Source organism: Pedobacter glucosidilyticus DSM 23534 (genome assembly GCF_000425145.1).
GTDB lineage: Bacteria > Bacteroidota > Bacteroidia > Sphingobacteriales > Sphingobacteriaceae > Pseudopedobacter > Pseudopedobacter glucosidilyticus.
Window position 1 is genome coordinate 57,672 of sequence record NZ_AULF01000017.1, and the last position, 46,400, is coordinate 104,071.

The 46,400-nt window shown below is 33.7% G+C and carries 44 protein-coding genes (1 of these 44 only partly in view); 41 read left to right on the forward strand and 3 right to left on the reverse strand.

Features of this window, described 5'->3' with window-relative positions:
* The 3 genes from H510_RS0107355 to H510_RS0107365 all read right to left on the reverse strand — a co-directional run.
* Positions 1-362, reverse strand: partial view of a glycosyltransferase family 2 protein gene (locus H510_RS0107355; RefSeq protein WP_026903737.1) — the start only. The gene continues 388 nt to the left of window position 1, outside the view; 362 of the gene's 750 nt are visible here — the first part of the coding sequence; its start codon is at positions 360-362; its stop codon lies off the left edge, out of view.
* 664 nt (positions 363-1,026) lie between these two features.
* Positions 1,027-1,272 (reverse strand): PID-CTERM protein-sorting domain-containing protein, encoded by a 246-nt coding sequence (locus H510_RS0107360; RefSeq protein WP_026903738.1) that lies wholly within the window; start codon positions 1,270-1,272, stop codon positions 1,027-1,029.
* 5 nt (positions 1,273-1,277) lie between these two features.
* Positions 1,278-4,445: a T9SS type A sorting domain-containing protein gene (locus H510_RS0107365; RefSeq protein ID WP_026903739.1), complete on the reverse strand. Its 3,168-nt coding sequence runs from the start codon at positions 4,443-4,445 to the stop codon at positions 1,278-1,280.
* Positions 4,446-4,707: 262 nt separating this feature from the next.
* Here H510_RS0107365 and H510_RS0107370 point away from each other — a divergent pair, with 262 nt between their 5' ends.
* From H510_RS0107370 to H510_RS0107575, 41 genes are all read left to right on the forward strand, one after another.
* A complete protein-coding gene (locus H510_RS0107370; RefSeq protein ID WP_211226553.1) occupies positions 4,708-5,406 on the forward strand; it encodes a polysaccharide biosynthesis/export family protein in 699 nt (232 codons plus the stop codon).
* A gap of 1 nt (position 5,407) precedes the next feature.
* The gene (locus H510_RS0107375) at positions 5,408-7,801 is read left to right on the forward strand and encodes a polysaccharide biosynthesis tyrosine autokinase (RefSeq protein ID WP_026903741.1); all 2,394 of its coding nucleotides are present in this window, start codon (positions 5,408-5,410) and stop codon (positions 7,799-7,801) included.
* A 2,617-nt stretch (positions 7,802-10,418) separates the two neighbouring features.
* Positions 10,419-10,604 (forward strand): hypothetical protein, encoded by a 186-nt coding sequence (locus tag H510_RS20105; protein ID WP_155977884.1) that lies wholly within the window; start codon positions 10,419-10,421, stop codon positions 10,602-10,604.
* 798 nt (positions 10,605-11,402) lie between these two features.
* Positions 11,403-12,389, forward strand: coding sequence for a glycosyltransferase family 4 protein (locus tag H510_RS0107390; RefSeq protein WP_026903742.1), 987 nt, complete (start codon positions 11,403-11,405; stop codon positions 12,387-12,389).
* A gap of 242 nt (positions 12,390-12,631) precedes the next feature.
* Positions 12,632-12,781: a PIN domain-containing protein gene (locus H510_RS20110; RefSeq protein ID WP_155977885.1), complete on the forward strand. Its 150-nt coding sequence runs from the start codon at positions 12,632-12,634 to the stop codon at positions 12,779-12,781.
* A gap of 142 nt (positions 12,782-12,923) precedes the next feature.
* The gene (locus H510_RS0107395) at positions 12,924-13,145 is read left to right on the forward strand and encodes a hypothetical protein (protein ID WP_026903743.1); all 222 of its coding nucleotides are present in this window, start codon (positions 12,924-12,926) and stop codon (positions 13,143-13,145) included.
* Positions 13,139-13,456, forward strand: coding sequence for a type II toxin-antitoxin system RelE/ParE family toxin (locus H510_RS0107400; protein WP_026903744.1), 318 nt, complete (start codon positions 13,139-13,141; stop codon positions 13,454-13,456). Before H510_RS0107395 ends, H510_RS0107400 begins: the two co-directional genes overlap by 7 nt.
* Before the next feature lie 477 nt (positions 13,457-13,933).
* Positions 13,934-14,137 carry a DUF2683 family protein gene (locus H510_RS0107405; RefSeq protein ID WP_026903745.1) on the forward strand — a complete coding sequence of 68 codons (204 nt, stop codon included), beginning with the start codon at positions 13,934-13,936 and terminating at the stop codon, positions 14,135-14,137.
* A complete protein-coding gene (locus H510_RS0107410) occupies positions 14,128-14,409 on the forward strand; it encodes a Txe/YoeB family addiction module toxin (RefSeq protein WP_026903746.1) in 282 nt (93 codons plus the stop codon). Before H510_RS0107405 ends, H510_RS0107410 begins: the two co-directional genes overlap by 10 nt.
* 547 nt (positions 14,410-14,956) lie before the next feature.
* Positions 14,957-15,814, forward strand: coding sequence for an ABC transporter permease (locus H510_RS0107415; protein WP_026903747.1), 858 nt, complete (start codon positions 14,957-14,959; stop codon positions 15,812-15,814).
* 543 nt (positions 15,815-16,357) lie between these two features.
* Positions 16,358-17,665, forward strand: coding sequence for an ABC transporter ATP-binding protein (locus H510_RS0107420; protein ID WP_026903748.1), 1,308 nt, complete (start codon positions 16,358-16,360; stop codon positions 17,663-17,665).
* Between the two features lie 6 nt (positions 17,666-17,671).
* Positions 17,672-18,442 (forward strand): glucose-1-phosphate cytidylyltransferase, encoded by a 771-nt coding sequence (gene rfbF / locus H510_RS0107425; protein ID WP_026903749.1) that lies wholly within the window; start codon positions 17,672-17,674, stop codon positions 18,440-18,442.
* A gap of 10 nt (positions 18,443-18,452) precedes the next feature.
* Positions 18,453-19,532 (forward strand): CDP-glucose 4,6-dehydratase, encoded by a 1,080-nt coding sequence (gene rfbG, locus H510_RS18425; RefSeq protein ID WP_036692230.1) that lies wholly within the window; start codon positions 18,453-18,455, stop codon positions 19,530-19,532.
* Positions 19,525-20,424, forward strand: a complete 900-nt coding sequence (locus tag H510_RS0107435) for an NAD-dependent epimerase/dehydratase family protein (protein WP_026903750.1) — start codon at positions 19,525-19,527, stop codon at positions 20,422-20,424. Before rfbG ends, H510_RS0107435 begins: the two co-directional genes overlap by 8 nt.
* Complete coding sequence (rfbH, locus tag H510_RS0107440; RefSeq protein WP_026903751.1) at positions 20,421-21,731, forward strand: lipopolysaccharide biosynthesis protein RfbH; 1,311 nt, start codon at positions 20,421-20,423, stop codon at positions 21,729-21,731. Before H510_RS0107435 ends, rfbH begins: the two co-directional genes overlap by 4 nt.
* Positions 21,731-23,065 carry a protoporphyrinogen/coproporphyrinogen oxidase gene (locus H510_RS0107445; protein WP_026903752.1) on the forward strand — a complete coding sequence of 445 codons (1,335 nt, stop codon included), beginning with the start codon at positions 21,731-21,733 and terminating at the stop codon, positions 23,063-23,065. The genes rfbH and H510_RS0107445 overlap by 1 nt, the downstream gene beginning before the upstream one ends.
* Before the next feature lie 3 nt (positions 23,066-23,068).
* Positions 23,069-23,938, forward strand: coding sequence for a glycosyltransferase family 2 protein (locus H510_RS19535; protein ID WP_051291101.1), 870 nt, complete (start codon positions 23,069-23,071; stop codon positions 23,936-23,938).
* Positions 23,931-25,070 (forward strand): glycosyltransferase, encoded by a 1,140-nt coding sequence (locus H510_RS18435; protein WP_051291102.1) that lies wholly within the window; start codon positions 23,931-23,933, stop codon positions 25,068-25,070. Before H510_RS19535 ends, H510_RS18435 begins: the two co-directional genes overlap by 8 nt.
* A 91-nt stretch (positions 25,071-25,161) precedes the next feature.
* Positions 25,162-26,310: a glycosyltransferase family 4 protein gene (locus H510_RS0107460; protein ID WP_162143067.1), complete on the forward strand. Its 1,149-nt coding sequence runs from the start codon at positions 25,162-25,164 to the stop codon at positions 26,308-26,310.
* Positions 26,294-27,418: a glycosyltransferase WbsX family protein gene (locus tag H510_RS0107465; RefSeq protein ID WP_026903754.1), complete on the forward strand. Its 1,125-nt coding sequence runs from the start codon at positions 26,294-26,296 to the stop codon at positions 27,416-27,418. The genes H510_RS0107460 and H510_RS0107465 overlap by 17 nt, the downstream gene beginning before the upstream one ends.
* A 1-nt stretch (position 27,419) precedes the next feature.
* Positions 27,420-28,331: a glycosyltransferase family 2 protein gene (locus H510_RS0107470; RefSeq protein ID WP_036692234.1), complete on the forward strand. Its 912-nt coding sequence runs from the start codon at positions 27,420-27,422 to the stop codon at positions 28,329-28,331.
* 19 nt (positions 28,332-28,350) lie between these two features.
* Positions 28,351-29,499, forward strand: a complete 1,149-nt coding sequence (locus H510_RS0107475; protein ID WP_155977887.1) for a glycosyltransferase family 4 protein — start codon at positions 28,351-28,353, stop codon at positions 29,497-29,499.
* Positions 29,500-29,504: 5 nt separating this feature from the next.
* On the forward strand, positions 29,505-30,449 hold the full coding sequence (locus H510_RS18440; protein WP_051291103.1) for a glycosyltransferase family 2 protein: 945 nt from the start codon (positions 29,505-29,507) through the stop codon (positions 30,447-30,449).
* A complete protein-coding gene (locus H510_RS0107485; RefSeq protein WP_026903757.1) occupies positions 30,440-31,411 on the forward strand; it encodes a glycosyltransferase family 2 protein in 972 nt (323 codons plus the stop codon). The genes H510_RS18440 and H510_RS0107485 overlap by 10 nt, the downstream gene beginning before the upstream one ends.
* 20 nt (positions 31,412-31,431) lie before the next feature.
* A complete protein-coding gene (locus H510_RS19540) occupies positions 31,432-32,367 on the forward strand; it encodes a glycosyltransferase family 2 protein (protein WP_051291104.1) in 936 nt (311 codons plus the stop codon).
* 115 nt (positions 32,368-32,482) lie between these two features.
* A complete protein-coding gene (locus H510_RS0107495) occupies positions 32,483-32,917 on the forward strand; it encodes an acyltransferase (RefSeq protein WP_051291105.1) in 435 nt (144 codons plus the stop codon).
* The gene (locus H510_RS19545) at positions 32,918-33,880 is read left to right on the forward strand and encodes a glycosyltransferase family 2 protein (RefSeq protein ID WP_026903759.1); all 963 of its coding nucleotides are present in this window, start codon (positions 32,918-32,920) and stop codon (positions 33,878-33,880) included.
* Positions 33,873-34,928 (forward strand): glycosyltransferase family protein, encoded by a 1,056-nt coding sequence (locus H510_RS0107505; RefSeq protein WP_026903760.1) that lies wholly within the window; start codon positions 33,873-33,875, stop codon positions 34,926-34,928. Before H510_RS19545 ends, H510_RS0107505 begins: the two co-directional genes overlap by 8 nt.
* Complete coding sequence (locus H510_RS0107510) at positions 34,925-35,797, forward strand: glycosyltransferase family 2 protein (RefSeq protein WP_026903761.1); 873 nt, start codon at positions 34,925-34,927, stop codon at positions 35,795-35,797. Before H510_RS0107505 ends, H510_RS0107510 begins: the two co-directional genes overlap by 4 nt.
* On the forward strand, positions 35,794-36,609 hold the full coding sequence (locus H510_RS19550; RefSeq protein ID WP_051291106.1) for an FkbM family methyltransferase: 816 nt from the start codon (positions 35,794-35,796) through the stop codon (positions 36,607-36,609). Before H510_RS0107510 ends, H510_RS19550 begins: the two co-directional genes overlap by 4 nt.
* Complete coding sequence (locus tag H510_RS0107520) at positions 36,606-37,625, forward strand: glycosyltransferase family 4 protein (protein WP_026903762.1); 1,020 nt, start codon at positions 36,606-36,608, stop codon at positions 37,623-37,625. Before H510_RS19550 ends, H510_RS0107520 begins: the two co-directional genes overlap by 4 nt.
* Positions 37,613-38,866 (forward strand): hypothetical protein, encoded by a 1,254-nt coding sequence (locus tag H510_RS0107525; protein WP_026903763.1) that lies wholly within the window; start codon positions 37,613-37,615, stop codon positions 38,864-38,866. Before H510_RS0107520 ends, H510_RS0107525 begins: the two co-directional genes overlap by 13 nt.
* Entirely contained in the window at positions 38,823-40,052 is a 1,230-nt protein-coding gene (locus H510_RS0107530) for a glycosyltransferase family 4 protein (protein ID WP_026903764.1), read from the forward strand. Before H510_RS0107525 ends, H510_RS0107530 begins: the two co-directional genes overlap by 44 nt.
* A gap of 3 nt (positions 40,053-40,055) precedes the next feature.
* Positions 40,056-41,153 (forward strand): glycosyltransferase family 4 protein, encoded by a 1,098-nt coding sequence (locus tag H510_RS0107535; protein WP_026903765.1) that lies wholly within the window; start codon positions 40,056-40,058, stop codon positions 41,151-41,153.
* Positions 41,154-41,159: 6 nt separating this feature from the next.
* Positions 41,160-42,782 (forward strand): glycosyltransferase, encoded by a 1,623-nt coding sequence (locus H510_RS0107540; protein ID WP_026903766.1) that lies wholly within the window; start codon positions 41,160-41,162, stop codon positions 42,780-42,782.
* Positions 42,783-42,831: 49 nt separating this feature from the next.
* Positions 42,832-43,086, forward strand: a complete 255-nt coding sequence (locus H510_RS0107545; protein ID WP_026903767.1) for a hypothetical protein — start codon at positions 42,832-42,834, stop codon at positions 43,084-43,086.
* Positions 43,086-43,310: a hypothetical protein gene (locus tag H510_RS20670; RefSeq protein ID WP_026903768.1), complete on the forward strand. Its 225-nt coding sequence runs from the start codon at positions 43,086-43,088 to the stop codon at positions 43,308-43,310. The genes H510_RS0107545 and H510_RS20670 overlap by 1 nt, the downstream gene beginning before the upstream one ends.
* Positions 43,311-43,316: 6 nt before the next feature.
* Positions 43,317-43,715, forward strand: coding sequence for a zeta toxin family protein (locus tag H510_RS20675; protein ID WP_081659225.1), 399 nt, complete (start codon positions 43,317-43,319; stop codon positions 43,713-43,715).
* A 3-nt stretch (positions 43,716-43,718) separates the two neighbouring features.
* A complete protein-coding gene (locus H510_RS0107565) occupies positions 43,719-44,576 on the forward strand; it encodes a glycosyltransferase family 2 protein (protein ID WP_036692239.1) in 858 nt (285 codons plus the stop codon).
* Positions 44,566-45,135, forward strand: a complete 570-nt coding sequence (locus tag H510_RS0107570) for an exosortase/archaeosortase family protein (protein ID WP_162143068.1) — start codon at positions 44,566-44,568, stop codon at positions 45,133-45,135. The genes H510_RS0107565 and H510_RS0107570 overlap by 11 nt, the downstream gene beginning before the upstream one ends.
* Complete coding sequence (locus H510_RS0107575) at positions 45,113-45,667, forward strand: WcaF family extracellular polysaccharide biosynthesis acetyltransferase (RefSeq protein WP_081659227.1); 555 nt, start codon at positions 45,113-45,115, stop codon at positions 45,665-45,667. Before H510_RS0107570 ends, H510_RS0107575 begins: the two co-directional genes overlap by 23 nt.
* Positions 45,668-46,400 lie beyond the last annotated feature (733 nt).

The window sequence follows — 46,400 nt, forward strand, 5'->3', positions numbered from 1 at the left end:
ACATATTGTAAGTCTCCGTAGACAGCCATCAAGAAAGGGTCTTTTTCAAATGCTAAGGCCACTTTTTCCAAAACATGTGGATGAGCAAAAATATCGTCGGAATGCAAAATACCAATGATATCTCCTTTTGCCATTTGGATCCCCTTATTGAGTGCGTCGTAAATTCCTTTATCAGGTTCAGAAATTAACTGAAAGACTTGCCCCTCCATCCTTGCTTTTACCTTTTCACAAGTATCATCTGTAGAAGCACCGTCTATGACTAACAATTCTTTTACTGGATAGGATTGCAGCAAGAAAGCGTCTAATGCATCCTGAATATAGGCGGCCGAATTGTATGTTGACGTAATGATACTGATGAGCATAGGGTTTTAATAATTAAAGTCCAAAGCAAGGGATTTTAATTTCAATAATCAATATATGATTTAGATTTTGCTCATTATTTACACGAATGCAACAGCTATAACCTGTGTGGTGAGATAGCTTCGCTGTGTTTGCTATGAACAAAGCAATCGGGGATAGCTTCGCTTTGCTCGCTATGTTTTAACCACTGAGGGCACTGAGAGCACTGAGCTGGGTGGTTACTTATAAGTTGTAGACTTTTTTTTTAACGCTCTAGTTTGTCAAGCGAGGTACGTGGCTTCTCTTTATAATCTGTATGAAGGGAATAGCATTGCATGGAGAGATAGCTTTGCTTGCCCAGTTTGTCAAGCGAGGTACGTGGCAGTCTCTGTTATAACATGCATGAAGGGATAGCTTCACTGTGTTCGCTAGGACAAAGCAATCGGGATAGCTTCGCTTTGCTCGCTATGTTTTAACCACTGAGGGCACTGAGAGCACTGAGCTGGGTGGTTACTTATAAGTTGTAGAGTTTTTTTAACGCTCTAGTTTGTCAAGCGAGGTATGTGGCTTCTCTTATAATACTTATAGGATAGCCTGTATGAAGGGATAGCTTCTTCGTTCCTCATCGCTATGACAAAATATGGTGTTCGTTGTGACAAAACACGGTGTTTGCTATGACAACTCATCTTAAATGGGTGAGGATTCTTCTTCTTTGGTTTTTCTGTTGCGATATGCTCTTGCTCCTAAAAGAATACCTCCAACAAGTAAGGCTGACACGCCGCCGTCTATAGGGACATAAATATCAGGGTCACATGCCGGATCATCCGGATTGGGGTTGAAGGGGTCGTTACAGGGATCTTCCTGTGCCAAAGACCATAAAGGCAAAGCAGATAAAGATATCCATAAAACAATTTGAAAAGCCTTTTTGATCATAAGTATTAGTTCTTTACAAACTTAGCATGAGAAATAATTTCTTTTGTATCTCTGTTTCTGACTTGAAGCATATAAATAGCTTGATTTAAATCAGATACGTTAATTTTTATTTCCTGGTTTTCTGCAAAAGTATTCATTTTTAAGATTCTTCCACTCATATCTACTATAGAAATTTCTACAGCTGGATGTAAACCTAAGTCTATTGTTAATTCCTCTTTCACAGGATTAGGGAAAATTTTTAGGGATGCGTTAGTTGCAGGCGTAATTCCAATCTCTTTAAACAATACAGAAAATCGATCAGCACCATAACTTGCAGGGTTTGATTTGTCTATCGCAAAAGTATAAGCATCACCACTACTTACTTGAATTTTCTTATTTAAAAGTTTATCCCACAATAGTATTTGCTGTTTTGCAAAGGCATCCAGATTCCCGAATTTTAAAGTCATTTGACTATTTTCATCAGCATTTACCCATAGATTTACGGTATCGAGAGGAGCTGTGGAGTTGATGGCTAAAAGCTCTTGACGAGGAGAAATAGTAGCTAAATTAATATTGTATCCTTCTAAGTATTTGGAGTCGTAATCATCTACATACTTGGTAAAAGCATCATCAAAAACCAATAATGCTTCCTCAGAAAATTCTGAATTAAACAAACTCAATCTCAATTGTTTAGCAGGAGACTGCGCATTTCCGGAGGATTTAACTTTAGCAAAATCTGTGTAAATAACATCATCTGGCTTAGCCAGTAATCTGGCAGGTGCCTCTACGGTGTTCTTTTGATTTTCTCTAAACCTTAAGGTCCCCCCTCCACTTAATGCCTGTACATAAAAACCTTGACCTGGCTGTATGTATCTTGAACCTCCATTTACGGAAACATTACCTACCGCATTATAGGTAGCATTGGGTTTACCACCAGTAATGATGAGGATTGTACTACTCAAATTTGAAGAAGCATTTCTTAGTTCATGCCAATCAATGGTTGCCGGGTATGGATTACCTGCTATATAATAACCATCTGTGCTATGTCCAAAATTGGTAAACCCAACGGGAACATCGATATTTCCTTTATTGACAGGACCGGTAAAGGTTAAAAGCACATCCTCTGCTGGTAGAAAAGGTGCATTTAGTTTACCCGGAGAAGTATACATATTGTTTCTATTACCTCTAAAGAAGGTTAAAAAGCCAGTACCCGGACTTAAAGCCGTAGCTAATGCTGGAACGGGGGTAAATGCAGAAACTGTTGGTGCAGCAGGCTCATTATAAAAATTGAGGGTAACTGCATTTAAATCTCCTGTACCTCCTAAATCAAAACCATTGGCAGTATTACCCGGACCCGTTATAGGTATATAGTTTTTAAGTTGAGCGAAAGTTTTAGCTCCAGCAATAAGATTATCATTAATAGGAGAAGACATGGTTTTGGTTCCTCTTATGCGCCCACTAGGAACGCCATATAAATAAACCTGAACATTTACATTACCTGTTACATCAGCACTTCCGCTTAATGCTACTAGATTTGCATTATTGGTTGCTGTAGCCAATAAAGTTAAATTACCATTGGCATTAAGCACAGCAGGAGAATTTACGGTTAAGGTATTGCTTACACTAGATGCACCTGAAACTGTTTTAGTTCCTCCGGTACTGGCGGTTAGGTTAAAGTAATTAAACTCAGGAATTAATTGAGCACCTGCTCCATTGAAAACAATCGTCGTATTATCTGTATTATAATTAGAAGTTATTCCTGGGGTAAAAACGCCGGCAATATTAAGAATAGAAGGTAAAATTCTAACTCCCCCGCTACTGTTCAAATTATTATAATTACCGCCAACTATTGATTGACTATCGAGAGAATTATATTGAACTGTGCCACTCCAAGTTTTATTAGCGGATAAAGGTGTTGCACTAGTATTTTGGGTTAATAAAGTTCCGTTTCCTGTACTACCAAAAGTTCCGTTACTAATTAAAGGATTAGTACCCAAATCAAAAAAGCCTGTTTGTAAATTTAAAATATTTGTAACTGTTAAACTACCTGATCTAAGCTCTACACCAGCTGGGTTATTTATGGTTAAATTGTTAACAATACTAGGTAATCCTGTACCTGTCTGTTGTAAAACGTTTCCGTTGTAAACATAATTAGTACCATCACTAAAGATCCTCACTCCACTATTCTGAATAGAGCCAATAGCTCCTGATGCTGCAAAACCTTGCGGATTTGAAGTTATAAGAGTTGAACCACTTGCTGCAAAAAAGCTTCCACTATAAGTTGGCAATATATTATTAGAAAAATTTAATATTGCACCAGAGTTAACCTCAACTTCTATATTACCCTCTAATAATCCTCCTGAATTTTGATATAATTGTTCTCCAGGTCCTGTAAAAATTAATTTCCCTCTACCTCCACTCCCACTACCTTTACTAAGTACTCCACCTGTCATAATAAAATTACCGGATACATAAAGCTGACTTAACTTGACAACTTCATTAGTGGTCATTATGCTCATAATACCACCTGATTGTATGTAATTTTTTGTTCTAGTTATTACATTAGCACTACTTACAATCATTCTAAAAACACCTAATCCTGTACTTATTACAGAGAAATTATTTCTTACGTTAATTGAATGAGAAAGCGTGGGTGCTGAATTTATTTGTTGGTTCGGACAATTCCATGTAAAATCATAAAAATTATTATTAGAACCTGATAACAAAATATGAGAAGAATTAGTAGTAAAACCTATAATTTGACACTCCGAACCATTATTCCAAGTTGCAAATGGGATAGAACCTCCTATTGTGGTGTGCGTATGTTTGTAAACACCTCCACTATTAAAGACCAAACGACCGGTGGGAGAAATTGAACCAGAATTTTCAACTATACCAGAAACAGTGAAATCATTAGCTGCTGAACCATTAGCTATAATCACATTGGAATTAACATTTAATTGCCCACCACTTAAAACAAATACATCATCTATTGTCAAATTGACATCAGTTGTAATTGTGTGGTTCTCTCTAATTGTGATTCCTCTTGAAGAAGAAGTTGGTATTAAATCTGCCGTTTGCCAAATTACATTATCAATTGAGCTTTCCCAACTATTTACATTATTCCATGAACCACTTTGTCTAGTTCTAAAAAAATCAGTATTTGAGGACGCAAAAATATAAGAACTTAACAATACGTTAAACAGTATTAAAACAAATGACTTTAGACATTTAAAGTTGCTCATAATAATCTCCTAATTATCAAGGAAGTTAGGGTAATATCGTATTATTAAAACAAAACTAATCAAATTATAGTTCAAAACATACTTTTTAAAAACAAAAGTTTTTACTACTATTGAAGATAAATTCAAAAAATGAATGATTAATTTTAAATATAAATATTTTTACATTATTGTAATCTTTTTATTTTCTTCTTGTAGTTCAAACAAAAATATCTTGTTTAAACTCCCTCATAAAATAAATAATTTTAAAACACCAACTTTAGTACTAAATAAAGACTCAATTTCTGAGAAGGTATATTTAATCTCACCTGGTGATAGATTAAACTTAAGAAATATTCAAAATGAGACAGCAGTACTAGGGTATTTAGAAAATCAAACAAGGACTACTGGACAAGATTTAGATTACATAGTAGAATCTGACACCTGTGTTACGCTACCTTATTTAGGTAAGGTTTCTTTAGCAGGAATGAGTATAATAGAAACAGAAAAATACTTAAATAAAGAGTATTCAAAGAAACTTTTAAAAGAGCCCCTTATAAAAGTTAATTTAACCAATTTAAAAGTTACTTTCCTTGGGGAATTTTCTAGACAAGGTAATATATCTCTTAACAATGAAAAGACACATCTTATAGAGGCAATAGGTGCTAATGGTGGTCTTAATCAAAGAGCTAATTCTAGAAAAATAAAAATTATAAGAGGTAATCTATCTAATCCAACTGTGATTCTCATTAATTTAGAAGATATTAGAAGTTTATCTGATAATCATATGTATCTTCAAAATAACGATATTATATACGCTGAAAGCAGAAATGGTATTAGAGTAATTGATAATCTTACTTCTACTAGAACTTTAATAGGAATAGGAATGAGTTTGTTAAGTGCTTACATTATCGTAGACAGGCTAAATAGGTAGTATGCAAAACAAAAAAAAAGATAGTATAAATCAAGAAATTGATTATAGAAAAATTTTCATTATCATAATCAGTCGATGGTATTGGATTTTATTTACAATTGTAATTTCCTTGTTGTGTGCTTATATATATCTTTGGTATACACCTAAAACATATAGTACTTCTACCTTTCTTAAGTTTGAAGAAAAACAAGCCAATTTAAGTAGCTCCGTAACCCTATCCTCATCAACTAGAAGTTTTACAAACAAAATACTTTCAGAAACTTGGACTTTGAAGAGCCATCGTACACTACAAAAAGCTGTAAATTATCTTGATTGGGAAGTGAGCTATTTTATAGATGGACGAATAAGGACTACTGATTTATACCCTCAAAAGCCTTTTTTAGTTTATGTCCTTAAAAAAGATAGTTCTAATTTTCATCAATCAGTTATCCGTCTTAATCCTAATCCTAAAGGCTTTTTAATAACTTATAAATATCAGGGAAGAGAAAAAGAAATTCAAAAAAACTATAATGATATTATTCAGCTTCCAGGAATTAGCTTTTATATCAAAAAAAAATTGAACCTTGCTAGTGGCTCACAATACCTTTTTAAATTCAACCAGAAGAGCGATTTTTATGGTCGTATGGGAGCTGGCCTAAATATTGGTGAAGCTGCTAGATTCTCTTCCATAGCTGTCTTAAGTAAAAGTGATAGTAACCCCTATTTCGCAGCAGATGCTTTGAATGCCATCATTAAAGTGTATATAGAGAATGATTTGAATGATAAGACACAATCTGCTAAACAAATTATAGATTTTATCGATCAGCAATTGGCTAATCTCACTACAGCTGTAACCAATTCTGGAGAGCGCTTAAAAGAATTTAAACAAAGTAATAATTTTTTAGAATTAAGTGCAGAAGCCTCCCAAGTTTTGAGTGAGGTTACGCGTTTTGAAGCAGAAAATCGGGGTATTGAACTACAACTGTTACAGTTAAACCAGTTACAAAAGCAATTCCAAAGGAACAATCTGAACTTTAATCTGGACGGCTCTTTAGACCCTTTACTCAGCAATTTAATTGGGCAATGGAATAGCCTTATTCAGGAACGTATAGCCTTATCCAATACCTTCAAAAATAACGCAAAACCTATGGAGGAATTGGATGCCAAATTGAACATCTTACGTGAAGCTGCTGCTGATAATATACAGGCTACTATCAATAGGATAAAGTTGACTAAAAAATTCAATCAGGATAAACTAAAAGAAGCTTACAATAGCTTACAAAACCTCCCTACGCAAGAACGCCAATTATTTGGCTTGCAACGTGATTATAACATCAATGAGAAGATTTTTAGTTATCTTTCTGAAAAGAAATTAGAGGCTCAAATTTCTAAGGCTTCTATCCTGCCTGATGCCAAGTCTATTGACCCTGCCCGACCTAATCTATACCCCATATCACCTGTGCCAACAGCGATATGGCGTTTCGCCTGGATTATAGGTATTGGTAGCGGTATTGGATTGATTTTTTTAGCTCGCCTATTGAATCCTTATATTTATGATAAGGAAACCATCGAGAGCTTAACCACTACTCCTATCATTGGTTTGATTCGGAATTATCCACAAAAATTGGATACGGATAGCAAGCAATTGCTCACCTTAGCTCAACCTAAATCGCTCTTTGCAGAGTCGGTGCGCTCTGTTAGAACCAACCTGAGCTTTGTAGCTGGTGATAAACAGTCGAAAGTGATATGTGTAACGTCTGAAGTGGCTGGTGAAGGTAAATCTTTTGTGAGCTTAAACCTAGCTAGTTCTTTAGCTTTGATAGATAAGAAAGTGATTTTTATTGCTGCTGATTTGAGGCGTTCTAAAATTCATAAAACTTTTGGATTGAAGCAACAAGCGGGTTTGAGTACTTATTTGGCTAGTCAGCATGAGCTAAAAGATATTATTCATGCTAGCGGTCAGGAAAATCTGGATTTCATTATTGCTGGCCAGGTACCTCCAAATCCTGCAGAGCTGATGTATAGTCCTCGCTTAACTGAGCTCTTAACGCAATTGAAACAAGCGTATGATTATATCTTGTTTGATACGGCTCCTATTGGTTTGGTTTCGGATGCCCTACCCCTCATCCGGGTGAGTGATATTAATTTGTTTGTGATTAGAACTGGTAAATCTAAACCTTCTGCTGCTACTATTCCTAACCGTATCGCTACAGAATATCAGTTGGATAATACTTTCATCATCTTAAACGATTACCGTACAGAAGCTTTATATTCTAATTATTATAGTACTAAGTATAGTGATAACTATTATGGTTATTACTATAATGATGGCTCTTATGATGGCGCAGGCTATTATACGGATGATAGACCGCAGAAATGGTGGAAGAGGTGGAAAAATGAAAGGTGGAAAGGGTGAGGTGGAAAAGTGGAAAGTTGACTTTACTCTTGAGCTCGTTTGCAACGAGGTCTTAACTTGGTGTGGCGATTACATCGCTTTTTTAACCTCTGAGATTTTAGGGTTTTAACCACAGGAGGACGCAAAAGTGTACTGAGCTGGGTGGTGAAATTGCCTCACTCCTTTCGATACGCTTGTCAAGCGAGGAACGTGGCTTCTCTTTTATAACTTGTATGAAGGGATAGCCTTGCGTGATGGGATAGCTTCGCTTTGCTCGCTATGTTTTAACCACTGAGGGCACAGAGAGCACTGAGCTGGGTGGTTACTTGCAAGCTGTAGACTTTTTTTTGTTTAAACGCTCTAGTTTGTCAAGCGAGGTATGTGGCTTCTCTGTTATGACTTGCATAGAGGGAGGATAGCCCTGCATGAAGAGATCGCTTCACTCGCCCAGTTTGTCACTGCGAGGAACGTGGCAGTCTCTTATAATACTTATAGGATAGCCTTGTATGAAGGGATAGCTTCATTGTCTTCGCCCAGTTTGTCACTGCGAGGTACGTGGCAGTCTCTTATAACTTGTATGAAGGGGATAGCCTTGTATAAAGAGATAGCTTCACTACGTTCGCTATGACAAAATAATGGTGATGGCTTCGCTGTGTTCGTTATGTTTTAACCTCTGAGGTTTCATGGTTTTAACCAAAGCGGAATTGTACTTTAGTTTATAATATCTTAATAATAACAATTAACCGCCTCATGAGCCGGCGGGGCCCATTACTTTTGTGAGGGCAAAAGTAATCAAAACCCTTGATCAATCCCGCAGGAGCCTTTGCCGCACATCCCTTACCCACACTCAAAAACAGGGAGCGCTTATTTTTGCTAGGTATTGCATTATAATAGTTTCTGCAAACTCGGACGCAAAACCGCATGCGCTATAGGCTTGGTTGTGCTAACTTTTTTGTTGCTGCTCCTGTTTTTGATTTTTTTCCGGCTCTTGGGGATTGCTCATGTACTTCGGAATAGTCTATTTTTTTATCAACGTTTGCTCCTTTCTGGGAGTAGAAAAGTACGGAGTAGAAAGTAGAAAGAATCTAAAAAGCGGACATTTAGGAAGTTTCCTCTTGAGCTCGTTTGCAACGAGGTCTTAACCTGGTGTGGCGATTGCATCGCTTTTTTAACTTCTGAGATTTTAGGGTTTTAACCACAAAACATAAAGTGCACTGAGTTGGGTGGTGAAATTAACTCACTCCGTTCGATACGCTTGTCATGCGAAGAACGAAGCATCTCTTTTATAACCTGTATGAAGAGATAGCTTCATTGTCTTCGCCCAGTTTGTCACTGCGAGGTACGTGGCAGTCTCTTATAACTTGTATGAAGGGATAGCCTTGTATAAAGAGATAGCTTCACTACGTTCGCTATGACAAAAAAATGGTGATGGCTTCGCTGTGTTCGTTATGTTTTGACGCAGAGGACACGGAGCTGGGTGGTGATGGTGGTTTTTTAGGATACAAATTATATTGCTATTTGGACCATTAGACAATCTGATAGTTTTTTCCCATTCTTTTTGTTTAGAGATTAATAGATCCCCTATTAATCCTGATAAACTAAATATGATGACGTTGTTTCTTGACTTTGCCATGTTGTTAAAATTTTAAGTGAAATAAGTAAACCTGTCTTTATGCTGCTACCGGTATAACGCTTTGGACATGACAAACCTAAAACGCTGATTATTAATATCCTATAGCTGTCCTTTCAAAAGAACCAAATAGAACCTTATGCAACCTTTATAGAACATAATAGAACCTATCAGCTCCTGATACTGCTCCTGCTCTTGTTACTGAAATGGGGTGAAAATGGTGAAAAGTGTGGCTTTTGGTGTTTTCTCCCTTCGGAGCTCCTTCGGATTGATATGTGTGATCTATGTGTGATGTATGTGTTAGGGGGGTAGTTTGTTGGTTAGTTTGTTAGGTGGTTAGGTGGTTAGTCCCGAGCTATCGGGAGTTAGGTGGTTAGTTTGTTGGGTATTAACTTAACGGTTTGGTTTTAATGTTTTAACCGCTAAGGACGCAGAGGACACCGAGCTGGGTGGTTACTTGTAAACTATAGACTTTTTTAGTGAGTTGTTTCACTTTGTTTTATGATGCTCACCAACCAGTCATGCTGACGATAGGAAGCAACACACAAGAAAAGTGAGCCACTTGTAAGCTGTAGACTTTTATGGTGAGATGTTTCACTTTGTTCAACAAGACGGAAGGGAAAAGTTGTATGATCCTCACCTACTAGTCATGCTGACGAGAGGAAGCAACCCAAAAGCAAGGTGAGCCACTTGTAAGCTGTAGACTTTTATGGTGAGATGTTTCACTTTGTTCAACAAGACGGAAGGGAAAGGTTGCGTTACTCTCACCAACCAGTCATGCTGACGAGAGGAAGCAACACACAAGAAAGGTGAGCCACTTGCAAGCTGTAGACTTTTATCGTGAGATGTTTCACTTTGTTCAACAAGACGGAAGGGAAAAGTTGCATGATCCTCACCTACTAGTCATGCTGACGATAGGAAGCAACACACAAGAAAGGTGAGCCACTTGTAAGCTGTAGACTTTTATCGTGAGATGTTTCACTTTGTTACCATTGACGCTATTTATAAATGTTTAAAAATCAGGCATTCACCTGCTGGCTTTCCGGCCTCTTGACCGGCCATGTCAAGGTACTTTTTCCCGCAAAAAGTACCCAAAAACTCTCCGCTGCGCCGCTTGCTTCTAAAGGTTCTACTAAGGCTAATCCTGTAGAAGCCGCAACCGCCAAGGCGGAATTGGGCGTAAACGGTCGTTAATGCTTGGGCAGGACTATCGAACTACTTAAACACGTCATTTCATATTGATTTATATGAAATATATTAGACCTCAACAGGACGGAAGGGAAAGGGGGGATTTGTAAACTCCATCAACGACTCGCTTGGACTGAAAATAAACACTAAACTATAGTAATTCCTTTTCTTATTCGATATTTAATATGTTATTACGCGTATGTTACAGGTTCTTTATAGGGTTTAATACATAGTTTGTACCCTGTTATGACCCTGTTAGTACCCTGTTAGCTGCGTTTTTGGATATACTTTGAAATGAGTAAAAAAAGAGTGGTTTAATCGCTTGCCTATAACCTTAAACACAAAGAGGTAGATGAGCCATTGTCAGCGAGCTGCTTGGGTGATCAGTAATAAAATATAAAAATAGCTGGATGATTGGTCATGAAAACGGGTACATAATAGGGAATCAAATGGTTTAACAACTAAGCTGTTTGAATAAATCAAAAATTTAAAAAAACCTGCTTTGGCTTTCATAAATAATGATAATTTTACAATCGGAAGCACTTAGCCCTTTAACAAATGGGACTGAGGAAGCGAAGCTGTGGTTAATCATAAGGTTTCCATATATAAATACAGTTATCTTCTCTTTTGTTTTGGGGACTATAAAAAAAATTATACTAACCTAAAGTATTGATTCAGAGACCTCAAAAAATTCTTTTCCTCACTCTTCGTACGTTTAGTTTAACTGGTGGCATTGAAAAAGTATGTAGAGGCATTGCTTTTACCCTCTATGGTCTACATCAGCAAAAACAATGCGCTTTTAAGATGATTTCTTTATACGATACTTCTGGTGATGAGCGCTATCTGGATACTTCCCTCTTTAAAGCTTATGGCGCATCGCCCAAAGCTGGCGCTTTTTTCACTATGCTCCAGGCATTCAAATATGATACTTTGGTTTTAAGTCATATTAACCTGGCGCCTATCGCTTGCCTGTTTAAATTGTTAAAACCAAAGTGCCGGGTGATTCTTTGGACGCATGGTATTGAGGTATGGCGACCTTTAAACTGGTTTAAAAGGAGGTTGTTAAATGTTGCAGATAAAATTATTGCGGTAAGTGCTTTTACCAAAAGCGAAGTGATAAAAAGGCATGCTGTAGCTCCTGAAAAAATTAAAGTGCTTGCGAATGCACTTGACCCCTATTTTACCATTCCGGAAATTACAGCTCAACATCATCCTAGCATCCGGCATACTCACCAAATCCCAGATGAAGCTCCTTTATTTTTTGCGCTAACTCGTTTAAAGCATAGCGAGCAACAGAAAAATTATGATCTGGTTATCCAAGCTATTGCGGCATTAAAGTCGGAAGGCTTGATTGCCTATTACATCATAGGTGGTAAATATGATGATGCCGAATACCAACGTATACAAAGTCTAGCTATTAGCTTAAACATACCAGAACAAATTATACTTACAGGTTTTATTGCCGATGCAGCTATTGCCAACTATTACCAGGCTGCGGATGCTTTTGTTTTACCCAGCGAAAAGGAAGGCTTCGGACTGGTGTTTATTGAAGCGCAAGCTTGTGGCTTAAGGGTATTAGCAGGAAACCAAGATGGTTCTATTGATGCTGTACAAAACCCTAATGCCGGTATCTTGGTGCATCCTCGAGATGTAAAAGCCATTCAAGAAGCCTTAAAAAGTTTGTCCCAACATAAATTATCCATACCAGAGCAAAAAGCTCTTCAGAAAGCTTGTTTGGATAAGTTTGGATATGAAAGGTTTGCGAGAGAGGTTGAGGGGTTGGTTGGTTAGGTGATTAGTTTGTTAGGTGGTTAGTTTGTTAGGTGGTTAGTTTGTTAGGTGGTTAGTGGATGGGGTTATTTTTGAATGAGTGAGTTTTGATTTAGGGATTGGGGATTAGTTCATTAGTCATTGGTTCATTAGGAGTTAGTTCATTAGTCATTGGTTTATTAGTGGATGGGATATTTTTGATGGAGTGAGTTTTGATTTAGGGATTGGGGATTAGTTCATTGGTTGGTTAGGAGTTAAAAATAGTGTTAGCTACAAATGCAATTATCGCACTTTTACAAAACAATGAAGCACTTCATCATATTACTTCTAAAAGTACCGAAGTTTACATTTCCATCATCATTAGCGAACTAGAATTCAAGGCTTTCTCTAATATATCAGATAAGGTTAATTAAGCTCATCAAAAAGCGTACATTAATAATCGCAAAAAATCCTCAGGCAGGAAAACCAACAAACTGGTACAGTAAAATCAAATATTAACGTATACAAACAATTCATTATATTTGTTATAGCAATATTGATCTCAAAATTTTCATTATGGATTTGCAAACTAGAAAAATTGAATTTGTAAAAGAGTTTCTATCTCTTCAAAATGAAGAATTGATTTCCAGTTTGGAAAACCTTTTAAAAGGAGAAAAAAAAGCTGCTCCAATGTCCTTAACAAAATTGAATAAGAGGATTAACACATCAATGACAGATTCTGAAAATGATAGCGTCATTAAGGCAGAAAATTTAATTTCTGAAATACAGAAATGGTAAAAGAAGTTTACTGGACTAATTTTGCTAAAAAAGAACTTAAAAAGATTTTCGAATATTATAAAGAAAATGCAAACCAAGAGTTTGCGGAGACGTTAACTACCAACATTGTACAGGAAACGGTAAAGCTTAAAAAACATCCGCTTCTTGGTCAGGAAGAAGAACTTTTAACAGACCGCCCACAAGATTTCAGATATCTACTCTATAAAAATTATAAAATTATTTATTGGATAAACTCCGTTAAAAATCGAATTGAGATTAGTGATATTTTTGACTGCAGACAAAATCCTGAAAAACTAGGGAGAAATAAATAGTTAAAAATGCAGGGAAAATTACAACATCAGGGTCAAGTTGAGAGCCTCGAAACTTGTGCGTTGGTAGTAAATAGTCTTTTTAAGAATTGTCACACTGAGCGGAGTCGAAGTGGGAGTCGAAGTCTTTCGATTATTTTTGATGGAGTGAATTTTGATTTAGGGATTGGGGATTAGTTTATTAGTCATTGGTTCATTAGGAGTTAGTTCATTAGTCATTGGTTTATTAGTGGATGGCGATATTTTTTGATTGAATGAGTTTTGATTTAGGGATTGGGGATGAGTTCATTAGTTTGTTAGGGCTTAGTTGGTTAGGAGTTAGTCCATGAGTAGGGAGTCGATAGTTAATAGTCAATGGTCTATCGTCAATGGACAATGGTTGATGGACAATGGTTGATGGGCAATGGTCGATGGACAATGGTCAATGGTGAGTAGTGAATAAAAATATTTCTGTAAATTTGTAAGAGAAAATTGTGATATATGGAAACTTTAATTGTACATCCTGAGAATAAAGAGCAGCTTGCAGCTATAAAAGCTTTTATGAAGGCTCTTAAAATCAGCTTTGAGAAAAAGTCGGAGGAATCACCTTATAACCCAGAATTTGTACAAAAGATATTAGCAGGAAGAGATGACATTAAAAATGGGAAGGGTGTTAAAATTAATCCTGAAGATTTGTGGAAATAATCTTTAGTCCTAGAGCTCTAGAAGACTTAAGATATTGGAAAAAATCAGGTCATAAGTCTATCCAAAGAAAAATTCAAGAGCTTTTGTTTGCAATTCAAAAAAATCCATTTTCAGGAATAGGAAAACCAGAGCCTTTAAAACACCAGTTATCGGGTGCATGGTCAAGAAGAATCAATAAAGAACATCGTTTAGTTTATGAAGTTGGGCAATGGTCAATGGTTAATAGTCGATGGACAATGGACAATGGTCGATGGACAATGGTTAATAGTTGATGGTCCATGGTCGATGGTTAATGGCCAATGGTTGATGGTCTATAGTGAGTGCTAAAATTTCGTTTTTAAGAATTGTCACACTGAGCGGAGTCGAAGTGGGAGTCGAAGTCTTTCGATTATTTTTGATTGATTAGTAAATTAGTTCATTAGTCATTGGTTCATTAGTGATTAGTCATTGGTTCATTAGGAGTTAGTTTATTAGTCATTGGTTTATTAGTGGATGGAGATATTTTTTGATTGATTGATTTTTGATTTAGGGATTGGGGATTAGTTTATTAGTGGATGGGGATATTTTTTGATTGATTGATTTTTGATTTAGGGATTGGGGATTAGTTTATTAGTCATTGGTTCATTAGGAGTTAGTTAATTAGTCATTGGTTTATTAGTGGATGGAGATATTTTTGATGGAGTGAGTTTTGATTGAGTGATTGGGATGATAGTCGATGGACAATGGTCGATGGACAATAGTTGATGGTTAATAATCGATGGACAATGGTCGATAGGAAATGGTTGATGGATCATATTAGATAAAACAACAGAAAAAAACATGAAGGTACAAGCCCAAGAAGAGTGGGATTTAGAAATACAACCGAAAAACAAACTTTTTGATTTACAGCTCAAAGAGGTTTGGCATTACCGCGACCTGATGTGGCTGTTTGTAAAACGTGACTTTGTGGCGCAGTTTAAGCAAACCATCTTGGGCCCGTTATGGCATGTGATTCAGCCTGCTTTAACGACCATGATGTTTTTACTTGTTTTTGGTAAAATCGCTCGTATTCCTACAGATGGTATTGCTCCTGCTGCTTTTTACATGGCTGGATTGACAATTTGGAATTATTTTGCAGCTTGTTTAACTGGTACTTCCGGTACCTTTACCGCCAATGCTTCTATCTTTGGTAAAGTTTACTTCCCCAGAATTGTTATGCCTTTATCTGTCGTGATTTCTAATATGGTGAAATTTGCTATCCAATTTGCCTTATTGATAGTTGTCATGGTTTATTACCACTTTAATGGGTATCCTATACAGTTGAGTGCAAATTTATTGTTCATACCCTTTATTGTTTTATTGATGGCGGGTATCGGTTTAGGTTTAGGCATCATCATTTCTTCGGTCACTACAAAATATCGGGATTTTGCTGTTTTGCTTTCTTTCGCAGTACAACTACTCATGTATGCTACCCCAGTGATTTATCCCCTCTCCTATTTACAAGGTAAAAGTTTTCGTTGGCTGGTAGATATCAATCCGCTTTCTGCCGTGGTAGAGAGTTTTAAATATGTTCTTTTTTCCAAAGGTTACGTAGATCCTCTACATATTCTATACAGTATTATTTTCATGCTTCTTTCTGTTGGTATAGGCTATATCATCTTTAACAGGGTGGAGAAAAGCTTTATGGATACGGTGTAGGTGGTTAGGGATTAGTTGGTTAGTTTGTTAGGTGGTTAGGGGTTAGTTTGTTAGTTTGTTAGGTGGTTAGTTTGTTAGGTGGTTAGTTTGTTAGGTGGTTAGGGAGTCAATGGACAATGGTCGGTGGGTAATGGTTGATGGTCGATAGTGAGTGCTAAAATGTCATGATTAAGAATTGTCACACTGAGCGGAGTCGAAGTGGGAGTCGTGACCCTTTGGTTATTTTTGATTGATTGATTTTTGGTGGAGGGATTAGCTATTGGTTCATTAGTATTAGTTCATTAGTGAGTGATTATATTTTTGAAGATTGATTTTTTATTTAAAGAGAAAGTTCTTACAAATACGCATTAAAGTTTTAGTTATATCTAAAACTTACTGTATTTTTACCTCAAATTATAGCTATAACTACAATGAATATTCTTGCTGATTTGGAAATAAGAACTAATTATTTTTCTTAATATACTGATTGCTCTTAAGAGATAGATTCATCATATCATATTTAGCCCGAACAATTTTCTTAAATTCAGCTTAATTTTTTTTTAAATGGGAGTAGCCATAAAAGTAGAGAACCTATCTAAACAATACCGCCTAGGTAAAATTGGTACAGGTTCTATTGCTCATGATCTTAATAAATGGTGGCATACCGTAAGAGGTAAAGAGAATCCTTACCTTAAAATTGGGGAAACCAATGACCGCAGTACCAAAGGCAATAGCGACTATGTTTGGAGCTTAAAGGATATCAATTTTGAGATTGAGCAGGGAGATGCCGTTGGTATCATCGGTCGTAATGGTGCGGGTAAAAGTACCCTATTAAAGATCTTAAGCCGGGTAACAGGACCAACCACTGGCTCTGTAAAAGTAAAAGGCCGTATTGCTTCCTTATTGGAGGTAGGTACAGGTTTTCATCCTGAACTTTCTGGCAGGGAAAATATTTTCCTTAATGGCGCCATCTTAGGAATGCGCAAGCATGAAATACAAAGTCAGTTTGATGAAATTGTAGACTTTGCTGGTGTTGAGCGCTATATTGATACTCCAGTAAAGCGTTATTCTTCTGGTATGTATGTGAGGCTCGCTTTTGCAGTAGCAGCCCACCTACAATCTGAAATTTTAATTGTAGATGAAGTACTGGCGGTTGGCGATGCTGAGTTTCAGAAAAAGTGTTTAGGGAAAATGGGAGAAGTTAATAAAGGAGAAGGAAGAACGGTATTGTTTGTGAGCCATAATATGGCATCTATAAGAAATCTTTGTTCAAGTGGAATAATCTTACAAAATGGTATAGTGCGTTACTCAGGTAATATTGAAAATTGCATTGAGGATTACACAAAACTTGATATAGAGAATGGTGACTACAATAGAAAGCATATTCTCATTGACGATAGTTATAGAAGATTTTTTGCTTCACTTGAAAGAAATATAGATTTTCTATCAGTAGAAATACTAAATAAATCATTAAATAATGTCCTTGCAACCAATGAAGACATCATATTAGAAATTAAAATTAAATCAATAAAAGATATTGATGGTTGTAGAATAGCTGTTGGTGTTAATAATATTAACGATACCCCATGTGGTGTTCATTTTGGTGAGCAAAACATTAAGGTTAAAGCAAATGAAGTTCGAAAGTTAAAGATTCTATTTAAAGACCATCAACTCGCTAAAGGCAAATATTATTTCGATTTTTCTATTGGAAAAGGAAATCAAATCGAAGGATTTAAAGACTTTGATATTATTCGCAAGACTATTTTTTTTGAAATAGCTTATAGTGATATAGAGAGTAAACAAATGATTCCTATTTGGAATAACGCATGGGGCCACATCAATTTCCAGAATATTGAAATTATTCAAAACTAAAACAAAATGAAAGTTGTAATTTTAGCTGGGGGTTTAGGAACAAGACTTAGTGAAGAGACATCGCTACGTCCCAAACCCATGGTAGATATAGGTGAAAAACCAATACTTTGGCATATCATGAAAATTTATTCTTCTTATGGCTTTAATGATTTTATCATTTGCCTAGGCTATAAGGGCTATATTATCAAAGAATACTTTGCAAACTATTTTCTTCACCAGTCTGATGTTACCATTGATTTAAGAAAGAACAGTTTAGAAACTCATCAAAGTGAAGCAGAACCCTGGAAAATTACCTTGGTAGATACAGGAAAAAACAGCATGACAGGAGGCAGAATTAAACGCATTCAAAAATACATTGGAAACGAACGTTTCTTATTGACCTATGGGGATGGTGTTGGGAATGTTAATATCAAAGAATTGGTAGCGCATCATGAAGAAAACAAAAAAATGGTTACAGTAACTGCGGTACAACCATCAGGAAGGTTTGGTGCTCTCAATTTAAATAATGAAGATACCGTCACTTCATTTTTAGAGAAACCCAAAGGTGATGGAGCATGGATAAACGGTGGCTTTTTCGTTTGTGAGTCAGCAATTTTTGATTTAATAGCGACTGATTTAACCGTTTGGGAAAAAGAACCTATGGAGCAGATAGCAGCCAAAGGAGAGATGAATGCTTTTAAACATCATGGCTATTGGAAACCTATGGATACCCTAAGAGATAAACAAGAGTTAGAGCAAGAATGGCAAAGTAACCATGCGCCTTGGAAAATTTGGTAAATTTTTATTGATGAAAAACGATTTCAAAAGTATCTATCAAAATAAAAAAGTATTTGTAACCGGGCATACTGGGTTTAAAGGAAGCTGGTTAATTTGCTGGCTTCATTTGCTAGGTTCAAAAGTTAAAGGTTATGCTCTAGCCCCTGAGAATGATTTCGACTTATATCCTACTATTAAAGGCGATGAATTGTGCCTGTCTGAGATAGCAGATATTAGAGATGCCGAAACATTAAAAAAATCTATTCTAGATTTTCAACCCGATTTTATCTTTCATTTAGCTGCACAACCTTTAGTAAGACTTTCTTACAAAGTACCTTTAGAAACTTTCTCTATTAATATTAACGGTACTGCGAATGTATTGGATGCTTTGCGTTTTTTAGAAAAACCCTGCATTGCAGTAATGGTAACTACAGATAAAGTTTATCATAATCAAGAAAAGAACTACGCTTATCAAGAGACTGATCGCTTAGGCGGCTATGACCCTTACAGTGCCAGTAAAGCTGCGGTAGAATTGGTGATAGACTCTTATCGAAAATCTTTTTTTAACCCTTTAAATTATGCTGCCCATCAAAAATCAATTTCTGTAGCCAGAGCAGGAAATGTAATTGGCGGTGGCGATTGGGCTAGAGACCGAATTATTCCGGATATTGTAAGGGCATTACAGGCTGAGCAAGAGATTGAGGTGAGAAACCCAAATGCAGTAAGGCCATGGCAACATGTATTAGACCCCTTAAGCGGTTATCTAACTTTAGCGGCTAAACAAGTAGAAGATCCGATTCAATTTGCTGATACATTTAATTTTGGACCTGAACCTAGCGACAACTTAACGGTAAAAGAATTGGTAAACTTCGCCATTGATATATGGGGAAAAGGCAAAGCTAATTTTGCAATTGAAAATAACGGATATCACGAAGCTCTATTATTGCAGTTAAATATTTCCAAAGCAAAAAAGGAGTTAGATTGGCACCCTAAAATTAGCGCTAAAAAAGCCATTAAACTAACTTTAGACTGGTTCAAAAACAGTACAAATCAACAGGAAGACATAGTTTCTACATTAATTAGAGATATTAAATCATTTGAAGATGCCTGATTTTAAAAAAAAAATATTGGTATTAGGCGGAAATGGTTTTGTAGGAAAAAATATTGCGCTTAACTTGATTAAAGATTTTGATGTAGTTACGAGTTCTAGAAAGCAAGAACCCATTGGGAATATTTATTTTGACCTATCAAAAAAAGAAACTTGGCTTAACATAACTCAGCTAGATGCTGACATCATTATTAATTGTATAGGCTATGGTGTTGTAAAAGAAGAACAAGATATTAAAGAAGTTTTTGATACAAACTATATTAATACCATTGCTTTTTATGAATATTTAAGACTCAAATCTCCTAACATCTTTATCATCCATATTGGGACAGCATTTGAGTATGATTTAACACAGAAAAAATTACATGAAAATAGTACAAATACACCTCTCACTCATTATGGGATGAGTAAATTTTTAGCTTCAAACTATTTACTTCATAAATTTACTTCAAACAATTATCTAATTTTACGACCTTTTAGTATGTTCGGAAGCTTTGAAGATATTAGTAAAATAATTCCTGCATTAATTTTAGCTCAAAAAGAAAAAAGAGAATTGAAATTAAGCAACGGTTTACAAAAAAGAGACTATTTTCATATTATTGATTTGGCAAATTTCATCAATAACTTATTAAAAAAAACCGATTTGAACACTCTTCCAAAATGTATAAATATAGGTACAGGTAGTAGTATTTCAATTAAAGAAATTGCAGAATATTTAGCTCCTCAACTACCCAGCTTTCAAACCTCATTTTGGAAATGGGGCGTACTAGCTTATAGAGAAGGTGAAACAGAAGAATTTTTTAATGCTTCTATAACTGGTAAAAAATTAGGGTTTGAGGCTAGTGATTTAAAAACCAAACTTAAAGAAACCATATCCTATTACTGGAATTTATGAATTTTAAAAATATAAACGAAGAGCTAAAGGGAGGTTTAATTAGCGCTTTATTCTTAAATATCAATAAAATTATTACTCCAGGTATTGATTATATCCCTGTTACAGGGAAAGTAATCGATGAACAAGATTTATTAGCTGGTGTAGATGCTGTTTTAGATGGATGGTTAACTACTGGAAGATATGCAGCAGATTTTGAGCGAGAATTGGCTAGATATTTTGGCAGTCGTTTTTCTTTATTAGTTAACTCTGGCTCATCTGCGAATTTAGCCGCTTTTTATGCCTTAACTAGCCCTAAACTAGGCGAAAGGGCTATAAAACCAGGTGATGAGGTAATAACCGTTGCTGCGGGTTTTCCAACCACAGTAAACCCAATGATTCAGTTTGGCTGTATACCTGTATTTATAGATATTGCTATTCCTACCTACAATATCAAATCAGAATTGATTGAAGAAGCTATTGGACCTAAAACCAAAGCCATTATGTTGGCTCATACGCTAGGTAATCCGTTTGATCTAGCTAAAGTTACTGCTTTGTGTAAAAAATATAACTTATGGTTAATTGAAGATGACTGTGACAGTTTGGGCGCTACTTATAATGGACAAAAAACAGGTACTTTTGGAGATTTAGCTACTTTATCTTTTTATCCAGCACATCATATTACCATGGGAGAAGGCGGTGCGGTTTTAATTAATAATACTTCCCTCAAAAAAATTACCGAAAGTTTTAGAGACTGGGGAAGAGATTGCTGGTGTGAACCAGGAAAAGATAATACCTGCGGCAAACGTTTTGACCAATGCTTAGGAAAATTACCTAATGGTTACGACCACAAATATACCTATTCACACATTGGCTTCAATTTAAAAGTAACCGATACTCAGGCAGCTATTGGTTTGAGCCAATTACAAAAGGCGGATACTTTTGTTGCTAAAAGACGAGAGAATTACGCTTTACTGTATAAAAAATTAAAGCCATTTGAAGAACATTTTATATTGCCCGAATCTACTGAAAATAGTAATCCAAGTTGGTTTGGTTTTTTGATTACCATACGAGAGGGAAGCCCTATCAAAAGAAACGAATTGGTGCAATACCTAGAAAACAATAAAATTGGTACCCGTTTATTATTTGCTGGAAATTTATTAAAACAACCTGCTTATGTAAACTTAAAACATCGTTTAGTAGGTGGTATAGAGAACACCGATAAGGTAATGAATGATGCTTTTTGGTTGGGTGTTTGGCCGGGTCTAAATGAAAGTCACTATGATTATGTGATAGCAAAAATTGAAAGTTTTGTAGCTAAATTAAAATAATGTACACTATACTAGGGGCAGGTTTATCAGGTATTAGTGCTTCCTATCATTTAGGTCATGAAGATTGTATTGTTTTCGAAAAAAACAATTATCTGGGAGGACATATTCATTCTGAGCAAATAAATGGCTTTACCTGGGATGAAGGTCCGCATGTGTCTTTTACCAAAGATGAGTATGTAAGAGAATTATTGGCAGATAATGTATCTCAAGAATTTTTGGAATACCCAGTAGAAACTGCAAACTATTATCACGGAAATTGGATTCCTCATCCGTCTCAATCTAATTTATTCGCCCTACCTGAAAAACTAAGAGCAGAATGCCTAAGTGATTTTTTAAAAACAAGAAATCAACTGAATAATGCTATCCCTAAAAATTATGAAGAATGGCTAAAGCTTGCATTTGGCGAAAAATTTTATCAAGAATTCCCCAGAGCCTATACCGAGAAATATTGGACAGTAAGGCCTGCACTTCTTAGTACAGATTGGGTGGGTGAAAGAGTTTTTTATCCGAATATTGAAGATGTTAAAAATGGGGCAATAGGTCCATTAAGCAATCAAACACATTACATATCTAAAATACGCTATCCTAAAAAAGGAGGCTATTTCGCATACACTAATAAACTAAGAACAGGTTTAAATGTGAAGCTGAATAAAGAATTAACTAACATCAGTTTTAAAGATAAAAAGCTAAGTTTTAAAGATGGTAGCGTACATCACTATAAAAAGCTAATTTCAACAATCCCATTACCTCTTTTAATCAAAAAAAGCGATGCACCAATAGAAATTAAGGAAGCTAGTGAGAAACTATCTTGCAGTTCGCTATTGCTGATTAATATTACAGCTAATCATAAAACTTTAAAATCTTATAATTGGATGTACGTATATGATGAAGATAAATTGAGTACAAGAATTAACTGCACCGAATTACTTTCGCCAGAGAATGCACCTATAGGTAAAACGGGCATTCAAGTAGAGGTTTATTTCTCTAAATATAAACCTATAAACCAAAGTTTTGATACCATCGCAGAAAAAGTTATGGCAGAACTGATAGAAATGGGGATTCTTAAGAATAAAGCTACCGTAATTGATTACCATACTAAATGGGTAAAATGGGCAAATGTTATTTTTGACCACGACAGACAAGATGCTTTAAACGAAATATTAGATTACTTAAGCCAATATGGTTTACAAAGAAATGAACAAGATTTATTACCTATGACAAACTGGACCAATTATAAAGCACCTAAAGAAGCTGATTTATATATAGCCGGACGGTTTGCAGAATGGAAATATTACTGGACAGATGATTGTATTTTGAGAGGAAAAAATATCTAATTTATGCCTAAAGTAAGTGTTATAATACCCACTTATAATCGTTCTGGTTATTTAAAGAAAGCAATTGAAAGTATTTTGTCACAATCTTTTGAGGATTTTGAAATTCTCATTACAGATAATGCCTCAACGGATAATACCGAAGAAACTGTTAAAAATTTCACCGATAAAAGGATTAAATACTTTCGAAATCAAGAAAATCTTGGTGTAGTAGAAAATCACAATATTGCATTAAGGCACTGCTGCGGAGAATATATCCATATTTTCAGTGATGATGATATTATGTTACCTAATTGTTTATCAAAAAAGATTGAAATCATTAATAATAACGATGACATTTCACTAATACATTCGGATATATCAATCATTAACTCTGACGATTTAATAGTTAATAAGGAACATTGGAATAGGAATAGATATAAGGAAAAAAAGATTCGAGATAAAATATTAAGAAACGGTATAACTATGAAGAAATACAATTTCCAATCTCTATTTTACATGTGGAATTTTATTTCGATGCCAACTGTTTTGGTTAAAAAATCAGTTTTATTTGAAAATGGCCTTTTTAATCAAAATACAATTTATTTTTGTGACTGGGCTCTTTGGTTAAAATTAGCCAAAAACCATAACTTTTATTATCTAGATTCTAAAACAGTATTATACAGAATACATCCTTTGAATATCATAAAAGAAAATACTACTCAAAATGAATTAACAGAGCTTACTATCATGAAAAATGAAGTAACATCCAATAAATATTGCACCAATTACTTGATTTCTAAGAAACAAATTGAAAAATTTCAAAATAAGAAGTTAACCTCATTATTAGAAGACATAAAATACTTTTTACATTTAATAACTAAGTATTTTGAATAAAATAAAATTAAAAAATTCATTGGCTAACATTATTAACGTTGCAATTCTATCAACAAATAATACTGCTTATTCAGAAACATTCATAAAGGCACACAAAACGTTACCTTTCCATATCAAATTCTATTATGGGGGTACGCTTCCTTCCCATTTGGAGGGCGAAGGGTATTTAGTAAAAAATCGAATCACTAATTTAATTAATAGATTAAAGTATGTGTTTGATAAATCATTAAGTACCCCAGAACTTGCGTTGAAGCATTCGCTTGCTAAAAATAGAATACAGTTAGTTCTTGCAGAGTTTGGCGTTACTGCTGCAGATTCTTTGAATGTTATTAAAAGTTTAAACATACCTTTAATTACTCATTTTCATGGAGCAGACGCTAGTGAATACAAACTTTTAAACGCGTACCGAGACAAATATCTAGAAGTTTTCTCTTATGCAAAAAAAATTGTAGTTGTTTCCAGAAAAATGAAATCTGCATTAATTGAGTTAGGGTGTCCAGAAGATAAATTACTTCTAAATACATATGGACCACATTCCTCTTTTTTTGAAATTCCTAAGCGGCTTAAGAAACAACAATTTGTTGCCATAGGTAGGTTTGTAGACAAAAAAGCTCCTTATTTGTTGATTATGGCTTTCCAAAAAATTGTAAATAAGCATCCAAATACAAGATTAGTTTTTGGAGGTGATGGACCACTTTTAAATACTTGTAAGAATTTAGTGAAGATAATGGGACTTCAAGATAATGTATCTTTTCTTGGTGTTTTAAAACCTCACGAAGTAAAAGCATTATTTACCGAATCTATAGCATTTGTACAGCATTCAATTGTTGCTGACAATGGAGATTCTGAGGGTACACCTGTTTCTATTCTAGAAGCTCAGGCTGCTGCATTGCCTGTTATTTCTACATATCATGCAGGAATTCCTGATGTAGTAATTCATAAAAAAACAGGTTTACTTTGTGAAGAGATGGATATAGAAAAGATGGCAAATAATATGCTAAAACTAATAGAGAACCCTGAACTATGTCGATTATATGGTAAAAATGCTGCTATACATATTAAAGAGAATTTCAGTATCGAGAAACATTTAAGTTGCTTAGAAGAAGCAATAAAAAAAACAATTGATGAGTAAATTTAAAATTAATAGATTTATATTTTTTAGTTTTTAGATAGTTTTAAACGAATATTTTAATAATCAAATTATATTATTTAAATAAAGTATATTGAGAATATTGATTTTCGCACATGACGCTGGCCTGTATGGAGCTTCTCAATCTTTACTAAGTATTATAGAACATTTAGTAAATACCAATCGGTTTAAGATTCTGGTGTTATTACCTTATGGTGGTCCAATAGAGAAATTGTTGAACATTAAAAATATACCATATAAAATTATATATTTTCCTAGATGTGTAGTTTCATTCAAAGCAAATGAAAACCAAATTAGTAAGTTTCGTATACGTTTAGGATATTTATTGAAAACCTATAATGTACTGCCACAGCTTAAGATTTTAACAAGTATTTTTGCTCCAGATGTTATTTACACTAATACTTCTGTTGTTAGTACAGGTTATTATATAGCTAATAAACTTAAAATTCCGCATGTATGGCACATCAGAGAGTTTGGAGATATTGATTATGGCTTTACTTACTTACCTTCTAAACACGCTATTAAACGATATATAGCAAAAAGTAAAAGTATCTTTGTTTCTCAAAAATTGAAACAAAATTGGTTAAAAAACACACAAATTGATGCAACAGTAATTCACAATGGAATCAATATATTAGAACCCAAGACCATTAACTACCCGCAAGATGGAGAAATTAATCTTGGTCTTTTGGGCGCAATTACACCTGGAAAAGGTCAGTTAATAGCACTTCAAGCTTATGTAAAATTTCTAGATAACTACCCCAATGCTAATTTACATTTCTATGGTGGCGTTATAGATAATGATTATTTTAGGGCTTTAAAACAACTGATACTAGACTATAAGATTGAATCAAAAGTTATATTTCATGGATTTGTTGAGAATGAGAATATTTATAGCCAATTAGACGTGATTCTAAATTGCTCTGACCATGAAGGGTTCGGAAGATCTGTAATAGAGGCAATGATGAATAGTAAACCAGTAATTGGAAACAACAGTGGGGGTCTACCAGAAATTATTAATCATCAAGTTAATGGTTATCTCTATGAAAAATCCGACCAATCCCTTTTGACAAATTTATTAGAGCTTTTTCATTCCAAAGACAATTATATTAATATAACTAGAAACGGCTATCAAAAAGCAAGAGAGCATTTTAGCTCAGCAAGATACCTGAACAATGTAACTGAAATTTTGAAAAAGGCAGCAAATGTTAAAAGAAATTAAACCTATTGCGATTCACCTTCCCCAATTCCATCCTTTTCCTGAAAATGATGAATGGTGGGGTAAAGGATTTACTGAGTGGACTAACGTAACCAAAGCTCGGCCTTTATTTGAGGGCCATTACCAGCCTCATTTACCTACAGATTTAGGGTTTTATGATTTAAGATTAGAAGAAGCTAGAGTTACACAAATAGAACTAGCGAAGCAATATGGCATATATGGTTTTTGTTACTATCATTATTGGTTTAATGGAAAACCAATGATGTACGAACCTATAGAAAGAATGCTAGCTAATCCTAAAGAAGATTTCCCGTTTATGTTTTGTTGGGCAAATGAAAATTGGACGAGAACTTGGGATGGAAATGAAAAAGATGTTTTAGTTAAGCAAAACTATTCAGAAGCTGATTTCATACAACATATTAACTATTTAATTCCGTTTTTTCAAGATAAACGATATATTAAGGTATATAATAAACCTGTGTTTATCATTTACAAAAGCGATGATATTCCCAACTTAGATGATACAATTAAACTTTGGAATACTGAATTAAAAAAAGTAAATATAGAAATCTATTGGTGTAGAATTGAGCGTTGGACGGGTTCTAATGGTAAGAATTCTTTAAATAAATTCGATGCCGCTATAGAATTTCAGCCGATGAGTGCTAACTTTAAGAGTTATATTAAACATAAAGATAATAAATATAAAAAACCTAATATACTGTCACGAATATTTAAAAAATTGACTTCGAATTACAAAAATTCTAAATTTCAATTAAATATACATGATTTAGAGCAATATATCGATTATGATTTAAATAATCCACCTATTAAAGATTATAAGATTTATCCTTGTGTTTCACCTATGTGGGACAATACTGCTAGGAAGGGCACCAAAGCTTTAATCTTCAAGAATTCAACCCCTAAGATTTATAAAAAATGGCTAAAAGGTAAATTAAATATGTTTAAACCATTTTCAAAAGATGAAAACTTTATCTTTATTAATGCTTGGAATGAATGGGCTGAAGGAAACCATTTAGAGCCCTGTATAAAATGGGGTAGACAATATCTAGAAGCAACACTAGAAGCATTGCAAGAAGCTGAAAATAAATAACATGAAAGTAGCTACAATAATAGTTACCTATAATGGAGAACAATGGATTGAAAGATGTATTAATAGCCTTATTAAATCTTCAAAAAAAACTGAAATAATAGTCATAGATAATGGATCAAAAGACAATACACTAAATATAATAAAAGATAAATGCCCTTCGGTAAAATTATTAGAGAAAAAAGAAAATTTAGGTTTCGGAGCTGCCAATAATTTAGGGATACTATATGCTCTTAATTCTAATATGGATTATGTATTTCTACTTAATCAAGATGCTTGGGTACATCCAGATACTATTGAAGTTTTAATATCTACGAGTTATAAAGATAAATCCTTTGGAATTTTAAGTCCAATTCACTTAAATGGTAAAGGAACTGCGCTAGATAAAAATTTTTCTCATCATATTAATTCCGAAGATTGCCCGGGTCTTCTTTCTGATTTTATATTGAATCATAATAATTTAAAAGACATCTATCCAATTAAATTTACTAATGCAGCCGCTTGGTTAGTAACAAGAGAATGCTTAGAAATAGTTGGAGGCTTTAACCCTTCTTTTTTCCACTATGGAGAAGATAATAATTATGTTCATAGAGTTCATTTTCATAATCTAAAGGTTGGTATAATCCCTACAGTATTTATAAATCATGACAGAGAATATAGAGATAATAACGAGTACTTTAATGATATAAATAATTATAAACGTTCAATTATAGAAAAAACATCAAATCCCAATCTACCCTTTTCAATTACTAAAGAGACTAAACACCTGATTTTTATATGCTTAAAAAGCATATTTTTTAAAAGAAAAACATTTAAAATATCTCTACAGAAACTTATTTTTTTAACGAAATTAGATAACAAAACTCTAGCCTTAAATTTAAAAAAATCAAAAGGAAAAAAAGCTTTTCTAAATTAGTTAATAGCTCAATCTAAACTTGCCTTCAAACGAAATAATTATCTTCGCTCATTACACATCATTATATGGTGCTAACCTGTCATTATTAACTTTTTTAAAAAACACCTCTATTAGTTCAACTAGTTTTATGGTTATTTTACCTAACAAAGGAGAAATGAGCCTTGAGTTAGAAAAGCTTAATATTAAATATATATATCATTGGTACCCACTTAATGTCAACAGTTCTGAGTATAATTTTTACATAAGATTTAAAAGTGCTATTAAAAAAATTACATATATTTTTCAACTATATAAACTAATTAAAAATATAAAGCCTCGACTGATATACAGTAATAGCTCTGTTCTTTACTACGGATTTTTCATTTCTAAACTGCTTAGAATACCACATATATGGCACTTACGAGAGTTTGGAACTCTTGACTACCAACTTACACCAGATTTTGGGTTCAATTTTCAAAAAAAACTTTTAAGTATAAATACATTTAATATTGCCATATCACAATCAATAGCGCAACATTATAACTTAAAAAATAAGAATAGTGAAACAGTTTATAATGGAGTAGTGAAGGAAGATGAATTAACAAAAAAGTTTGAATTCAGTAACTTTAAAACAGACCTCAATTATGGTGTAGTAGGTGTTATTGTACCTTATAAAAATCAATTAGAGATTATTAAAGCTTTTCATTTACTACTAGAGAGCAAAGATAAGAGCTTCAAAAATTGTAAATTATATTTAATCGGTGAAGGATCTGGTGAGTATTACGAAACCATCCTTCAATATATAAACTCACAACGATTAGGAGAAAATATTATATTAACTGGTCATATTAAAGAAACTAAAAAAATTTATGCTTTATTTGATATTTTAATAAATGGCAGTATATACGAAGGTTTCGGTAGAGTAACGGTTGAAGCCATGAGCTATGGAAAAATCCCTATAGGTTATAATCATAGTGGAAATGCTGAATTAATAGAAAACGAAGTAACAGGTTTACTATTTAACGACTTCAATGCACTATATTTTATTTTATTAAAAATATCTTCTGATAGAAAATATCTTAAAGAATTACAAATAAAGATGAGGAATAGTTTTAAAAAAGAATTTACAATAGAACATTATTGTAAATCACTAGATAATATCTTTAGTAAGTATATAACTACCAACTAATATTTATGTTAGAAATAAATCGTTGGCCTTGGACATATGAATCTAATGAAGACTTATACACTTCTAGAACATATTGGCCCAAAATTTCAATAGTTACACCAAGCTTTAATCAGGGACAATATATTGAAGAAACCATCCTGTCAGTTCTAAATCAAGGCTATCCCAATTTAGAATATATTATTATTGACGGGGGAAGTACAGATAATACTGTTCATATTTTAAAAAAATATCAAGATAAAATCACATACTGGGTAAGTGAAACCGATAGAGGGCAAAGCCATGCTTTAAATAAAGGTTTCAGTAAAGCTACTGGTGAAATACTTGCCTATTTAAACAGTGATGATTGTTATTATCCTAAAACATTATTTGAGGTAGCAAATTCTTTTCTAGAAGAAGACAGTAACAGAGACTTGCTATTTATAGGGAACTGCTATTGGGCTGATAATTTTGATGATATTGACGGAAAATTAGATTCTCCAAATTTCCCAAAAGATTTAAAAGCAGCATTATTAAAAAAAATGATAGCACCGCAAGCTAGTATGTTTTGGACAATGACACATCACGACTTAAAATTCTACGAACAACTTCGATTTTGTATGGATTTTGAATTTTGGCTTCAATTGATAAAGAACAATTATAAAGTAATTCGTATAAATGAATTATTCTCTTTATTTAGACAACATCAAGAAGCGAAAACTCATACTATTGAAAATGTTATGTGGGCAGAGTTAATTGGTGTAACTAATATCTATAAAAGCTATTTAGATGGAAAAGGTGCTTTAGATATCACTAAGGCTAATTTACAAATTGAAATAAATGAATTCTATAAAAGTTTTTGTAAAAACAATAGCGGTAAAATTAGATTAATTGAGAGACTCTTATCCTTGAAAAACTCTGGCTTACCTTGGAAACAAAAATTAAAATATATCATTAAAGACTTATGGAGTTAAATAACTTTCCTTTAGTTTCTATCATCATACCTATCTATAATGCAGAGCCTTTTTTACAGGATACATTAGAGTGTGCAATTAACCAAGTATACAAAAAAATTGAGCTTATCCTTATTGATGACCACTCAACCGACAAAAGTTGGAGCATTGCTTATAAATATCAAAGCTTACATTCAAATATAATTCTTAAAAGGAATAAAGGAAAAGGAGCTGCGGCAGCTAGAAATTATGGTTTTCAATTATCTAAAGGAGAATTTATACAATATTTAGATGCTGATGATGTTATTTCTCCCGAAAAAATTGCTTCTCAAATTGATTTTATCAAACAAAATGAAATTACAAGCAGAGCACTTATTGGATGCTATTGGCAGCGATTTTCTAATTCAATAGACTATAAAATTGGTCCTATTAATCCATGTTTAAACAAATTAAGCTATTCTGAAGAAGAATGGTTACTTTCTAGAACTGAGATGCCTCCTATTACTTGGCTAGTTCATAGAACTCTTATAAGTGAAACTAGTGGTTGGAATGAAAGTTTAACAAGAAATGATGATGGAGATTTCTTTTATCGTATAATTTCTAAAACTGACCAAGTAGTTATTATACCAAAAGTTTTAAGCTTTTATAGAAATCATAATTTGCCTAGTTTATCAAAATCTGGAAATCAAGCTCATTTATATTCCTGGTATATTTCTGCATTAACATATAAAAATATAGTTACCGAAAAATATGGTATTAAAGGCAGAGAAGCTTCAGATAAATTCTTTTACTATCTCTATTTTAAAATGCTCCTAAGAGATGAAAACATAGCACAGCTTTGTAAAAAAGAGCTCTATAATAAAAAAGCTAATCATGAAATAGGTGATCGTTTTGTTCAAAAGCTTTCTTATTATATTAGCTTAAAAAATGCAAAAAGAATAAGGTTTATGATTAATCGTTTAAGAGGCTTACCCCCTTTCTAAATAAAGCAAATTTTGATTTTATGATTTCTATTATAATACCTGTCTATAACTCTGAAAAATTCATCAAAGAAACAATAGATTCTATAATCTGTCAGTCTTATCAAAATTGGGAATGCCTAATCATTGATGATCATAGCCAAGACAATACTTTAGAAATTGTTGAGCCTTATCTTAACTATAAAATTAAATTAATAAAAAATAAAGGCAATGGTGCATGTGCTGCAAGAAATACAGGGATAGAGTTTTCAAAAGGTCAATACATAAAATTTCTAGATTCTGATGATAGTTTGTATTATGAACACACATTAATGGAACAAATTAATTATCTAGAAAAATCAAACTCTGACTTAGTGTTTGGCAAAGAGTATTATTTTATTGACACTTTTCAGCTAACTAATTTATTAAAAATTAGAGGGGGAGCTATCGTGTCTAACAAACCATCTACTTTTACAAAAAATTTCCCAATAACATCTAATTTTTTGATCAAAAAAAAAATAATATCCAATCATAAATGGGATGAAGATTTAAAGCATGGTCAAGAATTTTTACTATTATTTCAGCTATACATTTTGGATTATAAGTTTAGCTTTATTACTTGTAATCATAGTTGTAGAATAAGAATTCATAATTCAGTAAGTAGAATTTCTAATTCTTCAAGTTTTGAAAAAGCAAATAGTTCTTTAGAAGTTTTAAAAAAATTGACTAGTTTAATTTCTTTTAAAAATGAATCTTCATTAATAAAAGTGATTAAATATTTAATATTAAAAGATTCAATGGAAGCTTTTAATTCGAAAAATCATCATGCCTTTAAAGGTATTCAATCTTTGCTAAAAAATAATATTTATAAAAACGAACTACTAGACCCCTTTCAAGAAATTATTATTATTGTTAGCAATTACAACCCTTATATTGCTAACAAATTATATAAAGCTGGCAAAAAACTGAAGTTAATATAAAATGAGCAGATATCATTACAGAGCTTTATTAGGAGAATTAAGATTATATCTATGTAATCACTTTGTAAATAAAATTCCATCTCATACTATTAGATTATGGTATTATAGAAGGATTATGAAATTCCAAATAGGTAAAAAATCGTTTATTAACCTTGGATGTAAATTTAATTGTAAAGGTAATTTTTATTTAGGAGACTTCTCAGTCATCAATCAGGGCTCTCATTTAGATAATAGAGGAATTATATTTATAGGTAATAATGTATCAATAGGTCCTCAAGTAAAAATTATTACAGCAGATCATGACTTATTTTCAGAAAATTGTGTTGGTAGGCAAAAAAAAATTGAAATAGATGATTATGTTTTTATTGGCTATAATGCGACCTTAATAGGAAATGCTAAAATGTCAAAAGGCAGTGCATTAGGCGCAAGTAGTCTTTTGAATAGACCTGTAGAACCTTATTGTTTATTTGTAGGTAATCCAGCTGTTAAAAAGAAAATTCGACCGAGTAACTTAAACTATAAGATGGACTACAATAGACTATTTCAATAAATGAGTAAAAATATCTTAGTTAGCGTTATAATACCCTATTACAATAATGAAAACGTAATTGAAGACACCCTATTCTCTTTAGAAAATCAAGTATATAAAAATATTGAGATCATTATTATAGATGATAACTCCGTATTAAAACTGCCTTCTTTAAAAAAATTCAAGCATTTAAATATTTTATATAAAAAAAATAAAGAAAACTTAGGGGCATCAGTATCCCGTAATATAGGACTGAGTTACGCAAAAGGGGAGTTAATTCAATATTTAGATGCAGATGATATAATTTCAGCAAATAAGATTTCAAAACAAGTTGAAGCTATTAACTACAAGCTTGATAGCATTGCATTTGGAGATTGGTGCTATTTTGAAGCTTTAGAAGACTTAGAAAATATTAATAATCAAAATAAATATTTCAAAAAACAATTTATTTCATGTGACTATTTGTATGAGTTAAACAATTATTTCGATAGAATGATGCCTATACATAGTTATTTAATTCCTAAAAAAATCATAGACAAATCCACAGGTTGGGATGAAACAATTACTTTAGGGGATGATGGTGAATTTATGAATAGAATCATTCCATTTGCTAATGAATTGATTTACACACCAAATTGTTATTCTTTTTACAGAAGAGGTAATATACAATCCTTAAGCCACAGAAGAGACTTTAAATCAACGATATCAAGTCTAAAATGTACCGAATCTTATGAAAAAGTAATTAAGACCTTTTATCCAAAAAATAATAATTTGATTGAATCTATCATTTATAGGTATACTTTAAATTATCACATTTTCTTTGATGATAAAATCAATGGTTTATTTATTAAAAACAAAGTTAAAAATGAATATAAATCTAAGTTTTCATTTATTGGTTCTAAACGTTCAATATGGTTACAAAAAGTTTTAGGGTTGCACAATTATTTAGTATTCAAAAAACTGCTAAAGAAATACTTTGGTTAATAAATCGATTTTAATTATCTCTCCACAATACCCATCTGCTATAAATGGCTTGGGAGATTACAGTGCTATTTTAGGAAGCTACCTTGAAAAAAGATTTCATGTTATTTATGCTGGTTTAGCGCAACGAGAGCCTGTTGAGGTTTCTCCTTATGTGTATTTCTCTTCATGGCATGTTTTGACAGACATTCTAATTAAATATGATATAGATTGTGTTTTTTTAAACTATGTAAACTTCGCCTATCAACGTAAAGGCTTACCCTTTAAACTTTTAAAAGAACTAGAACAACTTAAAATAAAAGGATATAAACTTTGCATTTTTTTCCATGAACTGAATGCGAGTTCTTATAAGCCTTGGCAATTGGTATTTTGGACCAAGCCCTTACAGCAATATATTTATAAGAGCTTACTCAATATTGCAGATATAGCATTTTGCAGCAATGAAAGAGTAAGAAAAATTTTAGCTAAGCATCAGCATCCAAATCTTTATAAAAAGGCTATTTATGCCAATATACCGGAACCATCAGAATCAATTGTATTTAATCAAAGAGGTAAAAGTGCTATTGTTTTTGGCACCTTAAACAGAAGAAAAAAAGTTTATGAAAACACTGAAGAACTAAATGCTTTTATTAGAAGTAGAAATATTCAGGAGATTGTGGACATAGGGCCTGGAGATGCAAGTTTAGCTATGCAACAGTTGAGCTGCTACAAACGCATTTTGGGAAAATTAAGTGCTTTAGAAATTGCTCAAGAATTCTGTAAACATACTTGGGCTTTGATAGACTACCCTCCATCTTTGATAGAGAAATCGGGTATATTTGCGGCTTATGCAGCTTATGGTTTGGTTACCTACAACACGGACTTTTCTGATCACATCATCCAAGATTTTATAGATGGAAAACATTATTTAAGTAAATATAGTTTGGATCATCCCTTATGTGATGATGTAACCCTCAGTAAAAACATACAGTTATGGTATGAAGAGCATAGTCAGGCAAACCATAGCCATTTTATCCAAGAAAAAATAGAACAAATCTTAGCTACCTCATGATTTCCTTATTGATTACCAACTATAATACCTGGGAGCTTACAGAAAGATGTATCCGTTCTGTAGAGCATGCGGACCCTTCACAAGTGATTCAAGAGATTCTTGTGGTAGATGATTGCTCGACACAAGGCGCTCCCACATATATCCAAGAACACGACTTGGTAAAGCTCGTTAGAAATGAAAATAATTTAGGTTATGTTAAAAGTGTAAATAAAGCCTTTGCTGAAGCTACACAACCCATTTGCTTATTACTGGATTCTGATGCCTATTTAATGAGTGATGTTGCCTTAATTCCTCAGATGTTTGAAGAACAAAAAGGTTTAGGAATATTAGGCTTTCATTTGGTAGATGAGCATGGAAAATCTACTGGAAGAGGTGGACCAGAACCAGATGTTTGGAGTTTGGTACTAGGGCAACAATTAGAAAGAAGCTTTAGGAAATTATTTCCAAAAAGAAGCAAGTATATCACCCTTTACTCCTGTGGTATAGCCATTAGGAAAAAAGCTTTTGAAGCTATTGGTGGCTTTGATGAAAGTTTTGATTTTTTGGATGCCGACCATGATTTTAGTATGAGGATGAATAGAAAGGGATGGCAAATAGCTATTTGTGATGATATTGCTATTTTTCATAAAGGAGGAGGCAGCCCACAGCTAACGTCTAAAAGAGTGATTAGATTTTATGAAAATAGAACCAAATTGTTAGCTAAACATAGAAAGCTTGTATTTAGGCAGATAAGTTTAGGTTTAACCCTTTTAAGGTTATATTTAGAACTGATTATTGTATTTTTTTTTAGCAAAAGCGTAACCCATGAAGATAAAAAAGCTGGTAGAATTGGCGCTATAAACATCATAAAAGATTATTTGAGAAAATGAAAAACATCCTTATAAATATTTTATCGAGACCTAGGTTTTATCCATTATTAATAAAACTTCAAAAATTAACATTTCACTTACTTAATAAGACTAGTGTAACACAATATGGACCTGAAGAAACTGGAGAAAAAGGTGCTTTAGAATTTTTCTTAGAAAGTGCCAAAACAAAAAATGAGTTGATGGTATTTGACGTTGGTGCTAATTATGGCAAATACAGTAAGATGTTGCAAAAGCTCTTATTTAAACATCATAAAGATTTTCAAATTCATTTATTTGAACCCTCATTAGCATGTTATCAATTCTTAATAACAGAGTTTAAAAACACTCCAAACATCATCCTAAATCAACTAGGCGCATCAAATTTTAATGGTTTGGCAAACTTATATTTTAGCTTTGATGGTTCAGCTAGTTCTAGTCTATCTACGGAGGTTCCTCATATTCAAAGCATTCATAATATATCTACGCAACAACAAGAAATACAAATTACTACGATAGATGAATATTGTATTAAAAATAATATACATCATATTGACCTTATAAAAATTGACGTAGAAGGCTTTGAATTACATGTGCTTGAAGGCTGCAAAAATATGCTAGAAAAAAGAGCAATACATGCGATACAGATTGAGATAGGTGCAGCCTCTATTATCACTAAACAGTTTTTATTCGATTTCTGGGAATTATTAAACAAAGACTTTGAATTTTACAATATTTTAAAACATGGCTTAGTACCCATAAAAAAGTATAGTACAAATCTTGAATGTTTTTATGGAGCTGCTAATATCTTTCTCATTAACAAAAACTTAGCGTGAGGATTCTTTTTTACTGCGCCTCCTACTATCCTAAAACTGGAGGTTTAGAAACCGTAGCACAAATTCTGGCAGAAGGCTTATGTAAAAAAGGATATGAAGTTTATATCATTACCACAACGGATTTAAATAACCATCAAGAACTAAAAGCTGATTACACCCTATTAAGGAAACCAACTGCATTAGAATTCTGGAGTGCTTATAAAAAATGTGATTTATTTATACATCATAACGTAAGCTTAAAAGGAATTTGGCCTTTATTACTTTTTCCTAAAAAATGGATGGTTATCCATCATCTTACTTATTTTAGTAGGGATGGTACATTAAAACCATTGGAATGGCTAAAAAGAAATTTAAGCAGATTGGCTATTAATATTTCTTGTTCACATTTTGTAAATAGTACCTTACCTAAAAAAGGACATGTTGTTTGGAATCCTTATGATGATAAAACATTCTATAACCAACACCTACAAAGGAAAGATAAAAGTTTCATTTTTGTTGGACGCTTAGTTTCAGATAAAGGCTGCGATATTCTTATAGAAGCTTTTGCAAAGCTCATAGTTGAACATCCTGACGCTACTTTAACGATTGTTGGTGATGGGCCAGATAAACCTAAGCTTTTAGCTTTGGTAAATAAACACGATTTACAGGATAAGGTCTCTTTCACAGGTATTTTAAAGGGCGATAAACTCGCAGCTAAATTGAATGAATACCAAATAGCTGTTATACCTTCTATATGGCAAGAGCCTTTTGGTGTAGTTGCCTTAGAGGTTATTGCCTGTGGCTGTATACCCGTTTATAGTAATAAAGGAGGTTTAACTGAAGCTTGTGGAGGTTTAGGTATTGCTTTTGATTCTGACAACAAAACTGATTTGGTGCAAAAAATGATAAATGAGATAGAAAATTATCAAGAGTATCATTATACTTTTGAATCATCCTATGAGCAACATTTAAGAAATTATTCACAGAGAGTGGTTATAGATCGGTATTATAAATTGATAGAAAATTGTTTAAACTAGATTTCAATAAAGGATTACTCCTTTTGCTGATTATCACTACCTTATCTGGAGCTTTGAGAAAATGGCTAGGCTTGCCTTCTGCTTTGAATAATATTTTTGTAGGTTTAATCTTATTGATACCTACACTACTTATTTTTATTAAGCCAGATTATAAACATGAGCAATCTTCAAAGGGAATATTTAATATTTATATATTTCTCTTAATCATTTTTGCCGTTAATCCTCTGAATCATACCCTATATCATGGTTTATTCGGAATAATGGTTCATCTTCTTTTTTTTGGCATTTTATGGGCCTATCAAAAAAACAAAGAATTCTTTTTAAGCGAAAAATTCATTTCTACTTCATTAATTTTATTTGCTATACAAATTATTATCGGTAGTATACAGTATAGCTCTCCTGGCGATGGCTTCATCAATAGGTATGCTGTAGATGAAGAGTCTACAGCTGGTGCAGCATTAGTGGGAGATGCTGTAAGAGTTACCGGAACCTTTAGCTACATTGCTGGCTATGGCGCCTTTATATTCTTAGCTTTATTTGCTAGCTTTTATTTGATAAAAAAAGAAATTTACCCCAAGTATAATTTTCTCATCCTCATTAGCGTATTTTATGGCTCCTTATTGAGTGGATCAAGAGGTACTGTTGGTTTTGTTGGCTTAACCATTATCATGTTCTTTTTATTTGAAACAAAGTCTTTTTTTAATAGCAAAGCTATATTCAATACTTTTATCGCTGGCGTTATTTTTTTGTTTGCTAATACTCTGTTTGGAGACCCTATTGATATTTATGACCGGGTGGAAAGAAGTTATGATAATTTTATGCTAAGATTTGAGAATAGTAGTGAGGAAGGAGAGAGTCGTTTAACAGAAGATATTTATGAAGCATTTGATGGAAAATATGAATATGGTTTAACTGGAATAGGTTTAGGTTCAACTTATCAGGGTGCAAATATTTTATTTGGTCAATCACCGCAAGCTGCTAGCATCTTTTATGAAGGTGAGCTTTTCAGAACAGTTATTGAAGGAGGTTATCTACTTCTATTATTAAGATTTATATTACTATTTGTATTAATTAAAAAATTGAACTTTAGTGTCGGCTTTAAAGTCTATCTATTTTTAATTATCAGCTTGTATTGTTCAATTGTATTTAATATCTACGGTGCTATATTCTTGGCAATGGGTTTAATCTTACTAAGCCATGCCAGAGAACCTGAAACTACAAAAATTGAACAAAACACCTAAACATATCATCTTCATCCATCCTGGTGTTCAACACACTTACAGAACGGCCAATGCTTTAGCAAGATACTTCCCTGATGCTCGTATCAGTTTATATAGTTGGTTTCTACTAAAAAAAGATAGCCTCTTTTCAAATTTATCTTTCTTTAAAAAAAGGGTAAAACCCATTGTAAAAAGTGTTAAAGTTCATCACTATCCATACTTTGAGCTGCTATTGTTGTTGCATCTTAAATTGTATCAAATTTTGGGTATTAACAAAGGGCATACCCCACGCTACCAATGGCAGGTGCTTTTTGCTTGGTTTTTATTACCTATGGTTTACAGAAAGCGTAAAAACTGCATCTTGGTACTTACGGAAACTGCCGCCTGGCCATTAGCTAAATTTGCTAAGCGTTGGAATATTACGGTCATTATGGATTTTCCTTCTATCAGCCATGAAGCTGCTGAAGAAGCTGGAATTACAGAAAAGGCTTATGGCAAAAAAATAAAAACTTTAGAGAGGCAGTTTATAGACTATGGTATTAATTGCTCGGAATTTGCCAAAAAGACCTATTTAAATAAAACGAGTGCTGTAAAACATCAAGCCATTTGGTTAGGTACAGATTTTAAAGAATCTGTTGGGGAAGCCTCTATTAACCACAAAAATAATTTAAACATAGCTTGTATAGCAAATACCGAAAAAAGAAAAGGTTTGGATATTTTACTTTCTGCTTTTGAAAAATTAGAACATCCTCATAAAAGACTTTACCTTATAGGGAGGATTAGTAAGACATGGGTAGAAGCGTTTACAAAACAACGAGGAATAAACCTAAAAGATGTCATTTTTACAGGGCCATTATCGCAACAAAACTTAGCCTCTTATTTGAAACAAGAAAATATTGATTTACATATTTTACCTAGTAGGTTTGACTCTTTTGGTATGGTAGTTCCAGAAACCATGGCTTTAGGAATACCCAACATTTTATCCCCTTATGTGGGTGCTGGAGAAATGATTCATCATCAAAAGAATGGTTATCTTATGGAGGCTTTAGATGAAAATAGTTTATTAGCTTGCATATCACATTTTGTAGCTTTAAACGATGAAGAGCGATTAGGGCTAATCAAACAAGTTAGACAACAGGCACAAAGTATGCGCTGGGAAGATTATGACCAACGAATTTACAATTTCTTTAAACCTTTGCTTTCTTAAATCATGAAAATTGCTTTCATTGTTAATCATCCAACGCAGTTTGAAGTTCCTTTTTATCAATGGGTTCATCAACATGATATTGAAAACAAGCTTATCGTATTTTATTTAAAAAATCAGGATAAACTTCACTACGATAGAGAGTTAAAAAAAGAAATCAGTTGGGGCTTTGATTTATACGAGGGTTATCCCTTTTATTTTTTAGATGCAAGGCATGCCTTAACATCTTTTGAAAATTATCTAGAAAAATTAGATTTTGATTTGGTCATTATTAATGGTTATAAAAATCAATATCAGGGATTTTATGAGCTTTGCAAAAAGAAAGGAATAAAGACTGCGCTAAAGCTAGATACCGTTTTGTTTAATTTGAAATGGTGGCAAATTATCTTGAGACAACTCTTATTGAGACCTATCTACCATCAATACGATAAGCTATTTATTACAGGCAAAGTAAGTGAAGCTTATTTATTAAAAATGGGTGTGCCTTTGAGCAAAATACATACTTTCTCTTATTGTACAGACAACGATTTATTTGGAAGGTCTCATCCATTGAAAAATGAATTGATAGCAAAACATCAAATACAAGATAAAAAGGTAATCTTATCTGTAGCAAAGTTTATGAAAAGAGAAAGCCCTTGGGATATATTGAAAGCTTTTGCTCTACTTAACAATTCAAGATATTGCTTAATTCTTATAGGTGATGGGGAAGAAAGAGAAAAGCTTGAGAATTTCGCTAAATCATACCCTCACTTAACTATTATTTTTACTGGCTATGTTAATTATATTGAGCTTCCTGCTTATTATCAATTGAGTGACACCTTTATTCATGCAGCTCAAGATGAACCCTGGGGGGTATCAGTACAGGAAGCATTGGCAGGCGGATGTACCGTAGTTTGCTCTGATAAAGTGGGTGCAGCCAAAGATTTGATTGAACATAACCTGAATGGATTTACTTATACTTTTGGTCATCCTGAGGAATTAAAAACTGCTATTGAAGCGTCATTCCATATAAATCCTTCTCTAAAATCACTCAAGAATAAAGAAGTGTTGGGTAAATGGAGTTATGCTACTATGTGGTCTAATATTTTAGAGAGTATTACCTAATCATCCATGAAAATCCTCCATATTACAGCATCCTATAAACCAGCATACGTTTACGGTGGACCGGTGATGTCTGTAGCGAAGTTGTGTGAGGAAGTTCAGGCTGAAAGCGAAAGGCTGAAAGCGGAAAGCGAAAGGCTGAAGGCTGAAAGCCGGAGAGAAGATGTTGGGAATCAGAAGACCGGGGACGGAAGACCGCGGGATAATCGTGGTATAGATGTAAATTTGATGACTATAAGTCCGAAGACCGAAGACCGCAGTCTGACGACTCATAACTCAGAGCACACCACTGACAACTTGCAACCGAGAACTATAAGTCCGAAGACCGCGGATCGCAGTCTGGCAACTGATAACTCAGAACTCACCACTGACAACTTGCAACCGAGAACTATAAGTCCGAAGACCGCGGACCGTGGACTGGGGAGTGATAGCGAAACGTTTTTAGAAAATGAGGGCTTCGACTCTGCTCAGCCGGACAAAATGATAGTTTCTGTATATACTACTTTAGCTAATGGGAAAGAGGAACTACCCTACCAGAATGGGGAAACTAAAATGGTAGATGGTGTTGAGGTTACCTATTTTAAACGCATCACCAAAGATCATAGTCACCTCTCTCCTGCCCTTTTATGGCATTTATGGAAAACTGTTAAGCAATTTGATGTGGTGCATATTCATGCCTGGTGGAATTTGGTTAGCATGCCTGCTTGCTTGATTGCTTTATGTAGAGGCGTGAAGGTAGTTTTAAGCCCAAGAGGCACCCTCAGCTTATACTCTTTTGAAAAAGATAAAAGTTTATTGAAAAAGGTATTTCATCAATTATTGGGGAAACATTTGTTAAATGCCTGTTATTTTCATACCACCAGCGCTAAAGAAGCCATAGATACGCAAGCTTTATTAAAACCCAAGACTATTTTTAATATTCCAAATTTTGTGAACCTCCCCTGGGAGAAAAGCTTCATTAAAAAGGAAAAAAATGACGGCGTTCTAAAATTGATATTCTTATCTCGTATCGAAGAAAAAAAAGGGCTTGAGCTGTTGTTTAAAGTTTTGAAAACGCTAGATTTTGCCTGGGAATTAAGTATTGTTGGAGAAGGTGAAGTGGGATATGTGGAAAGGTTGAAGTTGGAAGGAGACGGAGGGCCAAAGACTGGAGACCGAGGACCAAAGACCGAAGACCGAGGTCCGAGGTCCGAAGACGGAAGACTGGGTGGAGAGCGGCAGGAAATTGTGAGTGAAGACGGAATTCGTGGGAAGGAATTGACTAAGCGTATCCATTGGTTAGGGCCTGTGTATGGGGATGAGAAATTTGATTTAATGGCAGCGCATGATGTTTTCATTTTGCCTTCTTATGATGAGAACTTCGCCAATGTGGTGATTGAAAGTTTATATACGGGAACACCTGTGGCGATTACAGAAAATGTGGGCTTAAGTGATTATGTCAAAGAAAAAAACTTAGGATGGGTTTGTAAGAGAGAAGCTGCTGATTTAAAGACCAGCTTACAAAAAGCTTATCAAGATATCTTAAACAAAAAAATGCAGCCTGAAAGATTGCAATACACCATTAGAAACGACTTTAAAGAAAGAAATATCTTGAAACATTATCAGGCGATGTATATGGATTTATCTATTTAAATACTGAAATTAAGAATTTATTTTTGTATTTTTAAAAATAATTTCGACCATGAATAGCATCATTTCATTAGTAAAAATTGGTAATCAAGCGGTAAGAAAGCATAGAGAGCAGAAACTCAATTCTGGCAAACCATTTATGATTAATTCCCCAGAACTTCCAGATAAACAATCCTATTTAGAATATCCAAACCATAGTATCAAATTAGTTTCTCTTTCTTCAGATGGTAAAACTTTAAAGGTGATTAAAGAGCTTTCACTTCATGAGGCTGAAACATTAAGGAAAAAATTAGGCTTAAGCATTTAATGCCCCATCTTTACATCATTACAGGATCTAATGGAGCAGGTAAATCTACCGTCGGTCCTGCATATTTACCAAAAGAAATTACAGATCATCATATTATATTTGACGGAGATTTAATATTCACACAAAAGCTAAAAGAACTATTCCCAAAATTTACTAAATCTCCGAAAGAAGCTCGAAATATTGCTAGAGATTTTGTTATAAATTCATTTGATGATGCCATTTAAAAAGCCATTACCCATAAAACCGACTTCGTTTATGAAGGGCACTTTACAAATGATGCTACTTGGGATATTCCTAAACGTTTTAAAAATGAAGGTTATCAAATACACATGATTTTTCTTGGCTTAAAAAATCAAAATCTTTCACAACTTAGAGTGACAGACAGAGTTTCTGAAGGAGGTCATTATGTGAATAAAAGTACGATTGATGCTAATTTTACAGGAAATCTAGAAAAGTTAGATAAGTACTTTTCTCTTATGGATGAGCTTATTATTATAGATAGTTCTGAAATAGATCATAAACTTTTATTATCTCTTCAATATCATAAAATCACTTATGCTGTCAATAAAGAAGAATTACCTCTCTGGTTTATACAATATTTACCTCAAATAACTTCGCTACTTAAGTAAATTATGCTTGATTATCCAGTTCCTATCAGTATCATCATCTTAACCTTTAACGAGGAAAAGAATATTAAAGCTTGTATGGAGAGCGCTTTGAACTTTGCAGAGGAAATATTTGTTGTGGATTCTGGTTCTACCGATGCTACTTTGTCTATCTTAGAAAATTATCCTGTACAGGTTGTTCAGCATCCTTTTGAAAATTATAGTCAACAACGAAACTGGGCCATTCAGCACTTACCTATTAAAACCCAATGGGTTTTGAATATGGATGCGGACCATCGGTTAACAGAAGAATTTAGAACAGAGGTTAGCGCTTTATTTAGCAAGCCTATTGCCGATGATATCCATGGTTTTTTGGCGAGTAGGAAAACCATTTTCATGAACAAATGGATTAAATATGGCGGACACTACCCTACCTATCATGCAGTGCTGTTTAGGAAGGATAAGGGTTTATGTGAAGAAAAACTCTACGACCAACATTTTAAAGTGGAAGGTAAAACGCAAAAGCTTAAAGGGGATATCATTGATTTAATTACCGAATCTCTAAGTACTTTTACTTTAAGACACGATAAATGGTCTAATTTAGAAGCTTTTGAACAGTTTCATCCGCCACAGCATGGTGCTGTTATTAAAGGCTCTTTACAACATGATAATCCTATAGCAAGAAGAAGGTACATGAAAAATTTATATGAGCGCTTCCCATTATTTGTAAGGCCTTTCGTATATTTCTTTATCAGGTATTTTTTAAGGTTAGGTTTTTTGGATGGCAAAGAGGGCTTGATATTTCATTTTTTACAATGTTTTTGGTTTAGATTTTTGATTGATGCTAAAATCTATGAGCTTAAGAAACAACAAGATGGACATTAATCAAAAACTAGTAAAATTTGTATGGAGTCTGCTGCTGCTTTATTTTGCTTTAGACTATTTTTTCGAGTTTTGGATAGGTATCTGCGCTCCGGGAGGTTTATATTGGGCTTTTGCTGATCAGCATCTAAACTTTATTGCCTGGTATAGGTATTTTTTGATCTCAGGCTCGCAAGTGATTGCTTCCCTATGGGGTATTAAAAGTATTAGTAATGCTACTGCGATGCTCTTGATTGGGTATGGTGGGGTTAAAATTGTTTATAGCTGTTTGGGTTATGGTATCATCAGTTTATTGATTGCTTTTGGTATTGCAGTGCCTGATAAGCGCATCAAAAACAGGATACTGTTTATCCTGAGTAGTATTTTGCTATTTTCCTTGTTTAATATGTTGAGGTTATTTGTAGTAGCTTTTTACGCTAAGAAAGTTGCTGGTATGCAGATAGACCATCACGATGTTTTCAACTGGATATGCTATATCATTATTTTTATAGGGATGTATTTTTGGATGAACACCAAGAATGTCCATAACAGTAAAGCACATGTTGGAGAAAGTACAACTTAGAAAAAAATTTGATACAGGTAAGTTTGACCATGGAGCTTCTCTGCTTAAACAAGTCCTTTGGTATTTTTGTAGTTCCTTGTTTTTTAGATCGGGTCTTATCCCTTTTAGTGTTGTTTTAGTGGCTTTATTAAGACTTTTTGGAGCTAAAATAGGAAAAGATGTTCGTATTAAACCTTATATCCATATTAAGTTCCCTTGGAAATTAACTTTAGGAAACCATTCTTGGTTGGCCGAATGCTTTATTGAAAACTTGGATGATGTGTATATTGGAGCGAATTGTTGCGTTTCTCAAGGCGCTATGTTGATGACTGGTAATCATGATTATAAAAGCAAAAATTTTGATTTACTGACCCAGCCTATCATCCTAGAAGATGGTGTATGGATTGGTGCCAGAGCTATAGTTTGCCCCGGTGTTACCTGTAAAAGTCATGCCGTTTTGAGTATGGCTTCTGTAGCGCATCACGATTTAGAAGCTTATAGCATTTATCAGGGTGCCCCGGCTGTGAAGGTAAGGGAAAGGGTGGTGGGTTAGTTTGTTAGTTGGTTAGGTGGTTAGTTGGTTGGGTGGTTTTTGAAAGTAGAAAGTACTGAGTACAGAGTACTGAGTACAGAGCAGAAAGTAGAAAGTAGAAAGTAGAAAGTATAGGGTATAAGGATTGTACGTTCTTGAATATATTGATGCATATATACAATTAGGATAAGGTTGTCAAATCACCATTTTGTGTCAGGGAGCAGAGTTGAAGTGTCTCCAATCAACATTTTGTGTCAGGCTGAGCGGAGTCGAAGCCTTTTCTTTCCTTCGACTTCGCTACCATTGACTTTTTTTATAAAAATCTGATTATCAGAGTTATTGAGTTTTATAAAAAACGTCATTTCATATTGATTTATATGAAATATATTAGACCTCAGGATGACAAACGACTCCGCTCAAGATGACAAACGACTCCGCTCAGGATAACAAATAAACCATCGCTTTGTCATCGCGAACGTAGTGAAGCTATCTCTTCATGCAAGGCTATCCTACAATCCCTTCAAACAGGTTATAAAAGAGACTGCCACGTTCCTCGCAGTGACAAACTAGGCGGTGATAAACTAGGCGAACGCAGTGAAGCTATCTCTTCACACAAGGCTCTTACACAGTATGGTAAAGAAAAGGTTGTCTCCAATCAACATTTTGTGTCAGGCTGAGCGGAGTCGAAGCTCTTACTTATCCTTCGACTCCGCTACCATTGACGTTTTTAATAACATATTAATTTTCAATCAAT

Excerpts from the sequence above, each read along its gene's own strand:
- H510_RS0107360 (WP_026903738.1), bottom strand. The coding sequence starts at position 1,272 with ATGATCAAAAAGGCTTTTCAAATTGTTTTATGGATATCTTTATCTGCT.
- H510_RS0107395 (WP_026903743.1), top strand. The coding sequence starts at position 12,924 with ATGGATTTGCAAACTAGAAAAATTGAATTTGTAAAAGAGTTTCTATCT.
- H510_RS0107400 (WP_026903744.1), top strand. The coding sequence starts at position 13,139 with ATGGTAAAAGAAGTTTACTGGACTAATTTTGCTAAAAAAGAACTTAAA.
- H510_RS19550 (WP_051291106.1), top strand. The coding sequence starts at position 35,794 with ATGAAAAACATCCTTATAAATATTTTATCGAGACCTAGGTTTTATCCA.
- H510_RS0107390 (WP_026903742.1), top strand. The coding sequence starts at position 11,403 with ATGATTTCTTTATACGATACTTCTGGTGATGAGCGCTATCTGGATACT.
- H510_RS0107405 (WP_026903745.1), top strand. The coding sequence starts at position 13,934 with ATGGAAACTTTAATTGTACATCCTGAGAATAAAGAGCAGCTTGCAGCT.
- H510_RS19535 (WP_051291101.1), top strand. The coding sequence starts at position 23,069 with ATGCCTAAAGTAAGTGTTATAATACCCACTTATAATCGTTCTGGTTAT.
- H510_RS0107535 (WP_026903765.1), top strand. The coding sequence starts at position 40,056 with ATGAAAATTGCTTTCATTGTTAATCATCCAACGCAGTTTGAAGTTCCT.
- H510_RS0107540 (WP_026903766.1), top strand. The coding sequence starts at position 41,160 with ATGAAAATCCTCCATATTACAGCATCCTATAAACCAGCATACGTTTAC.
- H510_RS0107570 (WP_162143068.1), top strand. The coding sequence starts at position 44,566 with ATGGACATTAATCAAAAACTAGTAAAATTTGTATGGAGTCTGCTGCTG.
- H510_RS0107415 (WP_026903747.1), top strand. The coding sequence starts at position 14,957 with ATGAAGGTACAAGCCCAAGAAGAGTGGGATTTAGAAATACAACCGAAA.
- rfbF (WP_026903749.1), top strand. The coding sequence starts at position 17,672 with ATGAAAGTTGTAATTTTAGCTGGGGGTTTAGGAACAAGACTTAGTGAA.
- H510_RS19540 (WP_051291104.1), top strand. The coding sequence starts at position 31,432 with ATGATTTCTATTATAATACCTGTCTATAACTCTGAAAAATTCATCAAA.
- H510_RS0107495 (WP_051291105.1), top strand. The coding sequence starts at position 32,483 with ATGAAATTCCAAATAGGTAAAAAATCGTTTATTAACCTTGGATGTAAA.
- rfbH (WP_026903751.1), top strand. The coding sequence starts at position 20,421 with ATGAATTTTAAAAATATAAACGAAGAGCTAAAGGGAGGTTTAATTAGC.
- H510_RS0107485 (WP_026903757.1), top strand. The coding sequence starts at position 30,440 with ATGGAGTTAAATAACTTTCCTTTAGTTTCTATCATCATACCTATCTAT.
- H510_RS0107510 (WP_026903761.1), top strand. The coding sequence starts at position 34,925 with ATGATTTCCTTATTGATTACCAACTATAATACCTGGGAGCTTACAGAA.
- H510_RS0107470 (WP_036692234.1), top strand. The coding sequence starts at position 27,420 with ATGAAAGTAGCTACAATAATAGTTACCTATAATGGAGAACAATGGATT.
- H510_RS18440 (WP_051291103.1), top strand. The coding sequence starts at position 29,505 with ATGTTAGAAATAAATCGTTGGCCTTGGACATATGAATCTAATGAAGAC.
- H510_RS0107435 (WP_026903750.1), top strand. The coding sequence starts at position 19,525 with ATGCCTGATTTTAAAAAAAAAATATTGGTATTAGGCGGAAATGGTTTT.
- H510_RS0107375 (WP_026903741.1), top strand. The coding sequence starts at position 5,408 with ATGCAAAACAAAAAAAAAGATAGTATAAATCAAGAAATTGATTATAGA.
- H510_RS0107530 (WP_026903764.1), top strand. The coding sequence starts at position 38,823 with ATGCCAGAGAACCTGAAACTACAAAAATTGAACAAAACACCTAAACAT.
- H510_RS20105 (WP_155977884.1), top strand. The coding sequence starts at position 10,419 with ATGTTTAAAAATCAGGCATTCACCTGCTGGCTTTCCGGCCTCTTGACC.
- H510_RS19545 (WP_026903759.1), top strand. The coding sequence starts at position 32,918 with ATGAGTAAAAATATCTTAGTTAGCGTTATAATACCCTATTACAATAAT.
- H510_RS0107575 (WP_081659227.1), top strand. The coding sequence starts at position 45,113 with ATGTTGGAGAAAGTACAACTTAGAAAAAAATTTGATACAGGTAAGTTT.
- H510_RS0107420 (WP_026903748.1), top strand. The coding sequence starts at position 16,358 with ATGGGAGTAGCCATAAAAGTAGAGAACCTATCTAAACAATACCGCCTA.
- H510_RS0107465 (WP_026903754.1), top strand. The coding sequence starts at position 26,294 with ATGTTAAAAGAAATTAAACCTATTGCGATTCACCTTCCCCAATTCCAT.
- H510_RS0107445 (WP_026903752.1), top strand. The coding sequence starts at position 21,731 with ATGTACACTATACTAGGGGCAGGTTTATCAGGTATTAGTGCTTCCTAT.
- H510_RS0107565 (WP_036692239.1), top strand. The coding sequence starts at position 43,719 with ATGCTTGATTATCCAGTTCCTATCAGTATCATCATCTTAACCTTTAAC.
- H510_RS0107545 (WP_026903767.1), top strand. The coding sequence starts at position 42,832 with ATGAATAGCATCATTTCATTAGTAAAAATTGGTAATCAAGCGGTAAGA.
- H510_RS20670 (WP_026903768.1), top strand. The coding sequence starts at position 43,086 with ATGCCCCATCTTTACATCATTACAGGATCTAATGGAGCAGGTAAATCT.
- rfbG (WP_036692230.1), top strand. The coding sequence starts at position 18,453 with ATGAAAAACGATTTCAAAAGTATCTATCAAAATAAAAAAGTATTTGTA.